The sequence below is a fragment of the Gleimia hominis genome, from assembly GCF_032085515.1.
GTDB lineage: Bacteria > Actinomycetota > Actinomycetes > Actinomycetales > Actinomycetaceae > Gleimia > Gleimia hominis.
The window spans coordinates 253,281-310,951 of the sequence record NZ_JASXSX010000001.1; the positions used below are offsets into that span (position 1 = coordinate 253,281).

Annotated in this window: 46 protein-coding genes and 1 pseudogene (1 of these 47 only partly in view); 29 read left to right on the plus strand and 18 right to left on the minus strand. The window is 57.6% G+C overall.

The window, feature by feature from the left end:
• A protein-coding gene (locus QS713_RS01160; RefSeq protein ID WP_313271768.1) for a heavy metal translocating P-type ATPase crosses the window boundary here: on the plus strand, positions 1 to 1,345 show its 3' portion. The gene continues 1,340 nt to the left of window position 1, outside the view; the window shows 1,345 of its 2,685 coding nt (coding positions 1,341–2,685); its start codon lies beyond the left edge, outside the window; its stop codon occupies positions 1,343 to 1,345.
• A 229-nt stretch (positions 1,346 to 1,574) separates the two neighbouring features.
• Here the strand turns inward: QS713_RS01160 and QS713_RS01165 are convergent, their stop codons facing one another.
• The 3 genes and pseudogenes from QS713_RS01165 to QS713_RS01175 all read right to left on the minus strand — a co-directional run.
• Complete coding sequence (locus QS713_RS01165; protein WP_313271770.1) at positions 1,575 to 2,966, minus strand: NAD-dependent succinate-semialdehyde dehydrogenase; 1,392 nt, start codon at positions 2,964 to 2,966, stop codon at positions 1,575 to 1,577.
• 141 nt (positions 2,967 to 3,107) lie between these two features.
• Positions 3,108 to 5,393: a DUF6541 family protein gene (locus QS713_RS01170; RefSeq protein ID WP_313271771.1), complete on the minus strand. Its 2,286-nt coding sequence runs from the start codon at positions 5,391 to 5,393 to the stop codon at positions 3,108 to 3,110.
• 218 nt (positions 5,394 to 5,611) lie between these two features.
• Positions 5,612 to 6,271, minus strand: a pseudogene (locus QS713_RS01175) (DedA family protein); the annotation flags it as partial.
• Between the two features lie 174 nt (positions 6,272 to 6,445).
• On the opposite strand from QS713_RS01175, the gene QS713_RS01180 reads away from it, so the two are divergent.
• The 6 genes from QS713_RS01180 (at position 6,446) to QS713_RS01205 (ending at position 13,532) form a co-directional block, all read left to right on the plus strand.
• Positions 6,446 to 9,001, plus strand: coding sequence for a flippase-like domain-containing protein (locus QS713_RS01180; protein WP_313271773.1), 2,556 nt, complete (start codon positions 6,446 to 6,448; stop codon positions 8,999 to 9,001).
• Positions 9,002 to 9,222: 221 nt separating this feature from the next.
• Entirely contained in the window at positions 9,223 to 10,068 is an 846-nt protein-coding gene (locus QS713_RS01185) for a DsbA family protein (RefSeq protein ID WP_313271775.1), read from the plus strand.
• A gap of 9 nt (positions 10,069 to 10,077) precedes the next feature.
• A complete protein-coding gene (locus QS713_RS01190; protein WP_313271777.1) occupies positions 10,078 to 11,031 on the plus strand; it encodes a cytochrome c biogenesis CcdA family protein in 954 nt (317 codons plus the stop codon).
• Positions 11,018 to 11,836, plus strand: coding sequence for a hypothetical protein (locus tag QS713_RS01195; RefSeq protein WP_313271779.1), 819 nt, complete (start codon positions 11,018 to 11,020; stop codon positions 11,834 to 11,836). The genes QS713_RS01190 and QS713_RS01195 overlap by 14 nt, the downstream gene beginning before the upstream one ends.
• Before the next feature lie 189 nt (positions 11,837 to 12,025).
• Complete coding sequence (locus QS713_RS01200; protein ID WP_313271781.1) at positions 12,026 to 13,168, plus strand: amidase domain-containing protein; 1,143 nt, start codon at positions 12,026 to 12,028, stop codon at positions 13,166 to 13,168.
• Positions 13,152 to 13,532 (plus strand): hypothetical protein, encoded by a 381-nt coding sequence (locus QS713_RS01205; protein WP_313271783.1) that lies wholly within the window; start codon positions 13,152 to 13,154, stop codon positions 13,530 to 13,532. The genes QS713_RS01200 and QS713_RS01205 overlap by 17 nt, the downstream gene beginning before the upstream one ends.
• Before the next feature lie 179 nt (positions 13,533 to 13,711).
• Here QS713_RS01205 and hemQ read toward each other — a convergent pair whose 3' ends face one another.
• Both hemQ and QS713_RS01215 read right to left on the minus strand, forming a co-directional pair.
• Complete coding sequence (gene hemQ / locus QS713_RS01210) at positions 13,712 to 15,613, minus strand: hydrogen peroxide-dependent heme synthase (protein WP_313271785.1); 1,902 nt, start codon at positions 15,611 to 15,613, stop codon at positions 13,712 to 13,714.
• Positions 15,610 to 16,959, minus strand: coding sequence for a glutamyl-tRNA reductase (locus QS713_RS01215; protein WP_313273691.1), 1,350 nt, complete (start codon positions 16,957 to 16,959; stop codon positions 15,610 to 15,612). Before QS713_RS01215 ends, hemQ begins: the two co-directional genes overlap by 4 nt.
• A 207-nt stretch (positions 16,960 to 17,166) precedes the next feature.
• Between QS713_RS01215 and hemE the strand changes: the two genes are divergently transcribed.
• The 4 genes from hemE (at position 17,167) to hemB (ending at position 23,041) form a co-directional block, all read left to right on the plus strand.
• Positions 17,167 to 18,348 carry a uroporphyrinogen decarboxylase gene (hemE, locus tag QS713_RS01220; RefSeq protein WP_313271787.1) on the plus strand — a complete coding sequence of 394 codons (1,182 nt, stop codon included), beginning with the start codon at positions 17,167 to 17,169 and terminating at the stop codon, positions 18,346 to 18,348.
• On the plus strand, positions 18,345 to 19,910 hold the full coding sequence (locus QS713_RS01225; protein WP_313271789.1) for a protoporphyrinogen/coproporphyrinogen oxidase: 1,566 nt from the start codon (positions 18,345 to 18,347) through the stop codon (positions 19,908 to 19,910). Before hemE ends, QS713_RS01225 begins: the two co-directional genes overlap by 4 nt.
• Positions 19,903 to 21,975, plus strand: a complete 2,073-nt coding sequence (gene hemC / locus QS713_RS01230) for a hydroxymethylbilane synthase (protein ID WP_313271790.1) — start codon at positions 19,903 to 19,905, stop codon at positions 21,973 to 21,975. Before QS713_RS01225 ends, hemC begins: the two co-directional genes overlap by 8 nt.
• 73 nt (positions 21,976 to 22,048) lie before the next feature.
• Positions 22,049 to 23,041, plus strand: a complete 993-nt coding sequence (hemB, locus tag QS713_RS01235) for a porphobilinogen synthase (protein ID WP_313271791.1) — start codon at positions 22,049 to 22,051, stop codon at positions 23,039 to 23,041.
• 128 nt (positions 23,042 to 23,169) lie between these two features.
• On the opposite strand, the gene QS713_RS01240 is transcribed toward hemB, so the two are convergent.
• Both QS713_RS01240 and QS713_RS01245 read right to left on the minus strand, forming a co-directional pair.
• On the minus strand, positions 23,170 to 24,498 hold the full coding sequence (locus QS713_RS01240) for a GntP family permease (RefSeq protein WP_313271793.1): 1,329 nt from the start codon (positions 24,496 to 24,498) through the stop codon (positions 23,170 to 23,172).
• Positions 24,499 to 24,658: 160 nt separating this feature from the next.
• Positions 24,659 to 25,171, minus strand: a complete 513-nt coding sequence (locus tag QS713_RS01245; RefSeq protein ID WP_313271795.1) for a gluconokinase — start codon at positions 25,169 to 25,171, stop codon at positions 24,659 to 24,661.
• 168 nt (positions 25,172 to 25,339) lie between these two features.
• Here QS713_RS01245 and QS713_RS01250 point away from each other — a divergent pair, with 168 nt between their 5' ends.
• Positions 25,340 to 26,047, plus strand: a complete 708-nt coding sequence (locus tag QS713_RS01250) for a FadR/GntR family transcriptional regulator (protein ID WP_313271797.1) — start codon at positions 25,340 to 25,342, stop codon at positions 26,045 to 26,047.
• A gap of 119 nt (positions 26,048 to 26,166) precedes the next feature.
• Here QS713_RS01250 and brnQ read toward each other — a convergent pair whose 3' ends face one another.
• The gene (brnQ, locus tag QS713_RS01255) at positions 26,167 to 27,570 is read right to left on the minus strand and encodes a branched-chain amino acid transport system II carrier protein (RefSeq protein ID WP_313271798.1); all 1,404 of its coding nucleotides are present in this window, start codon (positions 27,568 to 27,570) and stop codon (positions 26,167 to 26,169) included.
• A 136-nt stretch (positions 27,571 to 27,706) separates the two neighbouring features.
• On the opposite strand from brnQ, the gene QS713_RS01260 reads away from it, so the two are divergent.
• The 14 genes from QS713_RS01260 to QS713_RS01325 all read left to right on the plus strand — a co-directional run bounded on the left by QS713_RS01260 (position 27,707) and on the right by QS713_RS01325 (position 45,068).
• On the plus strand, positions 27,707 to 28,519 hold the full coding sequence (locus QS713_RS01260; RefSeq protein ID WP_313271800.1) for a class I SAM-dependent methyltransferase: 813 nt from the start codon (positions 27,707 to 27,709) through the stop codon (positions 28,517 to 28,519).
• Between the two features lie 128 nt (positions 28,520 to 28,647).
• Positions 28,648 to 30,039, plus strand: coding sequence for a glutamate-1-semialdehyde 2,1-aminomutase (gene hemL, locus QS713_RS01265; protein ID WP_313271802.1), 1,392 nt, complete (start codon positions 28,648 to 28,650; stop codon positions 30,037 to 30,039).
• A gap of 133 nt (positions 30,040 to 30,172) precedes the next feature.
• A complete protein-coding gene (locus QS713_RS01270; protein WP_313271804.1) occupies positions 30,173 to 31,723 on the plus strand; it encodes a Re/Si-specific NAD(P)(+) transhydrogenase subunit alpha in 1,551 nt (516 codons plus the stop codon).
• A gap of 5 nt (positions 31,724 to 31,728) precedes the next feature.
• Positions 31,729 to 33,150: a Re/Si-specific NAD(P)(+) transhydrogenase subunit beta gene (pntB, locus tag QS713_RS01275; RefSeq protein ID WP_313271806.1), complete on the plus strand. Its 1,422-nt coding sequence runs from the start codon at positions 31,729 to 31,731 to the stop codon at positions 33,148 to 33,150.
• Between the two features lie 204 nt (positions 33,151 to 33,354).
• Complete coding sequence (locus QS713_RS01280; protein ID WP_313271808.1) at positions 33,355 to 34,986, plus strand: peptide ABC transporter substrate-binding protein; 1,632 nt, start codon at positions 33,355 to 33,357, stop codon at positions 34,984 to 34,986.
• Positions 34,987 to 35,093: 107 nt separating this feature from the next.
• Complete coding sequence (locus tag QS713_RS01285; RefSeq protein ID WP_313271811.1) at positions 35,094 to 36,020, plus strand: ABC transporter permease; 927 nt, start codon at positions 35,094 to 35,096, stop codon at positions 36,018 to 36,020.
• Positions 36,021 to 36,037: 17 nt separating this feature from the next.
• The gene (locus QS713_RS01290) at positions 36,038 to 36,991 is read left to right on the plus strand and encodes an ABC transporter permease (RefSeq protein WP_313271813.1); all 954 of its coding nucleotides are present in this window, start codon (positions 36,038 to 36,040) and stop codon (positions 36,989 to 36,991) included.
• Positions 36,988 to 38,658 carry a dipeptide ABC transporter ATP-binding protein gene (locus tag QS713_RS01295; protein WP_313271815.1) on the plus strand — a complete coding sequence of 557 codons (1,671 nt, stop codon included), beginning with the start codon at positions 36,988 to 36,990 and terminating at the stop codon, positions 38,656 to 38,658. The genes QS713_RS01290 and QS713_RS01295 overlap by 4 nt, the downstream gene beginning before the upstream one ends.
• Before the next feature lie 379 nt (positions 38,659 to 39,037).
• Entirely contained in the window at positions 39,038 to 40,669 is a 1,632-nt protein-coding gene (locus QS713_RS01300) for an L-lactate permease (RefSeq protein ID WP_313271816.1), read from the plus strand.
• A 38-nt stretch (positions 40,670 to 40,707) separates the two neighbouring features.
• Positions 40,708 to 41,496: a (Fe-S)-binding protein gene (locus QS713_RS01305; RefSeq protein ID WP_313271818.1), complete on the plus strand. Its 789-nt coding sequence runs from the start codon at positions 40,708 to 40,710 to the stop codon at positions 41,494 to 41,496.
• A gap of 5 nt (positions 41,497 to 41,501) precedes the next feature.
• Positions 41,502 to 43,034 carry a LutB/LldF family L-lactate oxidation iron-sulfur protein gene (locus QS713_RS01310; RefSeq protein ID WP_313271820.1) on the plus strand — a complete coding sequence of 511 codons (1,533 nt, stop codon included), beginning with the start codon at positions 41,502 to 41,504 and terminating at the stop codon, positions 43,032 to 43,034.
• Positions 43,034 to 43,693, plus strand: a complete 660-nt coding sequence (locus QS713_RS01315; RefSeq protein ID WP_313271821.1) for a LutC/YkgG family protein — start codon at positions 43,034 to 43,036, stop codon at positions 43,691 to 43,693. Before QS713_RS01310 ends, QS713_RS01315 begins: the two co-directional genes overlap by 1 nt.
• Before the next feature lie 83 nt (positions 43,694 to 43,776).
• Positions 43,777 to 44,067 (plus strand): metal-sensitive transcriptional regulator, encoded by a 291-nt coding sequence (locus QS713_RS01320; RefSeq protein ID WP_446685022.1) that lies wholly within the window; start codon positions 43,777 to 43,779, stop codon positions 44,065 to 44,067.
• A gap of 80 nt (positions 44,068 to 44,147) precedes the next feature.
• A complete protein-coding gene (locus tag QS713_RS01325; protein ID WP_313271825.1) occupies positions 44,148 to 45,068 on the plus strand; it encodes a cation diffusion facilitator family transporter in 921 nt (306 codons plus the stop codon).
• An 85-nt stretch (positions 45,069 to 45,153) separates the two neighbouring features.
• On the opposite strand, the gene QS713_RS01330 is transcribed toward QS713_RS01325, so the two are convergent.
• The 9 genes from QS713_RS01330 to QS713_RS01370 all read right to left on the minus strand — a co-directional run bounded on the left by QS713_RS01330 (position 45,154) and on the right by QS713_RS01370 (position 53,004).
• Positions 45,154 to 46,131: a helix-turn-helix transcriptional regulator gene (locus QS713_RS01330; protein WP_313271827.1), complete on the minus strand. Its 978-nt coding sequence runs from the start codon at positions 46,129 to 46,131 to the stop codon at positions 45,154 to 45,156.
• A 141-nt stretch (positions 46,132 to 46,272) separates the two neighbouring features.
• The gene (locus QS713_RS01335; RefSeq protein ID WP_313271828.1) at positions 46,273 to 48,258 is read right to left on the minus strand and encodes an MFS transporter; all 1,986 of its coding nucleotides are present in this window, start codon (positions 48,256 to 48,258) and stop codon (positions 46,273 to 46,275) included.
• Positions 48,259 to 48,331: 73 nt separating this feature from the next.
• Positions 48,332 to 49,000, minus strand: a complete 669-nt coding sequence (mobA, locus tag QS713_RS01340) for a molybdenum cofactor guanylyltransferase (RefSeq protein ID WP_313271830.1) — start codon at positions 48,998 to 49,000, stop codon at positions 48,332 to 48,334.
• Between the two features lie 197 nt (positions 49,001 to 49,197).
• Complete coding sequence (locus tag QS713_RS01345; protein ID WP_313271832.1) at positions 49,198 to 49,803, minus strand: hypothetical protein; 606 nt, start codon at positions 49,801 to 49,803, stop codon at positions 49,198 to 49,200.
• The gene (locus tag QS713_RS01350; protein ID WP_313271834.1) at positions 49,803 to 50,381 is read right to left on the minus strand and encodes a DUF6286 domain-containing protein; all 579 of its coding nucleotides are present in this window, start codon (positions 50,379 to 50,381) and stop codon (positions 49,803 to 49,805) included. Before QS713_RS01350 ends, QS713_RS01345 begins: the two co-directional genes overlap by 1 nt.
• Positions 50,378 to 50,719, minus strand: coding sequence for a hypothetical protein (locus QS713_RS01355; RefSeq protein WP_313271836.1), 342 nt, complete (start codon positions 50,717 to 50,719; stop codon positions 50,378 to 50,380). The genes QS713_RS01350 and QS713_RS01355 overlap by 4 nt, the downstream gene beginning before the upstream one ends.
• Before the next feature lie 8 nt (positions 50,720 to 50,727).
• Complete coding sequence (locus QS713_RS01360) at positions 50,728 to 50,925, minus strand: DUF2273 domain-containing protein (protein ID WP_199171110.1); 198 nt, start codon at positions 50,923 to 50,925, stop codon at positions 50,728 to 50,730.
• Positions 50,922 to 51,443, minus strand: coding sequence for an Asp23/Gls24 family envelope stress response protein (locus QS713_RS01365; RefSeq protein WP_102216929.1), 522 nt, complete (start codon positions 51,441 to 51,443; stop codon positions 50,922 to 50,924). Before QS713_RS01365 ends, QS713_RS01360 begins: the two co-directional genes overlap by 4 nt.
• Before the next feature lie 331 nt (positions 51,444 to 51,774).
• On the minus strand, positions 51,775 to 53,004 hold the full coding sequence (locus tag QS713_RS01370) for a pseudouridine synthase (protein WP_313271839.1): 1,230 nt from the start codon (positions 53,002 to 53,004) through the stop codon (positions 51,775 to 51,777).
• A 305-nt stretch (positions 53,005 to 53,309) separates the two neighbouring features.
• Here QS713_RS01370 and QS713_RS01375 point away from each other — a divergent pair, with 305 nt between their 5' ends.
• Both QS713_RS01375 and QS713_RS09095 read left to right on the plus strand, forming a co-directional pair.
• Positions 53,310 to 54,842, plus strand: a complete 1,533-nt coding sequence (locus QS713_RS01375) for an amino acid permease (RefSeq protein ID WP_376779539.1) — start codon at positions 53,310 to 53,312, stop codon at positions 54,840 to 54,842.
• 24 nt (positions 54,843 to 54,866) lie between these two features.
• Positions 54,867 to 55,172, plus strand: coding sequence for an ATP-binding cassette domain-containing protein (locus QS713_RS09095; protein ID WP_376779540.1), 306 nt, complete (start codon positions 54,867 to 54,869; stop codon positions 55,170 to 55,172).
• 78 nt (positions 55,173 to 55,250) lie between these two features.
• Here the strand turns inward: QS713_RS09095 and QS713_RS01380 are convergent, their stop codons facing one another.
• Positions 55,251 to 55,721, minus strand: a complete 471-nt coding sequence (locus QS713_RS01380; RefSeq protein WP_313271841.1) for a hypothetical protein — start codon at positions 55,719 to 55,721, stop codon at positions 55,251 to 55,253.
• Between the two features lie 362 nt (positions 55,722 to 56,083).
• Here QS713_RS01380 and QS713_RS01385 point away from each other — a divergent pair, with 362 nt between their 5' ends.
• Complete coding sequence (locus QS713_RS01385) at positions 56,084 to 57,619, plus strand: cation:proton antiporter (protein ID WP_313271843.1); 1,536 nt, start codon at positions 56,084 to 56,086, stop codon at positions 57,617 to 57,619.
• The last annotated feature ends 52 nt before the right edge of the window (positions 57,620 to 57,671 follow it).

Here is a 57,671-nt window from a genome sequence, read left to right on the forward strand (position 1 = left end):
TGAGTTCATTAACCACGCGGGCCATGGGGTTAGCGCCACCGTGGCAGACCAGCGCGTGTTCGTTGGCAGCCCCAAGTGGATGGCATCAATCGGGTTTGATACTTCCGCGCTGGCTGAACAAATCACAGCCGGTGAGGAATCCGGTGCCACCGTGAGCCTAGTTGCCACCGCTCCCCTCACCGTAGTTACTTCGACCACCGACACCGCCGCCAACACGGCAGCTGCCAGCACTTCGGCTGCCGGCGCCTCTACGCAGGAAAGTGCTGGCGAAAATCCCGCCGTGGGCTCTGCTGCGCCCATGGAGCCAGGGGCGGATGGTTCCGCTGCGCCCACGGGGTCGCACGCGGATGAGGCGGCTGCCCCTCAGGCGCTTTATTCTGTGGATCTTGCGGTCGGGGGGATGACGTGCGCGTCTTGTGTGCGGCGAGTGGAACGCAAGTTGAAGAAGCTTCCGGGTGTGGATGCGCAGGTGAACTTGGCGACCGAGCAGGCGCAAGTGAAACTATTTGACGACGTCAGCGACCAGGATCTGGTGGACACCGTTGAGAAAGCTGGGTACACCGCCACCGTTTTGGGCCGTCGCGACTTAGCTTCCGCCGCCTCCACCGCTTCCCCCGAGGTTCCGACTGCCCTTAAAGCACCCGCTTCAGCTGGTTCCCCGGCTTCAGCTGATTCTCCTGTCTCGGTGGGTGCGCCCGTTTCTTCTGGTTCGTCCATTTCGCGTGAGGCACCGGGCGGGCCTACACAGTTTGGCGCCAACCCGCGGGTGAGTGACGGCGTGGTTTTGGGGGCTTTTTGGGTTCGTGATGAGGTGAAGGAGTCCTCGGCTGACGCGGTGCAGCAGTTGCGTGGCCTTGGGGTGGAGCCGGTGTTGTTGACCGGTGACAATGAGCGCGCAGCCCAGCATGTTGCAAACCAGGTGGGGATCAGCCAGGTGCACGCCGGCGTACTACCCGACGATAAACGGGACGTGGTGGCGGACCTGCAGCGGGACGGTCACGTTGTCGCGATGGTTGGTGACGGGGTGAATGATGCGGCGGCTTTAGCTCAGGCGGGGACGCGTGGCTTAGGGATGGCTATGGGTTCGGGAACGGAAGTGGCGATTGAAGCTGCGGACATTACCTTGATGGGTTCGGACCCGCAGGCAGTTGCAACTGCTATCCGGATTTCGCGATCTACCCTGAGGGTTATTAAACAGAACCTGTTCTGGGCGTTTGCCTATAACGTTGCGGCGATTCCACTGGCGATCGCGGGCCTGCTGAACCCCATGATCGCAGGCGCAGCAATGGCATGCTCCTCAGTTATTGTTGTGCTGAACTCACTGCGGTTAAAAACCGCGAAATAGGTGCTAGAAGAACACTAGCTTCATCCCCATCACATTAGTTGTCCCCGCGAGTCACGCGACCCGCGGGGACAACTAAACCAGTTGACACAAACGACTGGAGCACTGATAAGACCCGGCTCAACAAACAGACCTATGGCCGGGAAGTCCGCCCAACTGTGAAATCAGGCCGGCAAAAAACCAGTTGAACCGCAACGGCAGCAGCGTCAGGTTAACGCCCTATCAGCGTTGTTTAGAACTCACTGTCGATCCCGGCGTTCACCACTAGTTTCGTGTTAACAAACTCGTGGATACCAAGATCAATGAGTTCGTGGCCGTAACCGGAGTTCTTCACTCCACCAAACGGAATGTCAGAGCCCACACCAGTTGGATGGTTAATGAAGATCATGCCGGTATCCAGTTTCCGTGCCACCTCTTTACCATGCTCCTCATCAGATGTGAACACGGAACCACCCAAGCCGAACGGCGAATCGTTAGCCAACTCAATGGCTTCCGCCTCATCCTTAACCCGGTACAACTGCGAAACCGGACCAAAGTACTCATGCGAATACGCGTACGTACCCGGTTTAATGCCCGTCAAAATCGTGGGCTGCACAAAGAACCCCTGCTCTGGAACCGGATCCCCCAGCTCCTCCGCAGTAGCCCCCTCTGCCTTCGCCTTCTCAATCTGCTCCAGCAGCTTCTTCTTCGCATCCGCCGAAGACAAGGGCGAAAGCTGAGTCTGCGGATCCATCGGATCACCCGCCCGCAGCTTCGCTACGCCCTCACGGTATTTCTCAACGAACTCGTCATAAACCTCATCAACAATAATCATCCGCTTAGACGCCGCACACACCTGGCCCGCGTTCCAATGGCGGCCAAACACAGCCCACTCCACGGTCTTATCAATATCCGCATCAGCAAGCACAATAAATGCGTCCGCACCACCAAGTTCCAACGTGGACTTCTTGAGGTACTTACCAGCCAACGACGCAATCGCAGCACCAGCACCCTCAGACCCCGTCAACGCAACCCCGCGCACACGTGGATCTGAAATCACCAGCTCCGACTGCTCGTGAGCCAAATACAGGTTCGTGAATCCACCTTCAACCAACCCGGCCTCACGGAACAAATCTTCAAATGCCTGCGAACTCTGCGGCACAATCGACGCGTGCTTCAAAACCACCACGTTACCGGCCATCAACTGTGGCGCCGCCACCCGCACAATCTGGTAAGCCGGGAAGTTCCAGGGTTCAACAATAAAAATAATGCCCTGCGGTTCGTAAACCAACTGGCAATTCCCTTTACCGTACTTCTCGGACTCCAACGTGCGTGGCTCCAAATACTTCGCGCCGTTCTTCACATAGTCCTCAAGCATGCCAATGCAGATATCTAACTCCGCCTCGGCCTCGGGCAAAACCTTACCCATCTCCAAAGTAATGATTTTCGCCAAATCCGTTTTCTTATCACGAATCAGATCCGCAGCCTTTTGCAAAACCTTACCGCGATCTTCCAAACTCGTATCACGCCAACTCTTGAACGCCTCGTGCGCCTTATCCAAAGCCGCTTTAACCTCATTGTCGGTAGCGGTATCAAATTCTTTGACGACCTCGCCGGTGTAAGGGTTCGTGGTCTTATAAGCCATTTCGGCTACCTCCCTAATATTTGAACATCAGCGCTCTCACGCCACTTCTCACCTGGGAAAATGCCGTCCACACTGAGGCGGTCCCAGGGACTCCCACGCTACCACTTAGGACCTTAGTCCGCATGAGGAAGCTTCCCCTAACTACAACCCGCACGCCGTTATTCGATACAACGTACTTTCACCCGCTTGAGCTACAACCTCAAACCCTTTGGAAGTATCCACCCCGTAGAAACCCGGCCACTTTTTCGACCGGGGCGTCGAATAATAATTCCTATCTGGTGACTCAAAAAAGTAGCGCACATCCATCTTCCGCAATGCCGCGCACACCGCCTGGTCCGAGTGGATATTCTTAAACCCAGACACCAAATGCCGCACCTGTTTATCGGGTTCAGTAATAGACAGTTGAGGGAACAGCACCCGGTTACCGCCCAGCGCCTGGAAATACACCGTGCCCTGCGACGGATCCCCAATCACCGCCCCATCCAGCTTCGCGGACCGCGCCAACTGCAGTTCCTGCGCCGACGCCATCCCTGCCTTACCAAGATTCTGAGGGTCATAAACCGTGCGCAGCGCCGCCACACGCGTATCAAACGACAGTACGCACACCAGTGCCACAACCACCGGAACTGCAACCGCCATCCAGCGCCGCCCCCGCGCGCGGGCAACGCACCAGCGCCACGCACTGTGCACCCCAAGAGCAGCGAGCGGCACCACAACCACCATCATCGCGCCCGCAATCCGCCGCCCATCCGTGTACCAGGGGCCCGCGAGGAACCTCAGGCCAAAATCTGGGGCATTCGCCAAGAACAACAAGAATGCGAACACCAGCCACGACCCCGCTAACCAACGCGGCCCCACTGTGGCGAAATCGCGTGTAATTGGGCGGCGGCACAATGCGCGCAACCCCAGTGCGATCAACGCAACGAGGCCCGCAGAGTACAGCACGTACCCAACTGTGGTTGGAAACGGTGGGGCGGGCATGAACGGGCGGATCAGGGCGGCACCCCACGAGTGGTCGCGGGCAAACGAACCAACAGAGCGGGTCAGCGGGCTCATCGCCAACCCCGCGAGCGCCCCCACCAGCACTAGAATCACGGCAGCGAGCCCGCCGGCGACACCACGTGCCCCACGCTGCCAAGCCGACCGGATCCGAGTGATAAACCACGCGACCACCGGGACAACAACCACCGCGAACGCGTTAAAGAAACTAATCGGATGCAGCCCAACCGCACCCACCGCAGCCACCAGCCACACCGCCAGCAGCGCCACCACGGAACGCAGCGGGGCCGGGGTTTGCACACCATTTGCTACTTGCCCAGAGGGAAAATCACCTGGAAGCGAATCACCTGACGCCAACCCACCTGGAAGCAAATCACCTGACGCCAACCCACCTGGAAGCGAATCACCTGACGCTAAATCACTGGGCGGCAGATTACCGCGGGAGGCGCTGGAGCGCGTTTTGTTATGGAGGCTTCCCTTTTCGCTAGGCGTCGCCTTGCTGGCACGGATTATCCGGGTCTCCACTCGGCCGGCCAGTATGCGTCCCAAGTGCACGGACACGGTAATCAGTGCAGGCAGCATCGCGATCGAAAACGCGTTCGGCCACTGCGCGTACATAGAGATGAAATCCGCGGGAAAAGACATGGCAAACCCGGCCAGTACAATCCCGATCAGCTGGGCGCGGCGCGGCAACCGCAGCTGCTGCAGCAACGCCGCCATCCCCACTACCCAGCACACCACTAGCACAACGCTGGACGCATTCACGGCCTGTGCCACTCCCGTGCCTTGCCCCAGCGGGGTGAACAGCGCGGTGAACGCATGCCACCCGTCTGGATAATACGTGTTTGAGGGGTCATGGCCCATCATCGGGTCTAACGCGCCGATGGGGAACGCCTCATGAGTTTTCGAAACCGTGTAAACCGCGTTCAAGTGGAACGACGGATCCCACTGCTGCAGCGGGTTACGGGCATCCACCACCCAGTACAAGGGGACTAATCCGCCGGCCACCCCAAGTCCTACCGCCACCGCCTGCAGCCAGCCAAACGTCCACTTTCCATTTAAAGCTTGCGCCTGGCCGTTACATGGGATTTGCGCCTCGCCGTCTCGCCGGGATTGCGTTTGGTTTTTGCTTGAGGTTCGTGCCCAAGCGGCGCCCAAAATAGCCAGCACACCTAAAGAGGTGAATACAAGCGTGGGGCGCCAGAGTCCCTCATGGGAATTTATGCCCAAAGAATTTGCTAGCGAACCTAAACCGAGCGGTGAAAGCCGCGAAAAAACCGCGGTCAAAACCGTGATGAACCCAAACGAAATCAGCGGCGCCACCGCAAGCGCAAACAAGGGACCCTGGTTCGCCGCGTGGCTGCGCACCCACCCGCCCTGCGCCACCAACACCACGAACATGAGCGCCGGCAGCCACAACAGAATCATGCGCGATCCCCCTCATTCGCATCCTGTTTCGAAGCACCCGAGCTGGAAGCGTCCGAGGTGGAAATGTCCCGGCGGGAAGCACCCGGGGTGGACGCGTCCAAATCGGAAGCGGGCACGTTCGAAGCACCCGGGCGGGAAGCACCCGAGGTGGAAACGTCCCCGCGGTAAATGTCCGACGTGGAAACGTCCGGGCGGGAAGCACCCGAGCGGGAAACGTCTTTTTTCTTTTCACGCGCGCGGTGCAGCAGAAACTCAACGAGCATGGGAAGGAGGGACACGAATACGATCACCAGGATAATTACGGACAGGTTGTCGTGGATGAACTGCACGCCCCCAAGTGCGGCGCCCAGGACGGTCAGGCCCGAACCCCACAGCAGGGCCCCCACCAGGTTCCACAGCAAAAACCGTACGTGGTGGTACCGCGCCATCCCCGCAACGAGCGGCACAAATGTGCGCACAAACGGGACGAACCGGCCAATCACCAGCGCGCGCCCACCGTAGCGGGCAAAGAAGTTCTCTGCCTGCACTAAATACTCTGTTTTTAAGATCCGCGCGTCGTCTTTAAACAACCTGCGGCCAAACCGCGCTCCCAACCAGTACCCCACCTGGGAACCCGCGAGCGCACACACGCCAATCACCGCCACCAAGCTCCACAGGTGCAACCCCAGCTGCTCGTGCAGCAGTCCAGCGGAAAACACTAGTGAATCCCCGGGCAGCACGGGGAACAGGACGCCCGATTCGATAAACACAATCAGCGCCACACCCGCCAGTACCCACGGGCCCAACGCGAGCAGCAGCGACTCTGGGTCTTTGAACCAGTTAATGAACGATTCCAACCACTGCGGCAAATACGCCAACGCGGCAGCCAGTGCAGTCACCTTGGACCTCCAGTTCGTGCGGTAAACGATTCAACAGTTAAACATCTCTAAGCCTAAACGGTGCGCGCGCGTTTGCTCTTGAAAGAATCGGTGTGCTTGCACACTTGCACACACCCTGGCGGCACTAGGTCGTGGTGTTCTCACGATCCCGCGTGTTTGCGTAAGCTGGAAACCATGAGCTCCACGTCCCCTTCTGCGCTAACAGCGGTGTCGCGGCTTTCCCAACCCGTGTTAGTGTCCGACCGGATTAATGGGCGTGCTCGCCGCGCAGAAGACGCGTTCGACTTCACGTTGTGTGTGCTTGGGATTAGCTCGCTATTACTGTTGAGCACGTACGCGCATTCCACCACCGCCGCTGTTGCGCAAGATGTGCGGTCCGCGCTCACCGATGTGCTCCACCAGATCCTGCTTCTGCCCATCACGTTCGTAGAATCCGCGTTCATCCTCATTGCGCCCGTTGCAATCGTGGGGTACCTGCTGTTGAAAAGTCGGTTTCCACTTATTCTTGAGGCGGTAGCGGCCTCCGTAGTCACGGTCGCCATCTGTACTCTTTTGCAAGTATTCGCCCAGTACCTGCCCGCTTGGCTGCTGGGGCGCCTACTGGTTTCTTCCCAGACCGGCACGCGCGTGGCGATCGACGCGATGGCAGCGACCATGGCAACTCTTCTGACTGTTTCGGGTGAATCTAACCGCAACCGGATGATCCGCTACTCCTGGTTCGCGCTTTTTACGTTCACATCTATTCACGTTCTGCGCTCTACCCTACCGCTGTCGGGCGCGTTGATTTCCGTGCTGCTCGGCCGCCTCGTGGGAGTTGCCACGCGCTGGATAATGGGGGTCACAGAAAGCGATGAGCGCCTAACCGACCTGGTTGATGCCCTCCTCGGAATCGGAATTGTCCCCACCCAGATTGTGCGCACGGACCTGGATACGACCGAACGTCCCCTAGCTACTTTTGAAATTCATGAGGTCCCGCGCGAACGCTCCGTGTGGAACGCTCCGTTCCTACCGCTGGGCTGCAAACAGGTGGAATCGCAAGAACCTCGGGTGGTGAACGTGGAGGTACCTAGCTTGCGGCGCAGTGACGCGAACCTGCATTACGCGTGCTGGGACGAAGCGGGAAACATGTACGAACTACTGGTGCTAGACCCCGATGCCCGCGTGTACTCACTGCTGAAAGACCTGTGGAACAACCTGCGGCTGCGCGGCCTTTCGCGCGCACTCACCACCTCCACCACCGCGATGATGGAACGCGAAGCCCTCGTCAAGATCGCAGCGCACAAAGCGGGGGTCGCCACCCCCGCTGTGCTGGGGCTCGGCGCCTCCGGAGCGCTGGCAGTCACCGTGCAGCAACGCGTCCCGGGGCTGCGTCCCCTCACCGAAATCCCAAACGAAGAACTGGACGACACCGCAATAGTGGGCCTGTACGCGGAACTGAAAACCGCGCACGAACAAGGGGTTACGCACCGGGTGATCGACCAGAATTCGCTTGCGTTCGACGAGTCGAATAAACCGTGGCTACTTAACTGGGAAGACGGGAACGTCGCCGCCTCCTCCCTGAGTCAACGCATCGACATCGCGCAACTAGTGACCGCACTGTCCCTCAAAATAGGTGCGGAACGGGCTGTCACACTAGCGCAGCAAGTGTTTGGGGAAAAAACCATCACATTCGCCTCCCCCGCGCTTCAACCCGCGATCCTGCCCACCAGTACGCGCAAGGCACTGCGGGAAAACCGGGAAATGCTCACCGAACTGCGCTCCCACATGACCGGTGAGGTGGCCGAAGAGGAAGTACCGACCCTCAACCTGCAACGATTCTCCATGCGCACGGTTGCAATCACCATCATCGGAGTGATCGCCCTGTGGGTACTGCTCGGTTCCCTCAACTTCCAATCCGTCATCAAAGCCGTGTCGAACGCGAACCCGTGGTGGATAATCGTGGCGGTAATCGCCTCGCTCGTCACCTACCTGGGGGCAGCGATCCCCCTCAAAGCGTTCTCCCCAGAAAAAATCTCTCTGCGCGAAGCCACGCTCGTACAGGTCGCAGCCTCAATCGTTACGATGGTGGCACCCGCCGGAGTTGGGCCCGCCGCTCTGAACCTGCGGTTCTTAAACAAGCGTCGCGTAGACACCCCGGTTGGGATTGCGACCGTGGCGCTCGTGCAAGTGTCTCAACTGGTTATCACCATCACCGCCCTATTGTTCATCGTGATCTTCACAGGGCGTTCCGCCACCTTCGACATCGAAACCTCCACGATTGTTTGGGTGGTGGTCGTCGTGTGCCTCATAACGATCGCAATCACCGCTGTGCCGCGTATCCGCACGTGGATTTGGAGCAAAATCGAACCCACGTGGAACCAAATGTGGAGCCGGCTCGTGTGGATCGTCAGCGAACCCCGCCGCCTGATCATGGGCATATTAGGGAACCTGCTGAATGTCGCCGCATTCGTCACCACGTTCGGTGCGTGCCTCGCCGCGTTCAACTACTCACTGGACGTAACAACGCTAACGGTCACGTACCTGGCTTCGAACTCACTGGGCTCCGTAGTGCCCTCCCCCGGTGGGGTTGGCCCAGTGGAAGCAACCCTCACCGCAGGCCTAACCGTCGTGGGGGTACCTGGTGGGATCGCGATCTCCACCGCCCTGCTGTACCGCCTCGTCACCTTCTACGGCCGCGCGCCACTCGGGTGGATCGCCCTGCGTATCCTCCAAAAACGCGACCTCGTGTGAACCTCACTGACGGAAACGGACGCGGGTTAAACGCGCGGCGGAACCAGATGGGTTACCCAACGGGCGCTTAGTCAAATGCGGGCGCTCCAAAAAGCAGTCGCGCGGCGAAACCGGGCGGGCTGCCTGCATAACCGGGCAGACTTTGAAACCGGGCGGGCGCCTCACACGCCCACAGGCATCTTGCTTTCAAAAGGCTTGGGCACATGTGAGATGCTTTTTCTATGGGAAAATCACAAGACACGCGACCTAACAAGCCGGGTACATCGAGTAAAGGTAATCGGGCCCTGAAGATTCTGATCGCAGCTGCCGCCGTCGCCTTGGTGCTAGTGATCGCGTTCTATGCAACTAAGTCGTGGAATAGTGATTCGCAAGAGGGTGCGGCCCCAACCGGTGAGAACACGGCGCCGCAAGATTCCCAATCGGACTCGGGCAAGGCACAGCAGAGTGAGGGCGCGATCGAAGATGAGTACGCGCAAACTCCTCCGGATACAAATATTCAGCAAGTACTACAGCAGCAAGCGCATCGGGAAGAAGGTGACCCGCGAGCCCTCGGGCCAGTGGATGCGCCCGTGGTGATGGTGATGATGGAAGACTACTCGTGCCCAATGTGCACCAAGTTTTTTCACGAAACTTTCCCGGCTTTGAAAAAGCTAACGGATGAGGGGAAGTTGCGCCTAGAGTTTCGCAACAACGTGATTTTCCGCAACTACGGTTCTGACATCGCGGCGTACGGTGGGCAGGCTGCGGCGAACCAGGGGCATTTCTGGCAGTTCGTGCAGCACGCGTACTCCGTGGCAGGTAACGGCCACCCCGAGTACACGCGCGACACCGTGTTAGAAATCGCCCAGGCCAGTGGAATTAAAGATATGCAGAAGTTTGAGGCCGATTTAGACTCGGCGCAAACCAAGCAGACCGTGGAGTTAGAAACCCAGAAAGCCCAGCAGGAACTGAACATTCTATCCACCCCGTTCAGTGCGATTAACAAAACTTACATTTCTGGTGCCTACCCCACGCAGTACTTCTTGAATACCATTAAGAAGCAGGCTGAAGAGGCTTCCACGAAGTAGGGGGCAAGTATGGAAATCGGCTATTTAGCAGCGTTTCTTGGTGGTGTGTTAACCCTGGTGGCACCGTGTTCCGCGCTCTTGCTACCCGCATTTTTCGCGTACGCGTTCACATCCCCGCGGGTTTTGGTTTCCCGCACGTTCGCCCTGCTGCTTGGGATCCTGGCGGTCACGGTTCCGATGGGTGCGTTTGCAGCAACGATCGGTGGTTTTATTCGCAGTCACACGGCAACAATCGCCACTGTGTTGGGCGTGCTGGTTCTGCTGTTCGGTATAGCCCACGCGTTCGCCGTTTCGCTCCCCACCCCAGCGGTGGCGTCGCGGTTGATGGCGCGGGGCACAAAACGTTCCGCAAACAAGGCTCCGTCTGTTTTGGCAGTGTTCGCCTTGGGCGCAGGTTACTCGCTGGCTGCCATTGGCTGCTCCGGCCCCATTTTGGGAGCAGTGCTTGCCGGCGCCGCGTGGGGTGGTTCCACGATTACTGGTATGGCGCTCATGGTTTGTTTCAGTTTGGGAATGGCCCTGCCAATCGGCGTGTTGGCGTGGGCGTGGGAAGCATTCGACATCGCTCAAAAAGGGTGGTTACGCCCCCGGCCCGTGCAGGTACTGGGGCGGTCAACCACGTGGCTTAACCTAATTTCCGGGACCATTTTCGCCCTCCTCGGACTGGTCCTCATTTTTACGGGCGGGCAAATTAACCTGCCGAGTCTGCTGGATTCTTCCACGCAGGTTGCTTGGGAAACACGCATTCTCGCAGTCAGTAAAGCCGTTCCCCCCTGGGTTTTCCCTGCTTTACTTGCCTTGTTAGCCACCTATTTAATCGTGAGGCTGTGGGGCAAACACTCCGCCCGCAAACAAACCCAAGCTGCCTTAGAAGAAACTACGCGCTCAGATAGGCCCGGTGAAGTTACTGCGGCCTCCACCACTCAATCCAGACTGGAAGATAGTTCTGATGCGGCTGAGTAAGAAGCGGGGACTAGCGCGGTTTTGCACGGAGTTCGCCGCTATTCTTGCCGTTTTACTGGTCTTCGGGGTGGCGGGGCACTTCGCGGCCGTACATTTGCTTTCAAAAGACATTCCAGCGCTGGCGAAACTGCATTACTGGCAGCCAGCACTGTTTGAAATCTCCGTTCCCGTGTTCGTCTCCGCTTTGATGGCGCGCGCTTGGTTACGCCGATCCCGACTGTCTTACGTCACGTGGACGGAACCGGAATACGTTCCTCCCTCTAAAGGCGGGCGAGCCCCCACGTACGCTCCCCCGTTGGACACCGATGATGACGTGCGGTTCGGCTCCGCCCTGTCCGCAGAACCCGAACCGTTCTACGACTTGCATATTCAACCGCGGATTTCGCGCCTATGGTGGCTGATGGGTGTGCTGACGGTGCTGGGGATAATCATCATCATCGCGTATGCACTGAACGAGTCCGACATTTCCACCAGCGAGTTCACCGTCGGGTTCCTCACTGCCGCAGTTTGGGCGGGATCACAAGAGTACGTATTGCGTGGCTTCGTCGTCGCCCGGGCACGCACGTTCATTCGCCGTGACCACTGGGTGGCGCTGGTAGTTATGCTCGCGTCCACCCTGTGCATACTACCCCTAGCTCTAACTGCCCGCACACACACCTACATGATCGTCGTCGCCCTTTCCGGGCCGATCACCGGGGTGCTCCTATTTTCACTGCGCCGCATGTTCAACACACTGTGGGCACCCATCACCGCCCAGTTCCTGTTTATCCTCACCTTCTTCGTCCTCCTAAGCCCCTACAAATAGGCGGGTGCCAGAAAACTATTCACCCGCCACCCCATCGCTAGTCCTTTCGTCGTACTTCCTTGGAGTTTTAGTGAGAAGGTGACGATCTGGTGGAAAACTCTTGTCAGGTCGATAACGATCTTGTACTCTTCTAGAGAGCACTTTCGCTTCTATAGTATCCGACAATGAAGTCATGTTAGGAGTATCAATATGGGGACCACTAAACATATGCATTTTGGGTCATTGTTTTTTGTGTTTACTACTATGTTAGCGACTAGTTCACTACCAACCGCATTCGCAGATTCGGGTGAGAAACCTCCGCTCAATCCCCAGGTGCTAGCGCAAGTCGCAACACAAGAATTTCAGGCGGATGCCTCAATCTTGGTTCATGGATATGGGCTTGACAACTCCCCGCATAAGATTGACAGAAGAAGCGCTGAGCGCAATAGTGTTGGGAATGAACGCTTTGAACAGGCAGTTGAGCGGTATCGTAAAGAGCTTGCAGGCATGGGAGAAACCTATTGTGATTCGCGCACTAACACTGTTATTAATTCAACCACTCAACAACGTAATGGATCTGTTAAAGCTATTGTAACCGAAACGACGTATCTGACAATCTGTTCTAGTAGCACCGAGACGGGTTATGAGACCCATCATGCGCTCACCTTCTCTCCTCTACCGGGAGGTAAATGGGAGATTGTTAAGGATCAGTACTTGGAACCAACTGGATTGCTACCACTTGAGCAGGCTCAATCCCTAGTTGATGCTAATGCAGAGAGTTTCGATGACGCAAGGACGCGGATGAGCTTAGAAGGTGCCACTCCCGCATCTACTAACCGTCTGGATGAGGCAAACAAGCAGGTGAAAGAGACGTTTCGTGCGAAAGGATATAACTATGCAGCCATGGCCAGTTATCTTGAGAGATATTGGAACAAATATAATCCTGCGTATCGATCGTTCACGGGCAGTGGCGGAGACTGCACAAACTTTGTCAGTCAAGCTTTAAGAGCAGGTGGTTGGAAAGATAAACCCGGTTGGTTTCGAAATGCCAACTACTGGTGGTACTCAAGCTTTAATCAGAGTAGGTCTTGGACCAGCGTAGAATATTGGGCAACTTTTGCGCGCAATAGTGGACGTACATCTATGCTGTCAAACGTATGGCAACTACGAAAAGGTGATGTACTCCAGGTTAAGCCTAAAAATTCGAATCAAAAGATTCACACGATGATGGTTTCGTATTACAGCAACGGCGTACCTTACTTCACATACCACAGCGCTAATCGCTACCGCCGTAGCTTGAACCAGGTTCTTCTGGATTGGAAAGGAGGGGTGTTCTATGCATACAGAACCTAATCGAAGTGCGATCTACTGGAAGCTAATACTGGTAGCTACAGTAGTTTTGACTCTACTAGCTACGGCATGGTTTGTAAGGTTCTCAAACCGCTCTGAAGCAGAAGTGCAGAACCTGGCAAACAAAACAGTTTCTACTATTAATAAGAAGAACTACGAACAACTCGAACGGATTCTCAATAATCCTGTTGCGACACAGACGCTTAGAAATGAAGTCGAAAACAAACACGTTCATCTTGGGCAGGTAGAAGAAACAGATCCACATTCTGGTTTCTTTACTGTGCTTGTGCCTGATAGCACACACAAAGAAGTATTCATCTACGTGACTAAGAATGAGTCTGGATCCTGGTGGGCTAGCATTCCTTAGCGACACCAAGGACCTCATACTTCCGGGTGTGCCACACATTCATTCAACAGCACTGAAGTAGAACTAACCCAGTAGTTTAGGTGTGATTTTTGCCAGCATGTGTCTTCGACCTGCAATTTAGAAAGCGGTGGCGCTAGCGTATACTAGCACCACCGCCTTTGGATTTAACGAACTGGTGGTTAGCGTGCGATCCAGTCTTTTAGTTCCATGCGGCGCCCAGTGTAGAACGGCGTGTCAATCCGCGTGTACAAGCGGGCTTCAACCTCACGCTGTTTACGAAGCACGCCCATAACTCGATCTAGTGAGTCCGCTTCCAGGGTGATCATCCACTCGTAGTCACCCAACGCGAAACTAGCGAGCGTGGAGATCTTCACGTCCAAGAAGTCACGCCCGTTCATGCCGTGTTCACGCAAAATCGCGCGGCGCTTATTCGGGTTCAGGTAGTACCAGTCCAGGGACCGCACAAACGGGTACACCGCACACCACTCGCGTGGGGCTGAACCATCGATAGCAGCCGGTAGGTGCGCAGCATCGAACTCAGCGGGAATGTGGGCCGCGAAGTTGTTCCACACCGGTTCCAGCGACTGCCCCAACTGTGAATCCAGCAGCGCCCGGTACGCTTTTTGAATCTTCTTTGCCTCGTCCGCGTAGAACCAAACCATCAGGTCCGCGTCCGCACGGAAACCTTCCACATTGTAGAACCCGCGCACCGTCACACCGTGTGCCGCGATCACATCCTCTACTTCTTTCGCCAGTTCAGTTGCGTTTTCCGCGTCGTATTCACGCATGTCCGCGAACGCGGTGAACAAGAAATAGTGGTCTTTAGCGTTAACCTCGTCGGCACTTACCTTGTGGTCACGCGGATCCGCCGGCCCCGCCTGGTGCCCAGTGGGATGTGCTTCATGAGGATGCCCGCCCGGGTGCCCACCCGGATGGGAGCCAGCGTGTCCATGTGGATGTCCAGTTGTCATCGTTTCCTCTTTCGTTATTTCTTGTGATATTGCATGAGGGATCGCAGCGCCCGGGCGTTCCACGCAGCATGCATCCACATCTGCGTCGTGCCACGAATGGCCAGTGAGGCGCGGGTCCATCCCGGAGCGGGCGTGGGCGGCGCGGGCCTCCAGCACTTGCGCTAACGTTTCAACAAACAGGGGGTGGGTACCTGCGGTAGCGGCGCGGGTGAACGCTAACCCGTGTTCTCGCGCGGTTTGCGCAGCTTCCGTATCCAGGTCGTGAACCACCTCCATGTGGTCTTGCACGAACCCAATCGGGGCAACACACACCCCGTCCACACCACTGTTGGCGCACGTGGTGATTGCGTCGTTCACATCCGGTTCCAACCACGGCACAAACGCGGGTCCGGAACGGGAGCAGTACACGAGTTCCCACTTCGGTTCGAACTCCAAGTGCGGCAGTAATGCGTTAATGTGCTCCACGTGCTGTTCAACATAGTTGTGTCCAGGTAGCCCCGAGGCCGCGTTCATCCCGTTTGGAATCGAATGGGTTACCAGCAGCAGCCGCGGGTTCTGCACCCCCTGGTCGAGCAGTTCCTTCCAGGCGGCAGATACGGATTGTGCGTTCGTCTCCACCAATCCTGGCTGGTCATAGTAAAGCGGGGCGCGTTCAACCTGAAGGTCCCTGGCCCCCACCACCCCTTCTTCAATGAGGTCTTGGCGGGCCTGCCACACGTCCTCACGGTACTGCCGGCACCCGGAATAACTGGCGAACGCGGCGGTGGGCAGCATGAGGATGCGGCGGTGTCCCGCGTGAATCATCCGCCGGAGCGTGTCTTTAAAAAATGGGTGCCAGTTACGGTTCGCTAAATACACACGCCGGGTGGACCCTCGGGAAGAAAGCGTATTCTGAAGTGCTTCCACAAGCTCGTTATTCCGCGCAATAATGGGGCTAACCCCGTTGTAAGAACGGTAGTGAACCGCAACTTCTTCTAACCGCTCATCAGGTACCCCACGGCCTTTCGTGGCGTTGCGCATAAACGGAAGCACTGCCGCTGGCCCGTCGGGCCCACCGTAGGAACACAGCAGTACCGCATCGTAGGGCGAAAGGGGGTCGGTGTTAGTCAAGCGCTCTCCTTAACGGCGTCTAAAATCTGCTTCGAAGCGGATTCAGTCTCGGTTGGTGTTTCAGTGCTGCCCACTGGTTTACGCGCTTGCGCTCGTGAAACCTCTGGCGTCTCGGAACCCACGCCCGTGAGCATGCGCACCGCCTGCATAAACTGCCCCGCCTGCCCGTGCGCACTGGCGGTGTGCGCCGCGGTGGTGTGCTGATGCAAAATTTTGCGTGCCATCCGATTCAACGCTTTCTCCACGTCGTCGGGCCGCAGTGGCCGTTCCGGGAGGCGCCGCATCTGCTCATCCACCAAGGTGCGCATGTAATTATCGAGTGCGTGTATGGTTGGCCCCAGTTGGCGCGCATTTTCTTTCCTGAGGTACCCGCGTACCTCCTCAGAAACAATTTGCCGGGCCCGTTCGGTGCGCTCTGGAGCTAAATCTGGCACCAGGCTCCGCACGGTTTCTAAGTCAATCAGCGTGATGCCATCGAACTGCGCTACTTGCGGGTCCACATCCCGCACAACCGCGAGGTCGAGGACGACGAATCGGTGGTGCCCATCGCGCACGTGGGTGGCGACGTGCTCAGTGGTGACGGTGGGGCTGCCCAAGCCGCGGCAAGAAACAATCAGGTCGGTGTGCGCCAGGGCGTCTTGCAGCTGTTCGTCACTGGTCACGGCGGTGAGGCCTCGGCCGTGAGCGAAAGATTTAGCTCGGCCGGTGCGTGAATGCACGTAAATGTTGCGGCACCCGCGGTCAATCAGGTTCGTTACGGTCGCGCCGGCGTACGAACCGGTGCCGAACATGGTTACCGTCACGTCCGACCATGCGGGCAGGAGGCTCGCCGCGTGGTCTAAAGCCACAGACGCAACCGAGCGGCCCATGCCTGACAGCCCAGTTTCTCGCTCCACAATGCGTGCGGTCTGCAATGCCCAGTTAATCGCGGATGTGGTGGCACCAGATGTGGTGTGGTTTCGTTCTGCCCGCCGCAGGGCGTGACGCAGCTGACCGGTGATCTCCCGCTCTCCCACCACCATGGATTCCAATCCGCACGCCAGGGTGCACAGGTGCTCGATAACTGCGTCCCCCTCAAAGGTGCGGGCGCGTTCGCCCGCAAACGGAGTCCCCACCAGCGGGTCGGCCAGCAGTTCCGCAATCCCGGCCTCAGCACCACTTTCTGGGGCCGCGTCGGCGTCGCAGTCAACGAGGATTTCAATGCGGTTACAGGTGGCGAGCACAACGGCGCCCCGCACCCCCGGGATCTGCCGCAGGGTTACTTCCAGATCATCCTGAGCCAGGGGGCTGAGTCTTTCGATCACGTCCAGGGCGTGGTCGCGGTGGTTGAAACTGAAAACTTTCATAGTCACAATGCCTTCATCAAACCACGATTTAACGCATTTTTCTCAACACTCAAACCCGTTTTATGTGACATGCCGTCACCTCATGTTTATATGACAGAGTGTCATTGCGGATGCGGGGTTTTGAGGCTCGCGCAAGGTTGCGCAAAGACCTTTGTTTTGATGCATAATCCGTAGGAGATAGGAGTTTTGTCTTCAGAAAGGCGTTTCGTGGCATCGAATATTCTCACCGCTCTGTCGGGCCGGCGCCCCAGCCGCGTTCCCGTTTGGTTCATGCGTCAAGCGGGTCGATCTTTACCGGAGTACCGAGCGTTGCGAGAAGGAATTAGTATGCTCGAGTCTTGCCTAATTCCGGAGGTCGCGGCGCAGATCACCCTGCAACCCGTGCGGCGTCATGACGTGGATGCCGCGATTTTCTTTTCTGACATTATGGTGCCGCTACGGCTCGCGGGGGTGGGGGTAGAGATCCAACCTGGGGTTGGCCCGGTACTGGACCATCCGGTGCGCACGGAAGCGGATGTGGACAATCTGCCTGCCCCGCAGTTAGAGGATCCGCAAGCGATTGCGCAGGCCGTGCAGATTGTGCGCGGCGAACTGGCTGATGATAAAGCGTTCCTGGGGTTCGCGGGAGCACCGTTTACGCTCGCGGCCTACATGGTGGAAGGCAGGCCTTCGAAAGATCATTTAGCGGCCCGCGCCCTGATGGTCCAAGCGCCGCATTTGTGGGATCGGTTGATGCGCTGGTGCGCGCGGGTTTCGAACGCGTTTTTGAACGTGCAGATTGAGGCGGGTGTGAACGCGGTGCAGCTTTTTGACTCGTGGGCCGGGTCTTTATCACGCGCCACGTATGAAAAATACGTGTGGCCGTATTCGCGCCTCACGCTAGAAAATATTGAGGTCCCAAAAATCCACTTTGGAACGAATACGGACCGGGTGTTGGACCTGATGGGCCGCGGTGTTCAGGCAGTGGGGGTGGATCACCGTGTTCCTCTTGACGAGGCGGCGAAGAAAGTCCCTGGGATGGTGTTGCAGGGAAACGTGGATCCGGCAATGCTGTTTGCTGGCACGCAGAACTTGAATGCGCATGCACTAGACGTACTGGCGCGCGGGTTGGCGGCTCCGGCGCACATTTTTAACCTGGGGCACGGCGTCCCCCCCAATGCTGATCCGGGGGTACTGACGCAACTGGTGGCGTACGCGCACAGTTTAAACCCGCAAGAAATTGAACAGGCGGCAGCGGAACTGGAACTGGCCTTGGCGGAAATGGAACCGGAACGGACCGCAGCAGCGGAACCCAAGATCGCCTCAACCGCAAAAGAACTGGACCCCGCTTCAGCGCCACAGCGGGCTGCGAATCGGATCCACGGATCACACTTCGAGGAGGAAGAATGAGCATGCAAGCAGATATCGTAATCGTCGGTGGTGGTCTGGCGGGCATGACGGCCGCGTATGAAGCCACCAAGCAGGGACTGCGCCCGGTGGTGGTTGAGACGCGCGGCCGGCCCGGAGGGTTGATTGCGTCTGCAAAACTAGCGGGCGTGCCGTTCGATATTGGGGCGGAATCGTGGGCGACGCGTTCCCCCGCTGTGGGCGAGCTGGTGGATGAGCTCGGCTTAGAAACGTGCGCTCCCACGGGGCGGTCTTGGATTTACAACCAGGCTTTAGGCAAGACCTATCCTATTCCTGAGGGGTCCTTGGGTTTACCGGCTGATATTGATGCGCCAGAAGTGCTCACCGCGATTGGGGAAAGCGGGGTGGCACGGGCGAAACAGGACCTCACGATGGACCCAAAGGTGGGAGCGGACTGTGAGGATATGGAATCGCTCGTGACCACGCGGCTTGGCGAAGCGGTGGCACGTCACCTGGTGGAACCGGTTGCGGGTGGGATCCACACGAACACTCTAGACCGCCTGGCGGTAGACACCACGGTGCCGGGCCTGCGGATCGGACTTAAGGAAACCGGGTCGCTACTGGCCGCAACCGCGCGGATTGCCCAGGCGAACCCGGGGCCGAAGGTGGCGCAAACCTACGGGGGGATGTTCCGGCTGATTGAAGCCCTCCAGGCGGAAGTGGTGGCCCGCGGCGGCAACGTGCTCACCCGACACGCGGTACCCGCGCTGCATGCGAATGCCGCCCAAGGTTCCGCAGGCACGGGGCAAACCTCGGCTAGCGCAGGCCAAGACCGTTCGAGCGCAAGCGAAGACCAGGCGGACGTCGCAGAAGATGCGCTTTGGACCGTTGATGTGCAGGCCACTGAACGTGGGGCAGATCCGGCGGCGGACCCGGTGCCCACTGGTGAAGTGCAGCAGATCCACACGGACCGGTTGGTCGTGGCCCTGCCCGGTCCGCACGCCATGCAGCTTCTGTCGCAAGCACTTAAGATCACTGCGTGGGAGCTGCCGTTGGGCGCACCGATTGCCCACCAGGTCCTCATGCTACAAGCCCCGGAACTAGACGCCGGCCCACGCGGCTCAGGCCTGCTAATCACCCCGGTGGAAGGGTCGCAGCAAACCAAGGATCCGACGGAGCCGCCGGTAACGGGCGCTAAAACAAGCCGCATTATTGGGGCGAAAGCGGTTTCGCACCTGTCGTACAAGTGGGGATGGATGCGCGAAGTGCTCCCCGCTGGCCGACACCTGCTGCGGGTTTCGTACGGGCGGGCGGATGAGCCGTACCCGCAGCCGACGGTGGAGGGCGCGCTCGCGGATGTGAACCAAGCGATGGGCGTGAACATTTCGCCCGACGCAGTGGTGGGGTCGATGCTGGTGCGGTGGGATGGGCAGTTGGCGCCACAAACCCCGACGCACCGCGCGTACGTGGCGCGATTGCAGCAGGAGTTGGAGGACTACCAGGGGCTGGCTGTGTGCGGCGCGTGGGTGGCTGGATCTGGGTTCGCGGCCGTGGTCCCGGCTTCGTGCGCAGCAGTGCAGGGGCTGGTGAATCCGCGTGGTTGAGATCCGGTTGGGCACCCGCAAGTCTGAGCTTGCCCGCACGCAAAGTGGTTTGATCGCAGCCGCACTTGAGCAGTTGGGGGCGCGCGTCACCCTCACTCCTATTCATACCCAGGGGGATGTGACGGCGCAGTCGCTGTCGAAACTCGGTGGCGTGGGGGTTTTCGCGGCGGCGTTGCGCTTGGCGCTGCTGTCTGGTGAGTGCGACATTGCGGTGCATTCGTTCAAAGATTTGCCGACCGCACCCGTGCCCGGATTGGTGATTGCAGCCGTGCCACCGCGAGCGGACCGCGCCGACGTGCTGGTAACTGCCACTGGTTTAGCGCTAGCGGATTTGCCGGCGGGGGCGCGCGTGGGGACGGGGAGTCCGCGCCGTGCAGCGGCATTGTTAGCGGCCCGCCCCGACCTGCAGATTGTGGATATTCGGGGCAATGTGGGCACGCGGTTGTCGCGGGTTCGCGGGGTGGGGCAGCCCGGTGATTTAGATGCGGTGGTGCTTGCCCGCGCTGGTTTGGTGCGGTTGGATTCGAAGTGGGCGTCCAGCCCGGTTTTGGAATCCATCCCCGCCCCAGCGCAGGGGGCGTTAGCGGTTGAGGCACGAGCGGACTCGCCGCTTCTGGACCTGCTCGGAAAACTGGATGATCCCCGTGCCAGAATGGAGGCCGTGGCGGAACGCGCTGTGTTGGAGGGACTGCAGGCGGGTTGTGCGGCGCCGGTTGGTGCGCGCGCACACGCTTCTTCGACCACCTTGACGTTGGAGGCCCAAGTGCTTTCCACCGATGGTTCGCAACGGGTATCCCGCGTGCTTTCCACGTCTTTGCCGGATGCGGATTTGCCCGATACTGATTTGTCCGATGCTGATTTACCGCATACTGGTGAGCTGGGTAATGGTGAGCCAGTTAATGATGAGCCGGCCCACCAACTGGGGTTAGACATGGCCTCGCAGTTGTTAGCTGCAGGGGCAGGGGAAATAACTGACCTGTCTGCCACCAAAACCCGCGCCAGTCACAGTGCCCCCACCCACGCCAGTCACAGCGCCCCCGCCCAAAATATTAAGAGCGCCTCCACCCAAAACACTAAGAACGCCCCCGCTCGAACCGACACGACACCTGATTGTGCCGCTACTGTGGCACCAACCGCTAGCGTTTATGAACCTCCGACCGTCCATTCCGCGGGACCGTCGGACTTTGACGAACCCGAGCAACAGCGTTGGGGTGGACGGACGGCTCCGGATGTGGATCGTTCGGACGCTCCTCTTACGGGCAGGAGCGTGTTTATTCCCCGTTCGGGCGCAGATAACCTCAGTGCGGCCTTGCGCGCAGCGGGTGCGCACGTGCACGCCCACGCGCTCACCCGCACCGAACTAGACACTAATCCCCTCCCCTATTTAATAACGGGAGCTTTTGACTGGGTGGTGTTCACTTCTAAACGGACAGTTAAGGCATTCGCTGCTTTCGCGTCCGCAGATTCGCCCACTACCGTGCAGTATGCAGACCAGCCGGATTATGCGCCGCTACGGGAGGTGTGGCGGCAGGCGCGCGCGTCTTCGCTGCACGGGTTCCGCGTGGCTGCACTTGGGCAAAGTACCGCAAACGAGCTGCGGAAAGTGGGGATTGAAATAGATTTTGAGGTCGTAGAAAAGGTCACTGCCGAGGAGTTCTGCCACCAGTTCACGTCCGCACCCCCTGATTTCACGCGGCATCCGCACGTGTGGGTTCCCGCGTCCGCTAAGGCCCGGCACGTAATTAAAGACGAGCTCACCCGCAAGGGGTGGGTGGTGGATCAGACCCCGGTGTACGACACGGTTGCGGTTACTTCCGTACCCACGGAGGTAAGCACGGGGTGGACCATGGGCATGTTCGATGCGGTCGCGTTCACCGCCGCGTCGAATGCGCAGGCGGCTGCGAACTTGTTAGGCCCACTGCCTGACTCTTCCCGGGTGGTCACGTTTGGCCCGCCTAGTGCCCGCGCCGCGCAGTCCGCTGGGTTCAGGGTGGATGCGGTTGCACAGACACAAACAGCAGCTGGTTTAGTCGCTGCAGTCGAGCAAGCTTTTCACAAACACTAGAGGTGCATGGACGTTCACGAGCCCACCACCGGTTCGGAAGGTGGCTGCAGATTGGTAGTTGGGAAGGAACATTATGATTGAGAAACCGTTTTTTAGGCCTCGTCGCCTGCGGACGACTGCGGCGATGCGCGCGCTGGTGCGAGAAACCCGGGTGCATCCGCGGCAGCTGATTTTACCCGCTTTTATTCGCGATGGGATCAAAGAGGCGAATCCGATTGCGTCCATGCCCGGGCAGTTTCAGCACACGGAAGCTTCCCTGAGGAAGTTGGCGCGCCGCTGCGTTGACGCGGGTATCGGTGGGATTGACCTGTTTGGCGTGCCACTGGATGCGGATAAGGATGCGCGTGGGTCCGTGGCGTGGGCCGATGATGGCGTGTTGAACCGCGGGTTAGCGGCGGTGCGGGACGAGGTGGGCGATGACCTCGTGGTGGTTGCGGACACGTGTTTAGATGAGTTCACGTCCCACGGCCACTGTGGGGTGCTCACTGATGATGGTCGGGTGGATAACGACGCAACCTTAGAACTGTATGCTCAGATGGCGGTGGCGCAGGCGCGTGCGGGTGCGCACGTAGTGTCCCCTTCGGGCATGATGGATGGGCAAATCCGGGTTATCCGCCACGCGCTTGATGACGCGGGTTTTGAAGAGGTTGCGATCTTGGCTTATTCCGCGAAGTATGCGTCCGCGTATTTTGGTCCGTTCCGCGACGCCGTGGGGTCGGGTTTGCAAGGTGACCGCAAGACATACCAGCAGGATCCTGCGAATAGGCGTGAGGGAATGCGCGAAACCTTGCTGGATCTGGCTGAAGGCGCAGACATGGTGATGGTGAAGCCGGCGGCATCGTACCTGGATGTGGTTGCTGACGTGGCTGCGAAGTCGCAGGTGCCTGTCGCGGCTTACCAGGTCTCCGGTGAGTACGCGATGGTGGAGGCCGCTGCCAGTAACGGGTGGTTGGATCGCGACCGGGTGATTGCAGAATCGATCACTGGGATCGTTAGGGCCGGCGCGGACATCGTGTTGACTTACTGGGCGTTAGACCCCGCGCTGCACGCGTTCATGCAGAACTAACCTCACCCGGGTAGTTCACCCCCACTAACGCGCCACGAATACGTGATAAATGTAGGCCCCTTAGGTGTAGCGGTATTTTCACCTAAGGGGCCTGTTCGCAAATAAGTTTTTGCGGCTTGAGGTGGTGGCTATATCACCACGGACAGGCCGAGCACGCACACGAGCCCAACTACGGAGAGCACGGTTTCCATGAGCGACCAGGTTTTGATGGTCTGCATGATGGTCATCCCGAAGTACTCTTTAACCAGCCAGAATCCGGCGTCGTTCAAGTGGGAGAAGAACACGGACCCAGCTCCGATGGCAAGCACCATGAGGGCGCAGTGCGTGGGTGACATGCCGGCGGTGAGGGGCACCATGATGCCGGATGCTGTCACTGTTGCCACGGTTGCCGAACCGGTTGCCAAACGGATCAGTACGGCCACTAACCAGCCGGCGAGCAGCGGGTTCAACGCCGCGCCGGTGAGCCCGTGGGCAATCACATCGCCAATTCCGGAGTCCACCAGGGTCTGTTTGAAACCACCGCCGGCAGCAACGATCAGGAGGATCGACGCAACGGAAGCGAGCGATTTACCCACCTGGCCGTTAATGAAGTCGCGCGTTCCCCCCTGCATGAATCCAAGTACGAACATGGCAACGATCGTGGTGATAAACAGGGCGCTGAGGGGGTGCCCAATGAACGCAACCGCCCGGCCCCACGCCTGCTCTTGCATGCCGAGTAAGTCCACTACGGAGCCGGCTAGCATCAGCACGACCGGGAGCAAGATCACGCTCATCGCCTGCCCGAACGAGGGTTTGCGTTTCAGCTCTTGCTCGGCGCCGCGTGCTTCCTCACCAATAACCGGAGTGTCCAGCGGCATCCGAGCCAGTACTTTGCCCAGCAGCGGGCCCGACACCACCACGGTAGGAACCGCAACCAGCAAACCGAGCCCAAGGGTTAACCCCAGGTTCGCGTTAAGAGCTGAGATCGCTACCAGGGGCCCCGGGTGCGGGGGGACGAACGCATGCAGGGTAGATAGGCCCGCGAGCGCAGGAATGCCCAATAAAATTACGGGTAGTTTAGACCGTTTTGCCGCGAACAAGACCACTGGAATCAAGATCACGACACCGACTTCGAAGAACATGGGGATCCCCACTACGAACGCAATCAGTGTGAGGGCCCACGGCAGTAGCTGCATCGGGGTTTTCCCCATGATCGTGTCTACGATAACGTCCGCCCCACCGGAGGCGAACAAGAGGGTGCCAATAATCGCCCCGAACGCGATCAGTAACCCAACGCCAGCTACAGTGGATCCCACACCTGCGGTGAACGAATCCCACGACTTATCGAACGGCACGCCCGCGCACACCGCCATGGTGAACGACCCCACCATGAGTGCGATAAACGGGTGGACCTTCCCCAGCGATATCAACAAAACAATGACGATAATGCCCGCCAAAGCAGCAAGTATCAAACTCATATTTTTAGCTTCTTTGCTCTACTTAACCCTGTTTGTTTAACCCTGTTTAATTAATTTGCCGCGATTACGTGGTGCGGCACTAGTTGCCTACTGCCCCGCATTTACCTAGCTCGCAGCCTTTTACTTAGTGCGCAGCCTTCGCCTAGTTCGCATCCTTTAACTAGTGCGCAGCCTGGAACTTTTCGATTGCGGCGATTGCCTGCTGGATTTCCGATTCTTTACTGCCGTCGACGTTCACCACTACGCCTCCCTCATCAGCCTCCAGGGGCTGAAGGGTTTCGAACTGGCTGCGCAGCAGTGAGGCGGGCATAAAGTGGTGCGGCCGCTCTTTCATCCGTTGCGCCAGAACCTCCTCGGTTCCCTCAAGGTGAATAAAGAATACGGGCACGTCGTCGCGCAACACGTCCCGATACGCACGTTTGAGCGCTGACGAAGACACGACGGTGGATTCGCCTGCCTCCGCCTTGTCTTTCATCCACGTGTTTATGGAACGTAACCACGGCCAGCGGTCCTCGTCATTTAAAGGTACGCCAGCGGACATTTTGTCAATATTTGCCTGAGGGTGGAACTCGTCTCCCTCTGCGAGCGTGTATCCCAGTTGATCGTGTATCGCCTCTGCAACAGTGGATTTGCCACTGCCAGCAACGCCCATCACAACTACGTGAATGCTCATGCGTTCTCCTTCAACTTCGTCGTCGGTCCGGTAGCCACACGTAGGCCGCCACACCCGTTAGGTAGCACCTATCGATCAAATCGTAGTACTTATTATAAGCATGAGGGGACAAAATACCACCCGCATATAGAAATATGTAAGAATTAGTGCGCGGGAGAGCGGGGAGCTATGTTGGACAATCAGCAGCAAAGAGAGGCATTACTGTACGAACGCATCTGCACCACCCTGGCTGTGGAAATCCTCGATGGCGACTGGCCCGAGAAAACCGCGTTCACGCTAGAAGAGATCCAGCACCGGTTTGGGATCTCCCGCACTGTGGCGCGCGAGGTTGCGAAACTACTCGAAGCGGTGAACGCCGTGACTGTTCGGCGTCGAGTCGGGCTGGTGCCCAACCCGGTGCAGCAGTGGGACGCGTTGAACACGCAGGTGATTCAGTGGAAGCTGGCCTCCACCCACCGCCAAGAACAACTGTTAGACCTCACCGAGCTGCGTTTAGCGATCGAACCGGCTGCCGCCGCATCGGCTGCGCAAGTGGCGCCTGCGCAAGTGCGCGCGCTGATGCCCGTGCTGGCGGCGCAGCTGCGCCGCACCGGGGAAGCCGGCGAGCTCGACGAGTTCCACGTGCTCGACATCCAGTTCCACACCACCTTGCTGCGCCACTCTGGGAACGAACTGTTCTCTGCTTTCGCCGACGTCGTGGCCACCGTTTTGCGCGGCCGGGTGGAACTACACATGTACCCGCAGCGTCCAAAACCGGAAGCTCTAGATGCGCATGAGGCCGTGGTCGCAGCCGTGTGGGAAGGTAAACCCGAGCAGGCGCGGATCGCAATGCGGCAAATAGTGGACGAGGTGGCGCACGCCCTGGACATACCCTAAAGGCCGGGGCTCGCTCGCTTGCCGCCCCGACCCTTAGGTACCTTGCGCACCGAGCATTGACTAGCCCCGTGCCTCAAGAGACTGCTCTATAGGCCCCGCGTTCCCTCTAGGAACCGCTCTTACAGTCCTCGCGCGCCTTCCAGGATCGCACCGTCAGATTCAGCCACGTCCTCAAACTCGTGCTTAATGCGCCCCTGGTACGCATCTAACACCATGCCGGCAATGAGCGCCACCAGCGCGGGCATAACCCAAGCCATCTGCACCTGCCCCAGCGGAAGCATGTCCAGGTAGTAGCGCAAGCCTTCGAAAGCTGGAAGCTCCGTTGAGTACAGGGCCTCAAACGCAGAAATGAAAAACGCTACCCAAGCGGGAAGGCGATACGCCCACTTCAACTTGCCCGGCACCGGAATGTCCACCAAGCACACCACAATCACGCAGATCGCAGCTGGGTAAATGAACTGGTTGAGGGGCGCAACAACCTTGAGGATTGCCTCCAGACCCATATTTGCCAACAAGAGGGAAACCGCAATGTGCACGGCAACCATCTGCTTGTACCCAACGCGGGGGAACAGAGTGCGGAAATACTGAACGGAAGCCCCCACCAAACCGACTGCGGTGGTAAGGCACGCGAGCAAGGCGATGAGCCCAAAAATCACTTGTCCACCGCGGCCGAATAAAGAAGACGCGGCGGTCGCGAGTGCTTGCGCCCCATTCGTCAGCCCCTGCCCGGCCACGCGGTTACCCAACAGGGTGAGCCCAATGTAAACGAGTGCCAGCAAGGTACCCGCGATCACTCCGGCTTTCGCAGTTCCCGCAAACACCTGCTGCTTCGTGTTGAAACCACGGTTGCGCAGCGAAACGATAATTACGATGCCGAACACGAACGAGGCGAGCGCATCCATCGTGAAGTAGCCTTCGATTATGCCGGTGGGCATCGGATTGTCCGCAAACTTAGCTGCCGGCGCCACCGCCGTGGACGGGAGCTTAAAGAACGCCGCCGAAATAAGTACGACCAGCAAAATCACCAGCGCAGGCGTCAGCCACGCTCCAATGCGTTCCAACAATTCCGTGGGGTTAAGCACCATGAGGGTCACCACCGCGAAAAACACGAGCGTGTACACCGCCAGGCCAACGGCATCCTCGGAAGTTATGTCCGACGGCTGCCCACCAGAAGTGAGCAGGGGTTTAACCGACATTTCGTAACTGACGGTTGCCACCCGCGGAATCGCGTAGAGCATGCCGGTCGACAAGAAAACCGTGACGGTAAAAACTAGCCCGGGCACTCGCCCAATCCGATTCGCAATCCCCGTAATCCCATCTTGTGACGTTGCCACCGCAATCATGCCCAGCACCGGCAGCAGCACGCCCGTGCACAGGAACCCAATCAGTGCCCACGACACGTTTGTCCCGGCGTCCACCCCGATCATAATGGGGAAAATCAAGTTACCAGCACCAAAGAACATGGCGAACAGCGCCAGGCCCGTGATGACTAACGTATAGGTTTTACTATCACGAAACTTCATTTGGGTACTCTCTTCTTCCAACCCGTTGATGGTTCCATGCATCGTACCAACTTCCCTGATTTGCCCCGCAAAGCGTCTCTAATACTGGTATTCTGTTGGATTACCTTCTTTTTTATGCTTTTTGAGGCACCGCGCTATGCTGATGGGCATGCGCATTCCCCCAGCTTTGCCACCCACCGAACCAGGCCGGCCGCACCCGGTGGGCGATAAGCAACCTTGGGACCGACACGCACCTCAAAACGCATTTGAACGCGCAACCGGTGAGTACGACCAGTACCGGCCCCGCTACCCGCAGTCCACTATCACTGCTCTCGCTAATCTCGCGGGCGACGGTGAGGTGTTGGACGTGGGGTGTGGCACGGGGATCCTCACGCGGCAGTTAATGGACGCAGCCCCAAACGCGCATGTAATAGGCGTGGAACCCGCTCGCGCGATGCGACAGCAAGCATTGGAACGGGGGGTGAACTGCATTGACGCGACCGCGGAAGACACCCACCAGCCTGCGGCAAGCATAGACCTGGTTACGTTCGCTCAGTCTTGGCACTGGGTCGACGCCCAGACCGCGAGCGCGGAACTGGCTCGGATCCTCAAACCAGACGGGGCCGTGGCGATACTTTTTAACCAGTTGGATGTGCGCGTCGAGTGGGTGCACCGCCTCACGCGGATTATGCGGTCGGGGGATGTGCACAGGCCAGACACGCCCCCGAAACTGGGCCCGCAGTTTACCCGCCCCGAACTGACGGTGGACACGTTCACTGTGCGGATGCTGCCAGAACAAATAATGGCGCTAGCCAGAACCCGCTCCAGCTACCTGCGGTCAACGCCACGCAACCGAGGGCGGATGCAAGACAACCTGCGCTGGTACTTGTTTGACCACCTGGGGTATGCCGCCGAACAAACCGTGACCCTGCCGTACTACGCACTCACGTGGACGGCGGGTTTGCTCTAAACGCCAGCTTCTGGCACCCACGCGTTTACTTGTGGGCAGCGGCGCGTTTGCGTCTGTGAGCGGCGCGTTTGCGGTAGCTTTTTTGGGTGTTTCTGCGGCAGGTGCGGCACCTACATTAGACTGATCCCATGGTTGAAACACATTTTGATTCGGACGAAACCCCCACTGCGTCGCCGCAGCTGTCGAACAAAGAACTGTTCGACGCCGCTAAAACTGTGATTCCCGGGGGTGTGGACTCCCCGGTTCGTGCCTACGGCAACGTGGGCGGTGTGCCGCGTTTCATTGAGTCCGCGGGGCAAGCCCTGGTCCGCGATGTGGAAGGGCAAATTTACGTAGACCTAGTTGGGTCGTGGGGGCCGGCTCTGCTGGGACACTGCCACCCAGAAGTAGTGGAGGCCGTGAAAAAAGCCGCCGAGGCAGGGTTGAGTTTTGGGGCGCCCACCGCCTCTGAAACCCGTTTGGCGCAGGCTGTGCAAGAGCGCGTTCCGTGCGCAGAAAAACTCCGGTTTGTTTCCACCGGTACGGAAGCGACGATGACGGCTATCCGCTTGGCGCGCGGCGCCACGAACCGCGACCTACTCGTAAAATTCGCTGGCTGCTACCACGGTCATTCAGATTCACTACTTGCCGAAGCGGGGTCCGGAGTGGCCACCGCAGGGCTGCCTGGTTCAGCTGGCGTCACCGAAGGCACTAGTAAAGATACAATCGTAATCCCCTACGGTGACACGGAGGCCCTGCGCGCGGTCTTTGAACAGCGCGGCAACGAAATAGCCGCGGTTATTACCGAAGCCGCGCCCGCGAACATGGGGGTCATTACCCCACCTGAGGGTTTCAACCAGGCGATCCGCGAAATCACCTCCGAGCACGGGGCCCTCATGATTTTTGACGAGGTCCTAACTGGCTTCCGCGTCTCCCCCTCCGGATACTGGGGGTACGAAGCGCTGGGTGAGAAAGCGGCGACAAACCCCTCCTGCTCAATCGCGGCGTACACGCCGGACATCTTCACGTTCGGCAAAGTGATTGGCGGCGGAATGCCCCTGGCCGCCGTGGGTGGGCGCGCAGAATACATGGATTTACTCGCTCCCCTCGGACCCGTATACCAGGCCGGTACCCTGTCGGGCAACCCCCTGGCGACCGCGGCGGGGCTCGCCACGTTAGAGCTAGCCACCCCCCTCATGTACGAACGGATAAACTCCGTCTCTTCCGTGCTGCGTTCGAACCTCGCGCAAACACTGCAAGCCGAAGGGGTCCCATTCGCAATCAATAACGCAGGGAACCTATTCTCCCTGTTCTTAGGGGAAGCCCCCGCAGAGCACGGCGTGCATAACTACGAGCAAGCCAAAGCGCAGAACACGGACGCGTATCGCGCGTTCTTCCACGCCATGCTCGACGAGGGCATCTACCTCCCACCCTCTCCGTTCGAAGCCTGGTTCGTGTCCAGTGCGCACACGGACGAGAACGTGGGGGCGATCCTAGACGCGTTCGGCCCGGCAGCTCGCGCCGCCGCGCAAGCACTATAAGCACTACCCGGGGGCCATAAGACCACGCGAATGCGGGTTTAGATTTATGCTGATTTAGGATTGATATTCGTATATCCTCCAATTGTTTACAAGATCAATTGTTAACAAAATGTGAAACTTCGAAGGAGACGTCGTGCGCATAGGTGTGCCCAATGAGGGGACGGAGCGTCGTTTAGTTGCGTCCACACCCAAATCGGTGGGGAACCTAATTAAGTTAGGTTACGAAGTGACGGTGGAATCCGGGGCTGGGGAGTGTTCCCACTACCCGGATTACCAGTTTGAGGACGCGGGCGCGCACATCGGTGATGCCCCCTCCGCATGGGGGGCAGACATCGTCCTCTCCGTTGGCACGCCCACCACCGAGCAGTTGGACCTCATGAAAGAAGGGGCCACGCTGGTCGCCCAACTTGCCCCCGCCCGAAATAGCGACCTGCTGGAAACCCTGGCGGAACGCAAGATCACTGCGCTGGCAATGGATACGGTGCCACGCATTTCGCGGGCCCAGTCGATGGACGTTCTGTCGTCCCAAGCGAACGTGGCGGGTTACCGGGCAGTTATCGAAGCCGCGAGCGTTTTCGGCCACCTGTTCACCGGGCAGGTCACGGCAGCTGGGAAGATGCCCCCGGCACGGGTATACGTGATCGGTGCGGGCGTGGCTGGTCTGGCGGCAATCGGCACCGCTAACTCAATGGGCGCGCAGGTGTACGCCACTGACGTGCGCCCGGAAGTGGCGGAACAAGTCGAATCCATGGGCGCAACATTCGTGCCGATTCCCGTGGCGCAGCAAGAATCTACAGATGGGTATGCTAAAGAACTGTCCCAAGATGATTTGGATGCGGCGCAGAAACTGTACACGCAGCAGGCGGCGCAGGCAGACATTGTGATCACCACGGCGAACGTGCCGGGCCGCAAATCTCCCGTGCTGCTCACCCGCAGCGCAGTGGAGCAGATGAAACCCGGGAGCGTCATCGTCGATATGGCGGCGGCAAACGGGGGTAACTGCGAACTCACCGAAGCCGGAAGAGTTACCACCACGGAAGGCGGGGTGCTGGTCGTCGGCTACACGGACCTGCCCGCTCGCCTCCCCGCACAATCCTCCCAGTTGTATGGGCAGAACGTGCTGAACCTGTTGAAACTACTCACTCCCAATAAGGATGGGCAGCTGAACTTAGATTTGGATGACGAGGTGGTGCGCGCCATTACCGTTACGCACGGCCAGGACATCCTGTGGCCACCGCCGCCCATCAAAGTGTCTGCGGCCCGCCCGGCTCCGGCTGCGAAACCAGATCCGGCGGCAGAGGCAAAGCAGAAAGCTGAACAGTCCCGTAAGGCAGCTGCGAAGAAACGCCACCGGATTCTTGGCGGTGGCCTCGCTGCCCTGGTGCTGGCCGCGCTCGTGCTCGCCTCCCCCACCGCAGTTATTGGCCACTACATGGTGCTCGCACTCGCGGTGGTGGTTGGGTTCTACGTGATCACAAACGTCACGCACTCACTGCACACGCCCCTCATGTCTGTTACGAACGCGATCTCTGGGATCATCCTGGTGGGCGCTATTTTGCAAGTCGGCTCCGCAAACCTCCTGGTGTCTGCCCTGTCGGTAGTTGCCATCATGGTTGCGTCCATTAACATCTTCGGCGGATTCACGGTCACCCACCGGATGCTCGCCATGTTCAAGAAGGATTAGGCCCCATGCTCGGAATTGGATTGAACTCGATTGTTGCACTGGCCTACATTGCGGCCGCACTACTATTTATTTACGCGCTAGCGGGCCTGTCTAACCAAGAGACCGCGCAAAAAGGTAACAACGCCGGCGTAATCGGAATGACCATCGCGGTGGCCGCCACAATCGCGCTGGCGCTAACCTCGCATCCAGACCGGGGCGTACTAGTTACCGCGATTTTGATTGCCGTCGCGATGGCGGCGGGCGCGGTAATCGGCATTATCCGCGCCAAACGGGTTGAGATGACGGGGATGCCCGAACTCATCGCGCTGCTGCACTCATTCGTTGGCCTTGCCGCAGTGCTCGTTGGGTACAACTCTTATTTGGCGCCAGACCGGGCGTCCGCTGCCCTGGGTGGCTTCCACCTAGGGGAAGTGTTCCTGGGGGTCTTTATTGGTGCCGTCACGTTCACCGGCTCTATCATCGCGTACCTGAAACTATCTGGGAAGATGAAGGGCGCGCCCCTGACTCTGCCGGGGCGGAACTTGCTGAACCTCGCGGCGATCATCATCTCGGTCGTGCTGATGGTGTTCTTTGTGCGCCAAGACGGCGTAACCGGTTTGGGAATCACCCTGCTGGTAGTTATGACGATAATCGCGCTTGCGCTCGGCTTGCACCTAGTGGCAGCTATCGGCGGTGGGGACATGCCGGTGGTTGTGTCGATGCTGAACTCGTACTCCGGGTGGGCTGCCGCGGCCGCCGGGTTCATGCTGGGCAATGACCTGCTGATCATCACGGGGGCCCTGGTTGGTTCCTCGGGTGCGTACCTGTCTTACATCATGTGTAAAGCAATGAACCGCTCGTTCGTGTCCGTCATTTTAGGTGGGTTTGGTTCCGATGGCGCAGTCGCATCCAAAGATGAGGAACAGGGTGAATACCGCGAGATCACAGCGAGTGAAACCGCGCAACTACTGAAGGACGCCTCGAAGGTCATGATCACCCCCGGTTACGGCATGGCGGTGGCGCAGGCACAGTACCCCGTTGCAGATCTGACGAAGCGTTTGCGCGCATCCGGGGTGGACGTGGAGTTTGGGATCCACCCGGTAGCTGGGCGCCTGCCTGGACATATGAACGTGCTTTTGGCGGAAGCGAAAGTACCGTACGACATCGTTAAAGAAATGGATGAGGTTAACGACGACTTCGGTGACGTCGACGTCGTACTCGTGATCGGCGCAAACGACACGGTTAACCCCGCTGCGGAAGAACCGGGCTCCCCAATTGCGGGAATGCCGGTGCTGCGCGTGTGGGAGGCCGCGAACGTGGTCGTATTTAAACGCTCCATGGCTACCGGTTACGCCGGCGTGCAGAACCCACTGTTCTTTAAAGACAACACCCAGATGCTGTTCGGCGACGCAAAGGCTTCGGTGGAGGCAATAATTTCCGCACTGTAGCCAGCGCGTTCACTCCACTCGCTAGATGGTGACCAGCGCCGGATTATGGGGGCATAATATTCCGCAACTCACACGGTTATATCATTTCGCTGGACGTTTTCTTCTCACTTAGTAAGACTTCTTTCTGAGGGCAATATCGCTTTGGTAGAGTCCACAGTTACACAACGACCTATCCCCAACAGTTGTGCGAATGAAGGAAGAATTATGACCCTGAAGAAGATAGCAGCAGTGGCTGCTACGGCCGCTCTGGCCCTCACAACCGCGGCATGCGGGTCCGGTGACAGCAGCGGATCTGGCGACTCGGGAGCAACCGGTGGTTCCAACTACGTGACCTTGAACGGGACGGAACCGCAGAGCTTACTGATCCCCTCCGCAACTAACGAAGTGGGTGGCGGACGAATTATCGACATGGTGTTCGCAGGCTTGGTCTACTACGACCAAAAAGGCGAGTCACACAACGAGATTGCTGAGTCAATTGACGCGAACGACGACTCCACAAAGTTCGACATTAAGCTCAAGAAGGGCCTGAAGTTCTCCGACGACACGGAAGTGAAGGCCGACAACTTCATTAAAGCTTGGAATGACGCAGGTAAGCTGTCGAATGCACGCCTATCTGGCGCATTCATGGAACCGATCAAAGGGTACTCCGACAAAGAGGATTCCGAACTGACCGGGTTGAAGAAGGTGGACAATTACCACTTCACCGTGGAACTAAACCAACCGACTGCCGACTTCCCACTGCGCTTAGGCTACTCCGCGTTCGCTCCCCTACCTGATTCCGCGTTCGACAACGACGGCAAGGTAACGGACGAGTTCGGGGAGAATCCCGTTGGGTACGGACCCTACAAAATGAAAGAAGAGGGCGCTTGGGAGCACAACGTGCAAGCCACCCTGGTGCCGAACCCGAACTATGAGGGCGACCGGAAACCTCAAAACGATGGGCTCGTGTACAAGTTCTACACAAAAATGAACGCAGCGTACGCGGACGTGCTGGCCGATAACTTAGACGTGTTAGACGAAGTGGACGAATCCGCATTCTCCACCTACGAACAGGACGTGGCAGGCCGATTCTTCAACGAACCAGTGGCCCGGTCAGACAGCTTCGCAATCCCCTACATTGAGCACTTCCAAAACGATGAGGAAGGCCAGTTGCGGCGGCAAGCAATCTCCATGGCGATTGACCGCGACGAAATTACGACGAAAGTGTTCCACAAGACCCGCACGCCCGCCAAAGACTTCTCCGCACCCGTTATTAACGGTTACACGGACAAGTTGAAGGGCAATGAGGTCTTGGAGTTCAACCCCGAAAAGGCGAAAGAACTGTGGCAGAAGGCCGATGAGATCTCGAAGTTCTCCGGAACCCTTGAGATCGCCTACAATGCCGACGGCGGCCACCAAGGCTGGGTAGACGCGGTGTCCAACTCGATTAAGAACACGTTGGGCATCAACGCGCAAGGCAAGTCTTACCCAGATTTCAAGTCGCTGCGCACCGAGATCACGGACCGCACCATTAAGACCGCGTTCCGCACCGGGTGGCAGGCAGACTACCCAGCTTTGTCCAACTTCCTCACGCCTATTTTCAAAACTAACGGCAGTGCGAACGACGTGGACTACTCCAACCCGGATTTCGACAAGCTGTTGAACGAAGGTGACTCTTCCACTTCTGTTGACGAGGCGAACGAGCACTACCAGAAGGCGCAGGAGATCTTGATGCAGGACCTACCTGTTATTCCCACGTGGTATCAGAACACGGTGGGCGCGTGGTCGAACAACGTCGACAACGTGGAGTTCAACTGGCAGGGCGTGCCGGAAGCTTACAAGATCGTGAAGAAATAGCGGTTCTGTACCGTCTTTAAACACTGGGGGCGGCCAACTTGGCTCTTGTGAGCGGGCCGCCCCCACGTGTACACATTTTTGTTTTCTATTTATTTAAAGGAAGTTCGATGCTGCGATATGTCGGCCGGCGCCTGCTGCAGATGATTCCTGTGTTCTTGGGCGCGACTTTCCTGATTTTCGCCATGGTGTATTTGATGCCTGGTGATCCGGTGGTTGCGCTCGGTGGGGACCGGGGGATGACCCCAGAAATGCGTGCAGAGATAGCGTCTAAGTTCAACCTGGATAAACCGTTCCTCGTGCGCTACCTGCTTTATTTGAAAGGCGTGGTGACGTTCGATTTCGGCACCACGTTTTCGGGCCGTTCCGTTAATGAAGTGATGGCGGGCGCGTTTCCCGTGACCGTGAAACTTGCGGTTATGGCCCTTATTTTTGAGGCTGTGCTCGGCATCGGGTTCGGCCTGATAGCTGGTTTGCGGCGCGGGGGCTTGTTTGATTCCACCGTCTTGGTGGTGTCGTTGTTCGTGATTTCTGTGCCCACGTTCGTAATCGGTTTCGTACTCCAGTTCGTGGTGGGGGTGCAGTGGAAGCTGCTACCCGCCACCGTTGGGCCAGATACGTCTTTTTACCGACTTTTAATGCCCGCGATCGTTTTGGGGGCGGTATCTTTTGCATATGTCTTGAGGCTCACGCGCCAGTCCGTGTCCGAGAACCTGTCGGCGGATTACGTGCGGACCGCACGGGCTAAAGGCATGAGCCGAGCTGCGGTTATGAACCGCCATATTTTACGTAACTCCCTGATTCCCGTGGTCACGTTCCTAGGTGGTGACCTGGGGGCGTTAATGGGAGGGGCGATTGTTACCGAAGGTATTTTCGCTATCAACGGTGTGGGTGGCACCATGTACCAGGCGATTGTGCGTGGGGAAGCCGCCACCGTGGTTTCGTTCACCACTGTGCTGGTGGTGGTTTACATTATTGCGAACCTCCTGGTTGACCTGTTGTACGCAGCCTTGGATCCACGGATCCGGTACTCCTAAGGAAGGGGATTTGAACAATGGCTGATTTCAAAACTGTTTTGCCGGGCCAGGAACACTACGTTAGCGATATTGACGAGACCGGCCTGGGGGCTGTGGACGCGGTTAGGGACGAGTCTGCACCATCGTCCATGTGGGGTGAGGCGTGGAAGTATTTGCGCCGCCGCCCCGTGTTCTGGGTGTCCGCAGCGATTATTGCGCTCGCGGTTGTAGTCAGTGCGTTCCCCAGTTTGTTCACGGGAACGGATCCGGCGCACTGTGAGCTCGCGAAGTCTTTAGCGACCCCGGAGTCTGGCCACTGGTTTGGTTTCGACCGGCAGGGCTGCGACGTGTATTCACGCACGATGTATGGTGCGCGCGCCTCCGTTACCGTGGGGGTACTAGCCACCGCGATCGCCGTGATCGTCGGCGTACTTTTCGGCGCGGTCGCCGGCTGGTTCGGTGGGGTCGTAGACACGATTCTGTCGCGTATCACCGACATTTTCTTCGCGATCCCATTTGTTCTGGCTGCGATCGTGGTGATGCAAATGTTCAAAGGCTCCCGCACGGTAGTGACCGTGGCCGTGGTGCTGGGAGCATTCGGGTGGACGCAGATCGCTCGGATTACCCGCGGGGCCGTTATGAGCATTAAGCAAAACGAGTACATAACCTCTGCGAAAGCACTGGGCAGACCCGGGTTCTCCACCCTCGTCGCACACGTCCTGCCCAACGCGGCGGCACCCATAATCGTGTACGCAACGGTTGCGCTTGGCACGTTCATTGTGGCCGAAGCAACCCTTTCCTTCCTCGGGATTGGACTGCCACCCGACGTGGTGTCTTGGGGGCATGACATAGACGCAGCCCAAGCTTCCCTGCGGACTCGTCCGATGGTGCTGTTCTACCCTGCGGGCGCATTGGCACTCACCGTTTTGAGTTTCATCATGATGGGCGACGTGGTGCGCGACGCTCTAGATCCGAAGGCGCGAAAGAAATGAAAGAACTGTTAAAAATAACGGATTTGGAAGTAGCTTTCCAATCTTCCACCGGCATGGTGCCAGCGGTCCGGAAGGCAAACCTCACGGTGTACCCCGGGCAGACAGTAGCGATCGTGGGTGAATCCGGTTCGGGTAAATCCACACTCGCCAGCTCCATTAACGGCCTCCTCCCCGGCACCGGGCAAGTAACGGGCGGATCCATCCGGTTCGATGGGCGCGAACTCGTTGGGCTTTCAGAGAAGGACCTGATTGAGCTGCGGGGCAGTCAGATCGGCATGGTACCTCAAGATCCCATGTCGAACCTGAACCCCGTGTGGCGAATCGGAACGCAAGTTAAAGAAACACTCACCGCAAACAACATTACAAAAGGTAGTGCCGCCCACGAGCGCGTTGCCGAACTGTTGGAACAAGCGGGGCTGCCAGATGCGAAAAGGCGGGCGAAACAGTACCCACACGAGTTTTCCGGCGGGATGCGCCAGCGGGCCCTGATCGCAATTGGCCTGGCGGCGCGGCCGAAACTGCTGATTGCGGACGAGCCCACATCCGCGCTGGACGTGACCGTGCAGCACCAGATTCTGGACCACTTGGAGCACTTGACGCACGAGCTTGGCACCGCGGTGTTGTTCATTACCCACGACTTGGGGTTGGCGGCAGAACGCGCTTCCCACCTGGTGGTGATGCACCGCGGCCGCGTCGTTGAATCGGGCCCGGCCCTACAGATTCTGCAGCAACCGCAGCATCCGTACACGCAGCGTTTAGTTGCCGCTGCCCCCTCCTTGGCATCGCAGCGGATCCAAGCGGCACTCAAGCAAGGGGAGACCTCAGACGAATTATTAAATAAAAGCGTAGAAGGTTACGACTACACGCGCGAAATAATTCGCGTTGAAAAACTCGTTAAAGACTTTGATGTGCGCGGCCAAAAGGGGGCGGCATCCAAACTGCGGGCAGTTGACAACGTGTCGTTTACCGTACGGCAAGGTACTACGCTCGCGCTAGTGGGTGAATCTGGGTCAGGTAAATCCACGGTGGCGAACATTATTTTGAACCTCCTCAACCCCACGTCTGGGAAAGTGTTCTACAAGGGCACGGACCTATCGACGGTGGGAGAAACGGAACTGTTAAAAATGCGTTCCAAAATGCAGGTGGTGTTCCAAAACCCCTACGGTTCACTGGACCCCACATTCTCCGTTTACCGCTGCATAGAAGAGCCTTTGCGGGTGCATAAGCGCGGGAATAAGAAAGCGCGGCAAGAACGCGTAGCTGAACTGTTGGATGCTGTTCAGCTTCCCCGGTCTGCGATGCGTCGCTACCCCGGGGAACTGTCGGGTGGGCAACGCCAACGCGTCGCAATCGCCCGGGCACTCGCCTTAGGCCCCGAGGTGATTGTGTTGGACGAAGCCGTGTCGGCCCTGGATGTGCTGGTGCAAGAGCAGATTCTGCAGCTGCTGTCGCGTCTGCAGACCGAACGGTTGCTGACGTACCTGTTCATCACCCACGACCTCGCGGTGGTGCGGCAAATGGCCGATGACGTGGTGGTGATGCAGCACGGCAGGGTCGTTGAGGCAAATAAGACTGATGAGCTGTTCAAAAACCCGCAGCGCGACTACACCGCTAACCTCATTAATGCGATTCCAGGTGGGTCAATCCGCCTGTGGGAGGGCAACTAATCGGGGCCGTGCTGAGCCCAGGTTCTCGGTGGTTTCTACCGCAGGCTTACGGTGGTTTTACCCGCGCCGGTAACACTAGCCTCTGTCGCACGCCTCCCCGGTCTCTCCCGCGGGAGTCCGTTGGCGTTTTCTGCGGGTGCGCACCGGTCTCTCCCGCGCGAATCCGTTGGCGTTTTCTGCGGGTGCGCACCGGTCTCTCCCCCGGGCTCAGGCCTGACAATTAGGCAACACAAGCGCTGCCAAATTGTCTAGGACGTTGAGCCCAGAACCCGCGGGTTATCGCGGTTTTCTGGTGTTACCTGGGCCATAGCATAGAGTTTTACGTAACGCGTTGCTTGTTGCAGCGAAGTTTCGATCAACGACGATAGAGGTCCGAGGTATGCCGGTTGCCGTAACTTTCACTCCGGGTGAGCACATTATTGGTGGTTCACTCTTCATAAGCGCGTTAGTGGGTTTGCTCCCGCTGCTCGTGTTCTTCATTCTCCTGGGTGTTTTTAAAGTTAAAACCCACTGGTGTGCACTCATTTCACTGGCGACCGCACTGGTGGTGGCCGTGATTGGGTTCAAAATGCCGGTTTCCCTGGCTTTACTTTCTGGTTCCCAGGGTCTGGCGTTTTCTTTTACTCCCATTTTGTACATCATCATCACTGCCGTTTGGCTTTATAACCTGTCTGAGGGCAGTGGCCGATCCGCGGACGTGCGCGCCGCGTTCAACGTGGTCGGAGCCGGAGACCGGCGGATCCAAGCGCTTTTGCTTGCGTTTAGTTTCTGCGGAATTCTTGAGGGCCTAGCGGGCTTCGGTGCGCCCGTCGCGATCGTGTGCGCAATGCTCGTGGCGATCGGGGTGGAACCCATCAAAGCGGCGGTCGTGACGATCACTGGTAACGCAATCAACGTTGGTTTCGGGGCCGTGGCCATCCCGGTTACTACCGCCGCGGGAATCGGGGAACAAAACCCCCTCGAGGTGGCCGCACAAATGGGAATCATCACCCCGTTCATCGCCGGGTTCGTCCCCCTGGGCCTGCTGGTACTTCTCGATGGGAAACGGGGTTTAAAGCAGCTTTGGCCCGTGGCGCTAGCATCCGGAATTGTGACGGCGCTGGGACACTGGGCGGTCGCCACCTACTTCTCGTATGAACTCACCGCGATCCTCGCCTCCCTCCTCGGGTTCGCCGCGGTCACCGGCTTGCTGCAAGTGTGGAAACCCACCACGCCCGAAACAGAACGCACGCAAACAGATGCAAAACTCACCGGCAAACGCGCTACCCTCGCGCTAATGCCGTACTGGCTGGTGGTGCTGGTATTCGGGGTGGCGAAACTTTGGACCATCGGCATCGACTTGCCGGCAGCGTTGAAAGCTACGGATATCAAGTTCGGCTGGCCCGGTTTGGACGGGCACCTGCTCACCGCAGATGGGGCGGTGAACCCCTCCACCCAGTTCTCCTTGGCGACACTGAGTTCACCCGGCACCCTCATTGCCCTCACCGCAATCGTCGTAACCTTCGTTTACGCCAAAACGGCGAACAAGCAGTTCCCATTCACGGTTGGGAAGGGCTTCAAAACCCTGGGCACCACCATTTATGGTCTGCGTATCGCGATCCTCACTATCGCCACGGTGATGATGCTGGCGTACGTCATGAACTTCTCTGGTCAGACAGGGGTTATTGGCGCGTGGATGTCCGGTGCGGGCGGCGCGTTCGTGCTCATCTCCCCCGTACTCGGGTGGATCGGCACCGCCGTAACTGGCTCCGCCACATCCGCTAACGCCCTGTTCGCCGACCTGCAAACCACTGCGGCACACACCGTTGGGGCGAACCCGTCCCTCCTGCTGTCCGCAAACACAATCGGTGGCGGGATCGGCAAGATCGTCTCCCCCCAGAACCTCGCGATCGCAGCTGGGGCGATTGACAAACCGAACTCCGAACCCGAACTGCTGCGCCGCCTCGCCCCCATCTCCGCGTTAATGCTCGTGGTGTTAGCGCTGCTGGTCGGCCTGCATCACATCATTTAGAACCTCCAGATAGTCAACCTTCTCGAAAGGAAAACGGTATGAAAATCGCACTCTTCGCAACGTGCGTTTCAGACGTCATGTTTCCGCAAGCCGCGCAGGCCACGGTGCATCTGCTGCGGCGTTTAGGGCACGACGTTTACTTCCCCGAGCAGCAAGGGTGCTGCGGCCAAATGCACATTAATACGGGGTATTACGACGAGGCCTTACCGCTCATCAAGAACCATGTGGACACGTTCAAACCCGTGCTTGACGGGCAGTGGGACGCGATCGTGGTTCCGTCTGGTTCGTGTACCGGTTCGATCCGCCACCAGCAGGCTCTGGTAGCGAATTCGCTTGAGGAACGCCGGCTCGCTAAAGACGCGCAGCGGATCGCGGACCTCACCTATGATCTTCCGGAACTGCTGATCGACGTGTTGGGCGTGGAGGATGTGGGCGCGTACTTCCCACACAAGGTCACGTATCACTCCACGTGCCACTCACTGCGGATCACGAAGCTGGGGGACAAACCTTACCGGCTGTTAAACAAGGTGGGTGGGTTAGAGCTTATAGACTTGCCGGACGCCAGTGCGTGCTGCGGTTTCGGGGGCACGTTCTCCCTCAAGAACCCGGATGTGTCTACCGCGATGCTGGCGAAAAAGATGGCGAATATTCAGTCTACGGGCGCGGAAATGGTGGTCGCGGGTGACTACTCGTGCCTCATGCATATTGGGGGCGGGCTTGCGCGCGCTAATGCGGGGATTCGTGCGATTCATATTGCGGAGGTACTGGCTCCCACTCAGGATGAGCCGTGGGCAGCTCCGGAGACGACAACGAAAGTGGGGGTATAACACCAATGTTGGTTGAACTATTGGCGCAAAAGCATTCTGGGAAGAAAACGGGCAGAGCGCATTCGTCTGAGCAGCCGCAGGCGTGGACACCGGGCGTGCCGATTCCGGATGACCCGCTGCGGTGGGGAGAGTACTTCGCGTCTTCGGCTAAACGGCAGATGCAGAACACGCAGTTGCGGCGCAATATCGGGCATGCGACTAACACGATTCGGAACAAGCGCGGTCAGCGCGTAGACGAAATGCCGGATTGGGAACAGTTGCGGTTGGCTGCGAGCGCGATTAAGCAGCGTACGCAGGCGATGCTGCCGGAGTTACTGGAGCAGTTCGAAGCGAACGTGAAGAAGAACGGAGGGATTGTCCACTGGGCGCGGGACGGTGAGGAAGCGTGCCGGATCGTGTCTGGGATCTTGCAGGATAAAGGCGTGGACGACGTGGTTAAGGTCAAGTCCATGGCAACGCAAGAGATTAACCTCAACGAGCATTTAGAGAAGCTGGGGATCAGCGCGTGGGAAACAGACCTGGCGGAAATGATTGTCCAGTTGGGTGAGGACATGCCGTCGCACGTGGTGGTTCCAGCGATTCACCGTAACCGCGCGGAAGTGCGAGAAATTTTTAAAGCAAAAATGCGGAATATTCCGAGTGATATTTCGGCGCAGCCACGCGAGTTGACGATGGCGGCGCGCGCGCACTTGCGGCAGAAGTTCTTGGATGCGAAAGTGTCCATTTCGGGTGCGAACATGGGGATTGCGCAGACGGGTACCCTGTCGGTTTTTGAGTCTGAGGGTAACGGCCGGATGTGTTTAACTCTGCCCGAAACGCTGATTACCGTGATGGGGATTGAGAAGCTGGTGCCGTCTTATCGTGATTATGAGGTGTTCACCCAGCTTCTGCCTCGTTCGGCGACGGGTGAGCGGATGAATCCGTACACGTCGATGTGGACGGGGGTGCATGAGGGGGATGGGCCAAAAGAGTTCCACTTGATCCTCATGGATAATGGTCGCTCACGAGTGTTGGCGGACGAGGTGGGGCACGAGGCTCTGTCGTGTATCCGCTGCGGCGCGTGCTTGAATATTTGCCCGGTGTACGAGGAAGTTGGGGGCCACGCCTACAACTCGGTGTACCCGGGGCCGATTGGGATTTCACTTACCCCGCAGATGGTGGATGGGTTCGACCATTCGGATCCGGATTCAACCCTGCCGTTCGCATGTTCACTGTGTAACGCGTGCGCGGATGCGTGCCCGGTCCATATTGACTTGCCGGGCATTATTGTCGAGAACCGGCGTAAGTACCAGGATGCGGGTCGCAAGGGGATCCCTTCGGGTTGGGATTTGGCGATGCGGGCAGCGTCGCAGGTGATGCGCAGCGGGAAGCGGATGGAAACCGCTGGGAACGCAGCTTCGCTGGGCAACATTTTGGGTGGTAGGGCCGGTAAGATCGGTCCGCTCCCCCTGCCGGTGGTGTCCACTTGGACGCGTTCGCACGATATTCCGGTGCCGCCGAAACAGACGTTCCGTTCGTGGTGGAAGGAGCAGAACTAATGCGGACTATGGCTGAGGATAATGTTGCGAAAGCAGAGGTTTTAAGGCGGGTACGCCACGCACTGCGGGATAATCCGATTAAGCCCGTGCAGGTACCTCGGGATTATATTCAGGAGGGGGAGGACGCGCCTGGTTCCGACCCGGTGATTGACGTGTTTGTAAAGGCGTTGGAGGATTACAACGCGCACGTGCAGATTACGGACGAGAAGGGTGTGCCTGCTGCTATTCGGAAGGCGCTTGAGGGGGTGGCTACTGCGGTGATTCCACGTGGGTTACCCCAAGAGTGGCGCCCTGGTTTGGACGCGGTGACGGTGACGGTTGAGCAGCCGGACGCACCGCTCACGAACCATCAGCTGGATCAGATTGACGCGGTCGTCACGGCGTCGCGGTGCGCGGTGTCGCACACGGGGACGATCATGTTGGATGGCACGGAAGATCAGGGTCGGCGGGCCCTCACGCTCGTGCCGGACACGCACGTGGTGGTGGTGCGTGGGGACCATGTGTTCCCCACGGTCCCTCAGGCGGTGAAACTGCTCGGGGAGCATCCGACGCGTCCAACTACGTGGGTGGCGGGCCCGTCTGCCACCTCGGACATTGAGCTGATCCGTGTGAACGGGGTTCATGGGCCACGGAACCTGCACGTGGTGATAGTCCGCTAGATTCAGGTTGTGCCACCGGCGCGTTACACTGAAGGCGCGCCGGTGGTTTTACCCACTTCCTGGGCGCGGTTTAGGGCAGGAGGATTTCGGTGGAGCACGGTTATACGAGTGATAAGCAAAAGTATTTGGCGCGCATGAAACGTATTGAGGGGCAGGCGCGAGGAATTCACCGGATGATCGATGAGGATGTGTATTGCATTGACGTGCTCACTCAAATCTCTGCGATGAAATCTGCGTTAGAGAACGTGGCGTTGCACTTGTTGGAAGACCACATGGATCATTGTGTGCGGCACGCTGCGCAGGCGGGTGGGCCGCAGGCCGATGAGAAACTTGCGGAAGCCATGCAGGCGATAACGCGCCTCGTGAAATCGTGAGAGGTTTGCAGAAGCCACAAAACCGTTTCAGTTTTTGAGATGATAATGCTTCTATTATGCTGCTGCGCAACCATTGTGCTATGTCTCATGACCATTCTCATTCACATGCGGGCGCTGCGGGGGTGCGGCCGCTAGCGATCGTTTTGACGCTCACCGCCACGGTATTCGCAGCGGAGCTGGTGGGCGCGTGGTGGACTAGTTCCCTGGCGTTAGCCGCGGACGCTGGGCACATGTTTGTCGATTCGATGGGCCTGGTGATCGCTCTCGCGGCTGCGGTTTTGTCGCGCCGGCCCCGCAGTGATAAGTACACGTGGGGTTTTGTGCGGGTTGAAGCGGTTTCTGCTGCGTTTCAGGCGGGTATCCTCATGGTTGTTTGCGTGTGGGTGGCGTACGAGGCCATCACCCGGTTTTTCGAACCTGCGCACGTGTTGGCGCCGCAGATGGCTGTTTTTGGGGTTGTTGGTTTGCTGGCGAACGTGGTGGGGTTAGCGATTTTACTGTCGCACCGGGATCAGAGTTTGAATTTGCAGGCTGCTTTTCTTGAGGTTCTAAATGACGCGTTAGGTTCGATTGCTGTATTGGTGGCAGCGGGGGTTATCTACTGGACTGGTTGGGCAGCTGCGGATCCGATTGCGTCGTTGATTATTGCGTGTCTGATGGGGCCGCGGGCTGCGCGGATGTTTGTGCGGGCGGTGAATGTGTTGCTTGAGAAAACTCCGGAGGGTTTGGATTTGCAGCAGGTGCGAGAACATATGATGCGCATTGAGCATGTGATTGATGTGCACGATATGCATGGGTCCACGGTTTCGACGGGGTTGGTGGCGCTCACTGCGCACGTGACGGTGGATCCGCGTTGCTATCGGGATGGTTGTGGGCCAGATGTGTTGCATAAACTGCAGGATTGTTTAGCGGAGCATTTTCCCGTTGCGGTGGAGCACTGCACGTTCCAGTTAGATACTCCTACACATCGGGATCATGAAACTCTGACGCACCACACTTAAGCAGCAAGTTTAGGATCTGTTGCCGTCCACCTGGGCAGTGGTTCCACTCTTGTAGATTCTTTCTTCTGGAGCGAAGTCGCTGCTTTCAGCAGGGTTTGGATGCACACTTGAATGCGGTGCTTTCAGCAGGGTTTGAATGCACACTTGAATGCGGTGCTTCCGGCAGGGATTGGACGCATACTGTGCACCGGCCGGGGCTGCTCATAGCTTGCAGGGTCACGGCGGCGCGGCCACGCGTGTTAATTTCCATGAGGCCTTCTAGAACTCCCTGGTGAATCGCACACACCAGCGGCATCTGGTTGCGCCCCTGTTTCCCACTGCCACTCGCGCTGCGTGCCGGCCCGATCTGCCCGCGGATCGGGCAGTGCCGAAGCTCGATCACACCGGGCTGCTGCCCCATTGTGGCTGCGTACCCTAGAGATGAGAGGAACATCCGCAGTTGAGTAACACACTGGTTTAAGTTCAGCTCGCTGCCCTCACCTGGCTGCGTGGATACGGAAGCATCCGCCCCGGTCTGGGCAGATTTCTTTCCTGAGCCGTCCGCTCCCCGAGTCTGCAAAGGCTTCTTTCCTGAGCCGTCCACTCCCCCAGTCTGCAAAGGCTTCTTAACGGAATCATCTACGTTGCGCTGTGTTGCCTCAAAGGTTGCGGCTGGTTCTGCTTTTGCAACTCGGTGTGCCCACCGGTGTCCCACGGATCGGGCGGCGGCGTACGGGTCTGTGCTCGTGTCCTGCAGGTAGTCGGCAACGGCAGCGCACATGGTGGCGAACTGCATTGCGAAACCATCTAGCGAGGCGGGAGCCACGGCCTCATACACCCAAGATGGACGGCCCCGACCCGTTGGATTTTGCCGTGATCGAACCACTAACCCGTTTTCAACTAGCGCGTTCAACGTGTCGCGCACTGAGTTCGGGTGCACGCCCTGAATCCTAGCGATCCGCGCTACGGTGAGTGGTTCCACCGCGTCGGACAGTGCGGTGAGGGTAGCGTTTTGCGCGGGGCTCAGCGCCGCCACATTCCCCAGGAGCTCCCCCAGGTCCCCTACCTGCGTTTTCTCTTCCACTGCCGTCTCTTCTCACGCCGCGTATCGAACGTTCTTGACCCCGTATTCCAGCTACTGTTATTCGAGCTACCGTTTCCGCACAGTCCCCACGGCACTTTTGCACCGTGGGGACGTTATGCGTTTCAGTATCTGATATCTAATTTACCGTTCATTACCAGAACCTGGCTCCTCAAACGGAGGTTGATCTGTACCATAATTACCCAGATCATTCTTCCCCTGAGGCGCTTGCTCGCCTTGCCACCCCTGCTTTCCTTGCGAGTTGTGCTCACCTTGCGGGCTCTGTTTCTCTTGAGGAGCTTGCGCACCTTGGGAAGTCTGCGTCCAGTGAGAAGCTTGCTCACCTTGCGAACCCTGAGGCGCTTGTGTTTGCCACGGTGCAGGTTTGTGTAGCGGGCGTGCGAAACGGTTTTTCACTGATTCAAACTTGCGTTGCAGCTCGTCCGTTCGGGGCAGCCCGGCTACCACTAGATCAGTTTCACTGAACGTGCGGAAGAACCGGCCGGTGGGCCTGGTGACTATGCGGGCAAACAGGTTCGAGACGAATGAGAAGTTCCGGATCAACCACGGCACTCCCCAGCTTTGCACTGCGAAAATAACTGCAGCGTAAATAGCGAGGATCAAAACCGCGGAGGTACTTAGCTTGAACGAGATCGCCCCAATATTCAGCAGCTCTGAGGCCAGTGTTGGCATACCATCCAGTACGAAGCTGAAGGTTAGTACCGCCAGGATGCCGCCCACTGCGAACACCGCGATGTCTGTTAGGTAGCTCTTCCATGATGTGTCGAAACCGCGTAGTCGCGTACGCACGTATATTGTGACTGCAATAAACACTAGGAGGACCACAATCAGAATCAGCGTCAACGTGGTCGATAAGCTCCAGATGCTGGCGTACTGCATATCCGCATCGGTTTTGGTAACAGCCGTTCCGAGTATTAACGCTGGCACTGCGAAAAGTAGGTTCACGAACAACAAGGGCGTAGCGGCGATGAGCGCAATGTACCTTTCGCCAGATTCGCCTGAAATTATTGCGCTGCCCAGAATCAACACGAACAGAATCACAATAACCACCAGCGAGCTCATGAGGTACGTGCCGACAGCGGGTTTGCAGTAACGCCATGCGCGCACCACCTTGTTTGGGCCGGGCGCGTCTTTCATTCCCGTCTTCGAACCCACGCGCATGACGGTGACTGCCGCGATAATCAGTAACCAAAACAGTGGGCGCCCGTAGTCGGGATGGAAAGTGGTAATGGAGCCTAGCGAGCTGCCAATCAGCTGCAAAATGGCGTATATCAAGTACGCACTGAGCCAGGTGGAAACAATAGCTGTTCCGACTTGCGCAGTTTTTTCAAGAGGATCGCGCGAAACCACGCGTCTTCCCACAGCTGCGGCGCAGAAGAACGCCACCACAGTGAAGGTAACTAGGAATACTTGCACGGTTGCGGTGGACTGCATGTTCGCGCCAAAACTTTCAAGCAGCCCAGTCGGGTCAATGTTGCTGGGCACCAGCTCGGCACCAAGTTTGCCACCAAACACGAAGTTGAGTAACAGAAGTGCGCCACCGAAGTAAGTGGACGCACTCGGAGGAGTATCACTAGCAAAACTAAACGCCATAAGCACAAGCAATAGCGCCAAGGGAGCTAACACAAGGGTCAGACCGATCAGCGTCCCGGCTTTGAAACTGCCACCCAGATCCGCGTTCTGCTTGTTCTGCGGCTGCTGCACCTGGAACCCTGCTTGTTGCCAAGGATTGTTTTGCTGTGCCGCATTCTGCTGCGCTTGCGCATTTGGTTCGGTGTTGTGTTGCGCTTCCGCGTTCGGTTCAGTGTTTTGCCGCTCTTCCGCTTTCGGCTTGGCCACCGGCGCAGGATCAGTTTCCGCATTCTGCGCACCGGCTTCCACTTGCTGAGCTTCATTTTTCACCTGGTCAGAGCGCGGTTCCATGTGCTCTCGACTGGTTTCGACCCGCTCATCTCTGGTTTCCGCGTGCGCAGGCCCAGTTTCTGCTCGCTGAGCGCTAGGTTCTGCGTGTTTTGGTCGGCTCGGTGGCGGTGGGGGTGGTGGGGCGGGTTCCGCATCCCGGTTCGATGCATTGTCGAAGGGGTGCTCTTGCGAATTCTCCTCAGTCATACTTCTACTCCACTTTCACGAAGACTCGGTTCAATCAGTATAAGGGCTCACCCAGAAGCAACCCTACCTAGCTTCAGCTCACTATTTCACCCGCATTTGCCACTGAATCGTTTCCGCCCAGCACTTTTCCGCTGCTTGAACACGTTTGAGCACGCTCGTAATCTTCCCACGTGTCAATATCCATTTGCGCGTCGTCGTCAAGCTCCAGCGTGCGCAGCCGCATGGGGGCAACAAACCGTTTTACAGATACGTTCCGCACTTGCCCCCCTCGTTTTTCAATTTCTTTCTTGAGGGACTGCGTGCGGTATGCCGCCAGTAGGTGCTGCGGAAAGTTACCGGTTCCTATGGCGCAAACACCATCTGCGGTACACGCGTGAAGGGCGTCAATTAAATGAGTTGCTAGTTGGGCGGAGAACGGGGCGTCGCACGTCGTTACAAATACGGCTTCGCAGTTATTTAGAGCCCCTAGCCCCACGGCGAGCCCGGCTAAGGGCCCTCCGTGCGGCGGGTTTTCTAGTACGCGTTGAACTCCTGGGGGTACGTCTACGTTTTCGGGGGCGATTACAGCAATGTTGGGGGCGGTGAACCCGGATTTGAGGAGCCCGTCGAGTACGTGGTCGAGAAGCCGTTTTTGCACGAGTTTCAGGTTTGGTTTTGACTGTCCTCCAAGGCGGCGGCCGGTTCCGCCGGCGAGTACGATCGCTCCCACTTGTGTACTGGACCATCCGGGGTGTTTCCGCATCGTGGCTCCGTTCGATGTTTAGGGCGTGCGTCAGCGGCAGATCCCTGTTGAGCGGCAGGTCCCTGTTGGGGTTCCGCACTTGTGTTTGCCCTAGCGTAAGTACGTGTTCAGAGGGCGCACCTATTGTAGATGCGCCCTCTGGTTTCACGCTATCCCACCTGGGTTCATCCAGGTGGGAAGTGCGTTTGGTTATTTGGTTACTGCACGCGTTCTGCGCTGCGTCCAAATGAACGCCAGTCGCTTTGGATGCGCACGCATATCGGTGGTTCGGTTCCGAGTACGGAATCGAGTTTTTGTATTGCTCGTGTCACGTCTGCACGCACCTGTTCGGGTGGCGCGCCTTTGTGGGTGGATACGCGCAGGAGGATCGAGTCGTCTCCTTTCACGTTGTAGGCTTGTGCGCCTACTCCCACAATCCACTGGTTGTCCTCCAGTTCGTGATGCACGATGTCGCGTACAAAACCGATGTTTGTGCGGGTGCGGCCCTCGGTGTTTTCCGACTGTTGCCGGCCGACGCGGCGGGATTTTCCGCCACCTTGACCGAAAATCGCAGTCAGCATGAGGATCACTATGATCACGGCGATAGCTACTGCGGCTACTCCTATCCAGGAGGTGTTCGCGTTGATTATCGTTTGTTCGTGAATGTTAGCGAGCCATTCAGTTGACGTTTGAATGGTGTCTTCCCATATTTTGAGGGCTTGGTCCATCGCAAACGTGAGGATCAGCGCAACGCTGATGGCGAGCATTATTAAACCAACGATTCCGAGGAATAGCCGGTTCAGTGTTCTGGGGTAGTGCCTCATTAGTTCGGTACCCTCCCTCGCTCGTTTATCCGCACGGTTGCGCTCACTTGTTCAGCGAATCCGAGTGATTCGATTTGTTTCTGGACTGCACTTTGAATCGCTTGCTTATCTACTGCTTGCCCGGAAGTGGGGGTTACGGTTACTTCCGCGTTGCGGGCGGAGAGTCGGGTGGTTACTTGCCCGGCTGGCAGCCCTGCCACTTCACGTGCGGTTTTCGATAGCGCGGAGGCGATTACCCTGTCGTCTACCACAAATGCTGTTCGCTGGTCATTTAACCCGTGCCAGTCGAGGCGTCCGGGTTTCAGAGCAACGATGATCAGGAAGAGCCCAACGAGCGCGGCGATAACAGCAACTGTGATGATCGCTGCTGGAGCGCCGTAACTACCTGGGTTCTTAATGGCCTGAGCCATTTGTGGTGGGGATGCGAGTAGTGGTTTTGTGTTCGCCATGTAGAGAATGGTTTCTACAGCTAACCAAGTTGCCAGCACCCCGACAATGAGGGCTACTACGCCTGTTAGTACTGCTCGTGGGGAGTGCGTTTCACGACGAATCATGTAGTTGACATGCCGGTTACTCATCGCACCCTCCTTTTCGGCTTGTTGTCCGCCCACACGCCGTTGATGTCGACGTTGATCGCACCCACCGCGTGGCCACCAGTGTGGTCCACCGCGGTTTTCATCCGGGTGCGGGCCGCGTCTACTACCTCAAAAATCGTGTTTGAACCAGCTGCGACATCGTCAACTTGATCGGCGCGGACGGGCGTTTGTATCTGCAGTCCCAGGCGAGAACCGTCGTCCACCAGGTTCACGGTGATTTGTGAGCTGGGGACGCGGAACTCTTTTTGAGCTGCAGCCAAAGCCACTGAGCGCAGTGCTTTCGTGCGGACAGTGGTGTGCCCTTTACTGGTCTTATTCACGCCGCCCCCTAATCGGACGTCGTTGATCGGTTACCCGCCAGCGAATCCGTAAGGTCGCGCACGTCAATGTCACCAGCTAGCACTTTACCTAGTAGTCCGCCCACTGCCATGAATACGACGGTGAGTAGGAAAGGCCAGAAACCCAGCACCACTGCGACGACCGCTAGGATGGCGCCGGCAAACATGCCTGCTTGAGTATGGTTCACTTTACGCGCTCACTTTTCTTTGGTTCGTCTTTTTTGTCGTCTTCTTCTTCGTCGTCCTTGTCGTCCAACTCGGGAATGTAGACGTCTGCAACTTCAATGTTTACTTCGGTAACTTCCAGGCCAGCGATGTCCTGGATCCCGTCGATGATGTGTTTGCGAACCTTGTCCGCCACTTCGTACACGGGGTACGGGTACTCAGTTACGATTGTGAGGTCAACAGCGGCCTGCTCTTCGCCTACCTCAACGGAGATGCCCTGCTTGATGTTCTCGTTTGCTCCCACGAGATCGCGGGCGGAACCGAGTGCGCGAGAGAACGCGCCACCTACGTCGTGCACACCCTCAATCTTGTGCACTGCCAAGCCAGCGATTTTTGCTACAACCTGATCAGCGATGGTGGTCTTACCATTCTTTTCCTGACCAATCTTTGGCGCTACCTCTTTGCCAGCCGGATCCTTCTTGGCAACGTCCTTAACTACCCCTCCGTTAGGGCCTGGTTTGACATCTTTTTTCTCAGACATTTTCACTCCGAATCTCAATGGTTTCCGAGGTAACACATTATGTGATACCCAGTACACTTTCAGCCTATCGCCTTTATTTAATAACTGCTACCCTAAGAGTCTTAACTTCGAGATTCTTGTGCTCTAAGCGGAAAACTTCCGCAAATAACGCCCCCGGCCGCCTTTTCTTCCAAATCTTCACCATCGCTCCCTGCGTGTACAAGAGCCATTTGGATTCAAAATACGGTCCTTATCTTCAGTGTTCCTCGTATTCAATGTTCTTCAGATTTAATGTTCTTCAGATTCAATTTTCTTCATATTCAAGAGGTTTGTTTCAAAAGACCGTTCCCTATTATCCAGTAATAATTACTTCCTTTTTGCCTGAGGGATCCGCGAACCCTAAAGCAATTGATCTAAGCGCTAGCCCAGGGCCGCGGTCGGGTTCTTCATCCGCATAAATTCGTTGCGAGGACCCGGGTTCCACTGGTTGCGAAGATCCGGGTTCAACCCCACCTCCTGAAGTGCAACCGCGAGCGCCAAGCCCGTAAAGTGGGTCGCCTCCTATCGGAGCTCCAAGAGCTGCGCAGTGCACGCGGATCTGATGGGTGCGTCCAGTTATTGGAATCGCTAGGTACTGCGCAAATTCTCCCGCCCCAATTTGATGGTTCGGCATTTGACCGTTCGACGCAGTCTCTTGCGAATTTACCCGATACGATGCAGTCCCCACTCCGGCCCCTCGCAACAACATAGCCCCCGTCTCAGCCGCGCGATACGATGCAGTACCCTTTGAACTCAGCTGCGGTAGTGGTGCGAAAAGTGTTGTAGCGTTACTCGCCCCAGTGCCTACCCGCATCCGCATGCGCTCTGGGTCGCGTTCAATGTGGCTCCGCACCTCCAGCCAATACGTGTCCACAGTCGAATTCGCCCAAAACTTCTTGAAAGCACCATCTTCGGTCAGGTCGCGCAACACGGGGTACTTCTGGTGAACCGATGCAGAATCAATTGCACGCACCAAAACATGCGGCGCTGAAAGATCGAACTCGGGGGCACGCAGCGCGTAAGCCTTAACCACTTGCCGGGTTTCAAACTGGCGTTGCAGCGCCGCCCGGGTAGAAGCCCGCGTTGAACACAGCACCAAACCAGAAGTCAACCTGTCTAACCGGTGGGCCGCCACAATCTGATCGTTGTGTTCTTGTCGGCGTAACGCCACAGTCAGTGACCTCGCAACGTAAGCGCCACGCGGCATCGTGGCGATACCCGCTGGCTTATCTGCCACCAGCCACCCATCACCGCGCGCAACAACCGGGATTTCAATGGGAGCACGCACTTCGTCAGCAATCGGGCGGTAAAGCCACACACCCCGGGCTAGCACAGCTGCTGGTGCAGTAGCTGGGATTGGCCGCCCCCAGCGGTCGACAGCCCAGCCGCCCTCAAAAATCTGATCTAACTGGGTGGGCGACAAGGTGGGGTAACGCTGCTCGAACCAATCGCGAACACTACCTTCCAGCGGAATCTGGTGAGCGCGCGGATGCCACACGCGTGTAGGGTATACCCCGCGGTACGCAGGTGGGGTGCGCGTCATGTCCCTACTTTCACTACTACTCGTATTGTTTCTCTCTCTAGTACTCGTATTGTTTCTCTAACACCCGCACGATTAACAGGTGGATCGCGGTGGGGTCCACACCACACATTAGCCGCAGATGCCACACCGACACATTAACGGCAGATTCCACACCGGCAGATTAATTGAACCGGCACAATCAATGAAATGCGGCGAAGTCAACACCCGCTCATTGATTAAAACAGGCGTGGTACTTTGCAAATCTTTAGTGTGCGGGATACTTTGACCCTATACCGATTTGATCGTTGAAGCCTGAGGAATTATGCATGTCTAAGCCAAGAAGCAGCACTGGCGCGCCGGGCGAAGAGAACCTTCACCGAAGCCTACGCGCTCGCCACCTGAACATGATCGCGATTGGTGGTGCGATTGGTACGGGCCTGCTAGTTGCATCCGGTGGGTCTATTTCAACAGCCGGGCCCGGAGGCGCGCTCGTAGCTTACGGTGGGATCGGCATAATGGTGTACCTGCTGATGCAGTCGCTTGGGGAAATGTCCACGTGGCTACCTACCTCGGGTTCGTTCGAAACGTGGGCAACCAGATGGGTGAGCCCCTCATTCGGTTTCGCGCAAGGTTGGAACTACTGGTTCAACTGGGCAATCACGGTGGCGGCCGAACTGGTAGCAGTTGCGATCGTCATGCGGTACTGGCTGCCGGGCGTGCCCGCTTGGGTGTGGTCAGCCATTTTTCTCGCGCTCCTATTTTTGGTGAACGCATTCACCGTAAAAGGATTTGGAGAAACCGAGTTCTGGTTCTCCTTAATTAAAGTGGTCACAGTTATTATTTTCTTAGCCCTGGGGGTCACCATGATTTTAGGGATCATTGGTGAAAGCCCAGGCTTTTCCAATTGGACCACGGGGGAAGCCCCGTTTGTTGGGGGTTTCTTCGGCACTTTCGGGATCTTCATTATCGCTGGCTTTTCTTTCCAGGGCACGGAGCTTCTGGCTGTTGCTGCTGGGGAGGCCGATGATCCTGAGAAAACAATTCCTCGGGCTGTGCGCGCCGTATTCTTCCGGATCACACTGTTTTACATCGGGGCGATCATAGTGATCGGTTTCTTACTTCCGTACACTGACCCCCACTTGTTGGCCTCCGACGTGGAGGATGTGGCAGTGTCACCATTTACCCTCATTTTTGAAAAGGCCGGTATTTTAGGGGCAGCAACCCTCATGAATGCCGTAATCTTAACCGCCATTCTTTCGGCTGGTAACTCCGGCATGTACGCATCTTCGCGGATGCTGTACTCGATGGCGGTTTCCGGTAAAGCACCCAAGATTTTCACGAGGGTGAACAGCCGTGGTATTCCCATGTACGCGTTGATAGCCACCACTGCGGTGGGTGGGTTCGCGTTCCTAACCTCGTTAATTGGTGATGGCGCCGCATATTTGTGGTTGGTGAGTGTTTCTGGTTTAGCTGGGTTCGTCACCTGGGCGGGCGTAGCTTGGTGTCACTACAAGTTCCGACGCGCGTTCTTAGCGCAAGGACACAAGTTGAGTGAACTACCATTTAGAGCGCGGTTCTACCCGGCGGGCCCAATCGTGGCGCTCGCCATGGTGCTAATTGTAATTATTGGGCAGAACCACGAACTGTTCCGCGGCACCGCGTCATTCACCTCCGTGCTGTCGACATACATTGGTTTGTTCGCATTTCTCGCACTGTGGGGCGGACACAAACTAGTGACCCGCAAACCGAAAGTACGTGCGCAAACAGCTGACCTCTCGCGAACAGACAAAACCTCAACCGACGTCGTTTCTAACGCAGCAGACTCAAATGGTGCTACGCCGAAGGGACCCCAACAATAGGGACTGCATGAGAGGATAAGTGTTATGCAACCCCCATGCATAACGATCGAGAAGCTTCAGCAAGGATACGGTCGAACCACCGTACTTGAAGGAATCTCCACCGAACTTTCATGTGGAACGATTGCACTGCTCGGAAAAAATGGCGCTGGGAAAACAACGCTCCTACGAACACTCGCCGGCCAACTAAAACCTCAAGCCGGCCGCATCCTACTAAATGGAGCTGATGTTTACAGTAACAAATACGCAACCAGAACCAGTCGTATCGGTTATCTTCCCCAACGCATGAGCTACGACCCACACCTACAGGTCTCTCAGTTCTGGAATACGTAACTCAGCACCGACCTGCCGGTTTTGGAATACGTAACTCAATACTGATCTCCCCATTCTGAAACACCTGCCTCAACCGCTTTACGCAGGTTTCGCAACTGGTTTCAATAAACTTGGCGTTACTTCACTTTCCACCACAACCGATAGTTGCTTACGGGCACGCTTCGCACTGGCAACCAAACCTGCGATTGCCGCGTCCCCAAGTTCACTCGGACTCACTGCCACATTCTGCAAGCCTAAGAAACTCATCGCCCGCATCGCCTGCTTCACCGTGCGCGCACGCACTCCCCACGCACCAATCAGCCCATCAGCAACCAGTGCGTTAAGTGTCGCTATCAGCCGCGCATCCACCAGCTCATCCGCGTTGCACCCAGGTAGATAAACCATGTCCGGCGCCCGCCCCAGCTCCTCATAAATCGCCAGCACAGCAACCTCTAGCTGCTGCGGATCCAGATCATAAACTCCAAGCACAGGATGCGTCAGTTCCCCAACCGTAACCGCGACCGGTTCTGCAACCATATTTCTTTGCACGCCCACGTATGCCACCGACATTTACCCTCCTTAAAAAGCTGAATCCAGCAGGCCACTATTTGCAACCAAGTTGCTCTAACAAGCAACCAACACTACCGACACATTACCATCTTTACTAGTTTTTTAGGTTTTTTGACCGACACGCAATCAGAGAATGTACGCAACTAGAAGATATGCGCAAGTAACTAGAAGATATGCACAAGTAAAGAATGCGAGCAAGTAGAGGATGTGAGTTGCGAACGGATGTGCGCGAGTAGAGGATGTGAGCAACTGCAACAAGCAAATCTAGCGCGACAAGTGATCCCACCATCGCTGGTGACCTATCATTTAGACAGATTCACCAGCTTCAACCCTGCACCGCAGAGGTGCAGTAAGGCACGTTTATGACCACTCTCGTTGCTCTAGCCATGCTCATGTTAGCCACGGTACTAGTTGTAACCATCGGGGATCGCCTGGGGTTACCTTGGCCAATATTGCTCATCTTCCTAGCAATCGGCGGGCTAGCGATTCCAAACGTATCAGCACTCTACGTGCCAGCAGACCTTATGCTGCCCATATTCCTCCCACCCCTACTGTGGGCCCTGGCGCGCAAAATGACGTGGGGCGCAATCAAAACTCAACTGTCGACAATCGCGTCGCTGTCAATCGCCCTAGTGTTCGTCACAATCGGCGTGCTCACCGGGTTAACACTATGGCTCCTCCCGGTGGTGGGTGTGGCCGGAGCAATTGTACTTGCAGCAGCGCTAGCGCCACCCGACCCTGTGGCAGTCGATGCCATAGCAGTCTCCGCTGGGATTCCAAGACGCATCACCTCAACCCTATCCACCGAAGGACTCTTTAACGACGCCGCATCGATCGTGACATTCAACCTAGGGTTAAACGCACTCCTCGCAGGCTCCGAACTTTCTTTCGCAAACGGGGCTAAAAGCTTCGTGTGGGCCGTAGTGGCGGCAGTGGCACTTGGGCTAGCAGTGGGGCGAGCAGCAGCGTGGTTCAGCGATCACGTCAGCAACGTCACAGCCCGCAACGCTTTGACCTGGGTTTTACCTTTTGCGGTATACGCTTTTGCCGAACACATTGAGGCGAGCGGTGTTATCGCAGTGGTTATAGTTGCGATTGAACTGACTTCCAGAGCCACCCTAAGTGCAGAAGATCGCCTGTCGGGAGCCGCGTTTTGGGACACAATCGAAATGCTATTCACAGGCGTGGCATTCGGGTTAATCGGCCTCTCCGTTAGCGCCGCAATAGACGAAATCGGCACCGAGCTGTGGCACGCCGCTTTAGTTGGGCTGGTACTGGGAGTCGCAGTAATTATCGTGCGCTTTATATGGATGCTTATTGCGGCAAAAATTAATCAGCGGCGCGAACGCTCGTTCGTAGCCCCACTAGACATACAAGAAGTGCTAGTGATGACGTGGGGTGGGATGCGCGGCCTAGTCACCTTGGCGTTAGCCCTGTCTATTCCCGCGAGCGCCTCTGGGACGCTTCACCACGAGGCCTCAGTGATATCTTTAGTGTTCCTCGTAGTCACCATGGTTATCCCCGGGTTGACCCTCCCCTCCCTCATGCGGACTCTTAATCTAAACGACACCTCCCAGCCCATTGACGACCTGCAAAAACGTGCCCGGAAAGCCGCTGCGAACTACATTTTCGAAAAACAGGGTCGGCCCACCGCAAGATCACGCCGGGAAGCTCGGGAACAGTTGAAGAACCGTTTTGCACGCTATGAGGAAAACCAGGAACGCAGTAAAGAAGATCGAAAACAAATGATGCGTGAATCCAAAGAGCTACGGCTTGGCGCACTTAAAGCCGCGCAAGACGAACTGCTGCGCGCCCGCAACGAACCCGGAATTGAACCAGGGGCAATCGCCGAGATCCTAGATGACCTCGACCACATGATCCTCGCAACCAGAAACTAGCTGCGCGCGCCATCCTAAATAATGTGCAGCGCGCCCACGCTCAGTTCTCTTA

What these genes read in the sequence shown, in the direction of transcription:
- QS713_RS01165 (WP_313271770.1), bottom strand. Translation starts at nt 2,966, where the DNA reads ATGGCTTATAAGACCACGAACCCTTACACCGGCGAGGTCGTCAAAGAA.
- QS713_RS01170 (WP_313271771.1), bottom strand. Translation starts at nt 5,393, where the DNA reads ATGATTCTGTTGTGGCTGCCGGCGCTCATGTTCGTGGTGTTGGTGGCG.
- QS713_RS01180 (WP_313271773.1), top strand. Translation starts at nt 6,446, where the DNA reads ATGAGCTCCACGTCCCCTTCTGCGCTAACAGCGGTGTCGCGGCTTTCC.
- QS713_RS01185 (WP_313271775.1), top strand. Translation starts at nt 9,223, where the DNA reads ATGGGAAAATCACAAGACACGCGACCTAACAAGCCGGGTACATCGAGT.
- QS713_RS01190 (WP_313271777.1), top strand. Translation starts at nt 10,078, where the DNA reads ATGGAAATCGGCTATTTAGCAGCGTTTCTTGGTGGTGTGTTAACCCTG.
- QS713_RS01195 (WP_313271779.1), top strand. Translation starts at nt 11,018, where the DNA reads ATGCGGCTGAGTAAGAAGCGGGGACTAGCGCGGTTTTGCACGGAGTTC.
- QS713_RS01200 (WP_313271781.1), top strand. Translation starts at nt 12,026, where the DNA reads ATGGGGACCACTAAACATATGCATTTTGGGTCATTGTTTTTTGTGTTT.
- QS713_RS01205 (WP_313271783.1), top strand. Translation starts at nt 13,152, where the DNA reads ATGCATACAGAACCTAATCGAAGTGCGATCTACTGGAAGCTAATACTG.
- QS713_RS01215 (WP_313273691.1), bottom strand. Translation starts at nt 16,959, where the DNA reads ATGAAAGTTTTCAGTTTCAACCACCGCGACCACGCCCTGGACGTGATC.
- QS713_RS01225 (WP_313271789.1), top strand. Translation starts at nt 18,345, where the DNA reads ATGAGCATGCAAGCAGATATCGTAATCGTCGGTGGTGGTCTGGCGGGC.
- hemB (WP_313271791.1), top strand. Translation starts at nt 22,049, where the DNA reads ATGATTGAGAAACCGTTTTTTAGGCCTCGTCGCCTGCGGACGACTGCG.
- QS713_RS01240 (WP_313271793.1), bottom strand. Translation starts at nt 24,498, where the DNA reads ATGAGTTTGATACTTGCTGCTTTGGCGGGCATTATCGTCATTGTTTTG.
- QS713_RS01245 (WP_313271795.1), bottom strand. Translation starts at nt 25,171, where the DNA reads ATGAGCATTCACGTAGTTGTGATGGGCGTTGCTGGCAGTGGCAAATCC.
- QS713_RS01250 (WP_313271797.1), top strand. Translation starts at nt 25,340, where the DNA reads ATGTTGGACAATCAGCAGCAAAGAGAGGCATTACTGTACGAACGCATC.
- brnQ (WP_313271798.1), bottom strand. Translation starts at nt 27,570, where the DNA reads ATGAAGTTTCGTGATAGTAAAACCTATACGTTAGTCATCACGGGCCTG.
- QS713_RS01260 (WP_313271800.1), top strand. Translation starts at nt 27,707, where the DNA reads ATGCTGATGGGCATGCGCATTCCCCCAGCTTTGCCACCCACCGAACCA.
- hemL (WP_313271802.1), top strand. Translation starts at nt 28,648, where the DNA reads ATGGTTGAAACACATTTTGATTCGGACGAAACCCCCACTGCGTCGCCG.
- pntB (WP_313271806.1), top strand. Translation starts at nt 31,729, where the DNA reads ATGCTCGGAATTGGATTGAACTCGATTGTTGCACTGGCCTACATTGCG.
- QS713_RS01280 (WP_313271808.1), top strand. Translation starts at nt 33,355, where the DNA reads ATGACCCTGAAGAAGATAGCAGCAGTGGCTGCTACGGCCGCTCTGGCC.
- QS713_RS01285 (WP_313271811.1), top strand. Translation starts at nt 35,094, where the DNA reads ATGCTGCGATATGTCGGCCGGCGCCTGCTGCAGATGATTCCTGTGTTC.
- QS713_RS01290 (WP_313271813.1), top strand. Translation starts at nt 36,038, where the DNA reads ATGGCTGATTTCAAAACTGTTTTGCCGGGCCAGGAACACTACGTTAGC.
- QS713_RS01295 (WP_313271815.1), top strand. Translation starts at nt 36,988, where the DNA reads ATGAAAGAACTGTTAAAAATAACGGATTTGGAAGTAGCTTTCCAATCT.
- QS713_RS01300 (WP_313271816.1), top strand. Translation starts at nt 39,038, where the DNA reads ATGCCGGTTGCCGTAACTTTCACTCCGGGTGAGCACATTATTGGTGGT.
- QS713_RS01305 (WP_313271818.1), top strand. Translation starts at nt 40,708, where the DNA reads ATGAAAATCGCACTCTTCGCAACGTGCGTTTCAGACGTCATGTTTCCG.
- QS713_RS01310 (WP_313271820.1), top strand. Translation starts at nt 41,502, where the DNA reads ATGTTGGTTGAACTATTGGCGCAAAAGCATTCTGGGAAGAAAACGGGC.
- QS713_RS01315 (WP_313271821.1), top strand. Translation starts at nt 43,034, where the DNA reads ATGCGGACTATGGCTGAGGATAATGTTGCGAAAGCAGAGGTTTTAAGG.
- QS713_RS01325 (WP_313271825.1), top strand. Translation starts at nt 44,148, where the DNA reads ATGTCTCATGACCATTCTCATTCACATGCGGGCGCTGCGGGGGTGCGG.
- QS713_RS01335 (WP_313271828.1), bottom strand. Translation starts at nt 48,258, where the DNA reads ATGACTGAGGAGAATTCGCAAGAGCACCCCTTCGACAATGCATCGAAC.
- mobA (WP_313271830.1), bottom strand. Translation starts at nt 49,000, where the DNA reads ATGCGGAAACACCCCGGATGGTCCAGTACACAAGTGGGAGCGATCGTA.
- QS713_RS01345 (WP_313271832.1), bottom strand. Translation starts at nt 49,803, where the DNA reads ATGAGGCACTACCCCAGAACACTGAACCGGCTATTCCTCGGAATCGTT.
- QS713_RS01350 (WP_313271834.1), bottom strand. Translation starts at nt 50,381, where the DNA reads ATGAGTAACCGGCATGTCAACTACATGATTCGTCGTGAAACGCACTCC.
- QS713_RS01365 (WP_102216929.1), bottom strand. Translation starts at nt 51,443, where the DNA reads ATGTCTGAGAAAAAAGATGTCAAACCAGGCCCTAACGGAGGGGTAGTT.
- QS713_RS01370 (WP_313271839.1), bottom strand. Translation starts at nt 53,004, where the DNA reads ATGACGCGCACCCCACCTGCGTACCGCGGGGTATACCCTACACGCGTG.
- QS713_RS01375 (WP_376779539.1), top strand. Translation starts at nt 53,310, where the DNA reads ATGTCTAAGCCAAGAAGCAGCACTGGCGCGCCGGGCGAAGAGAACCTT.
- QS713_RS09095 (WP_376779540.1), top strand. Translation starts at nt 54,867, where the DNA reads ATGCAACCCCCATGCATAACGATCGAGAAGCTTCAGCAAGGATACGGT.
- QS713_RS01380 (WP_313271841.1), bottom strand. Translation starts at nt 55,721, where the DNA reads ATGTCGGTGGCATACGTGGGCGTGCAAAGAAATATGGTTGCAGAACCG.
- QS713_RS01385 (WP_313271843.1), top strand. Translation starts at nt 56,084, where the DNA reads ATGACCACTCTCGTTGCTCTAGCCATGCTCATGTTAGCCACGGTACTA.